The organism is Rhodanobacteraceae bacterium (assembly GCA_016713135.1).
In the GTDB taxonomy this organism is placed as follows: domain Bacteria; phylum Pseudomonadota; class Gammaproteobacteria; order Xanthomonadales; family SZUA-5; genus JADKFD01.
Genome location: JADJPR010000007.1, coordinates 285,774 through 342,592, shown reverse-complemented (window position 1 = coordinate 342,592; position 56,819 = coordinate 285,774). Strand labels below are relative to the sequence as shown.

Below are 56,819 nucleotides of genomic sequence, written 5' to 3'. Positions count from 1 at the left end.
CGAGCTTGACCCGGATCCACGGCCGGTGGCGGGTCAGGCGCGATACGAAGCCGAGGTTCAGTTCGCGCGCATCGTCCTCGCAGACGCCCAGGTCGACCTGGATCCCCGCCGCGCGCAGCCGTGCGATGCCGGCGCCATCGACCTGCGGAAACGGATCGCGCAGCGCCACGACCACGCGCGCCACGCCGGCCGCGATGAGCGCGTCGGCGCAGGGCGGCGTGCGCCCGTGGTGCGCGCAGGGTTCCAGGGTGACGTAGGCGGTCGCCCCGCGCGCGCGCTCGCCCGCCATGCTCATCGCATGCACCTCCGCATGCGGCTCGCCGGCGCGGCGGTGCCAGCCTTCGCCCACCACCTCGCCACCCAGCACCAGCACGCAGCCGACACGCGGATTCGGATGGGTGGTGCAAAGGCCCAGCGCCGCCAGTTCCAGCGCGCGGCGCATATGGCGCACATCGGTCTCGCTCACAGCGCGCGCTCCATCAGCGTGACCGAGCGGCCGCCGAGCGGCAGCGTGGCGGTCGCGACAAAGCCGCAGCGCTGGTACATCGCGGGAGTACCGGGCGTGAACAGGTAGACGCGCGGGAAGCGGAGTCCGGCGGCATGCGCGATCAGGGTGCGCACCAGCGCCTCGCCAAGGCCGCGCCCACGGCAATCGGGGCGCACATACAGGCTGGCCAGCCAGGGCGAATACTCGGCAAACTCCGGCACATCTGTCTCGATCAGGCTGACCGATCCGGCCAGGCCGCCGTGTGCCTCCAACCCGATCCAGGTGATCGGATAGGGTTCACTGGCGACGTGCGAGGCAAGTTCCACGCGCGCGTCTTCCAGCGACCAGTTGGCCACCAACCCGCGCCACTCGGCGTGATGCCACTGTGCCAGCGCATCCACATGCTGCGGCTGCGCCGACAGCGTCTCGATGCGCCAGCCGGGCACCGCCTCAGCCCTTCTTCGGCGGCGGCGCCAGCGGCAAATCGAGCAGCGGCAACTGCTGCGCCGACAGTCCCGGCAGCTCCTTCTCCAGCTTCTCGACCTCCTCGCGGAAGGCCTGCACATCCTCGAAGCGGCGGTAGACCGAGGCGAAGCGCACATAGGCCACCTGGTCGATGCGCTTGAGTTCCTCCATCACCCACTCGCCCATCTTGCCGGCGGGGATTTCGCGCTCGCCGCTGGTCCGCAGCTTGCGCACCACCACGTCGATGACCCGATCGATGTCCTCCACCGAGACCGCGCGCTTCTCGAAGGCCCGCGCCAGCCCGCCGCGCAGCTTCTGCTCGCTGAAGGCCTCGCGCCGGCCATCGCGCTTGACGATCTGCGGCAGCTTGATTTCCGCCGTCTCGTAGGTCGAAAAGCGCGCATTGCAGCCCGGGCACTCGCGGCGCCGACGGACCTGCAACCCGTCCTCGGTGACGCGCGAGTCGACCACGCGGGTGTCTTCGTGACTACAGAAGGGGCAGCGCATGGTCAGCAGCAGTCAAAAGTGAAAAGTGAAACGTCAATCGCGCACGCAGCAAGACCGCAGCCCGCGCACGCATTGACGTTTTCCGTTTGACGTTTCACCGCCTCACCCGTACACCGGAAACTGCCGGCACTGCGCCGTCACCGCCTCGCGCACGCGAGCAATCACGGCTTCGTCGGTGGGGGCGTCGAGCACGTCGGCGATCCAGCCGGCGAGTGCGGTGGCTTCGGCCAGGCCGTAGCCGCGGGTGGTGATGGCGGCGGTGCCGATGCGCAGGCCGCTGGTGACGAAGGGCGAGCGCGGGTCGCCGGGGACGGCGTTCTTGTTGACCGTGATGTGCGCGGCGCCGAGCGCGGCTTCGGCGTCCTTGCCGGTGAGGTCGTGGCCGACCAGGCTGAGCAGGAACAGGTGGTTCTCGGTGCCGCTGGAGACGATCTTGTAGCCGCGCTCGATCAGCACCTTGGCCATCGCCTTGCAGTTGGCGATCACCTGGGTCTGGTAGGCCTTGAACTCCGGCTGCAGCGCTTCCTTGAAGGCCACCGCCTTGGCCGCGATCACATGCATCAGCGGGCCGCCCTGGGTGCCGGGGAAGACCATCGACTGCAGTTTCTTCTCGATCTCCGGGTTGGCCTTGGCCAGGATGATGCCGCCGCGCGGGCCGCGCAGGGTCTTGTGGGTGGTGCTGGTGACCACGTCGGCGTGCGGGATCGGGCTCGGGTAGACGCCCGCGGCCACCAGGCCGGCGATATGCGCCATGTCGACCACGAAGTACGCGCCCACGGACTTGGCGATCGCCGCCATGCGCGCCCAGTCGATCACCTGCGAGTAGGCCGAGAAGCCACCGATCAGCATCTTCGGCTGGTGCTCCCGCGCCAGGCGCTCGATCTCGGCGTAGTCGATCAGCTCGGTGCTCATGTCCAGGCCGTATTGCACCGCGTTGAACACCTTGCCGGAGAAATTGACCTTGGCGCCGTGGGTCAGGTGGCCGCCGTGCGCCAGGCTCATGCCGAGGATGGTGTCGCCCGGATTGAGCAGCGCGAAGTAGACCGCGGCATTCGCCTGCGAGCCCGAATGCGGCTGCACATTGGCGTACTCGCAGCCGAACAGCTGCTTGGCGCGCTCGATCGCCAGCGCCTCGGCCACGTCCACGAACTCGCAGCCACCATAGTAGCGCTTGCCCGGATAGCCCTCGGCGTACTTGTTGGTCAGCACCGTGCCCTGCGCTTCCAGCACCCGCGGTGAAGCGTAGTTCTCCGAAGCGATCAGTTCGACATGGTCTTCCTGCCGCTGGCGCTCGGAAGCGATCGCCTGGGCCAGGTCGGGGTCGAACTCGGCAATAGTCATCGTGCGCGGAAACATGGCGGGAAGGGTCCGAAGGTGGGGGCATGGAGCATAGCAACGGGGGGTGGAGCTGGTGTTGGTATTGGTTGTTGGTGTTGGTTGAAGCGCGGCGAGCCCGCTGTTGTCTTTGCTTGAACCAACACCAAGAACCAATACCAACACCCGCTTCACCACCACCGCCTGCGGACGCCTTGCCGCCTCCTGTATTGTCAGCGGCTGTCGCAAGCCGTCGGGGAGACGCCATGGCCATCGTCGAAGCCAAAGTGCCGGACATCGGCAACTACAAGGATGTTCCGGTCATCGAGTTGCTGGTCAAGCCGGGCGATGTGGTCAAGGCCGACCAGGGCCTGGTGACGCTGGAATCGGACAAGGCGACGATGGAAGTGCCCTCCCCGGTGGCCGGCACCATCGTCGAACTCAAGGTCAAGGTGGGCGATTCGCTGGGCGAGGGCAAGCTGGTGGCGTTGATCGACAGCGCTACGGCGCAAAAGCCCGCAGCAGCCGCCGCGCCCGCGCCCGCGGCTGCGCCCGTTGCACCGGTCCCGGCGCCTGCGCCTGCGCCCGCCGCTGCGCCGGCACCGGCGCCTACCCCTGCCCCAGCGCCCGCTGCTGCGCCTGCCGCGCCCAGCATCAGCGCCTCCGCGAGCGAACTGCCGCCGGCATCGCGCCCGCACGCCAGCCCCGCCGTGCGCCTGTATGCGCGCGAACTGGGCGTGGACCTGACCCGCGTGTCGGGCTCCGGGCGCAAGAGCCGGATCACGCGCGAGGACGTGCAGGGCTACGTCAAGCAGGCCCTCGCCGCGCCGACGCAAGCGGCGAAACCCGCCGCGGCCGGCGGCGGGCTGAACCTGCTGCCCTGGCCGGTGGTGGATTTCGCCAAGTTCGGCGCGATCGAAACCCAGCCACTGTCGCGTATCAAGAAGATTTCCGGCGCCAACCTGGCGCGCAACTGGGCGATGATCCCGCACGTCACCCAGTTCGACGAAGCCGACATCAGCGAGATGGAGGCTTTCCGCAAGAAGCTCGGCGAGGAAAACAAGGACCTCAAGGTCACCCCGCTGGTGTTCCTGATCAAGGGCGTGGTGGCTGCGCTCAAGCGTTTCCCGCAGTTCAACGCCTCGCTCGACGCGAGCGGCGAGAACCTGGTGCTGAAGCGCTACTTCCACATCGGCATCGCGGTCGACACTCCGGACGGCCTGGTCGTCCCGGTGATCCGCGATTGCGACCAGAAGGGCCTGCTCGACCTGGCCAAGGATTTGTCGCTGGTCTCGGCCAAGGCGCGCGACCGCAAGCTCGGCCCTGGCGACATGTCCGGCGGCTGCTTCTCGATCTCTTCGCTCGGCGGCATCGGCGGCCACGCCTTCACCCCGATCATCAACGCGCCCGAGGTGGCCATCCTCGGCGTCAGCAAGAGCGCGACCAAGCCGGTCTGGAACGGCAAGGAATTCACCCCGCGCCTGATGCTGCCGCTCTCGCTGAGCTACGACCACCGCGTGATCGACGGCGCCGACGCGGCGCGCTTCACCGCCTACCTGGCGCAGCAGCTGTCGGATATCCGGAGGTTGCTGCTGTGAGGGTGCCGCGGTGATCGGGCGTTACGTCAGGAGGGCACGAGGGCACGAGGGCGCGAGGGCACGAAAAAGCCCGAGCTTGCTGCAGAGTCGCTCTTGCGTGCCCTCGTGCCCTCGTGCCCTCGTGCCCTCGACGCCAAACGCGCACGCATGAGCGCCGCACTGATGGACTCCCGCCAACAAGACATCGTCGACGAATTCGCCCTGTTCGGCGACTGGTCGGAGCGCTATCAGTACCTGATCGACTTGGGCAAGCAGCTGCCAGCGTACCCGCAGGACGACAAGGTGGAGGCATGGCGCGTGCTCGGGTGCCAGTCGATGGTGTGGCTCAAGCCTTCCGGCAACCGCGATGCGATGGTGTTCGAAGCGACCAGCGATTCGGCCATCGTCAGCGGCCTGATCGCGCTGGTGCTGCGCGTATATTCGGGCCGTCCCGCGGCGGAGATCCTCGCCATCGAACCCGAGTTCATCGAGCGCATCGGCCTGTCGGGCCACCTCTCGCCCACGCGCAAGAACGGCCTCGCCGCGATGCTGGCGAAGATCCGGGATTACGCGCGGGCGGCGCTGGGCTGATCGATGTTGCTGGCCGAACAACTGCTCCTGCTGACCATCGATCCCACCGGCGGACTGGTCGGCGCCGGCGCGAATGCCAGCAGCCGCGACGCGATGGCACGCGCGCTGCTGGTGGAACTGATCGTGCAGGGCGCGGTGATCCTGGAGTCCGGGAAGTTGCGCGTGGTCGATCCGCTACCGCAGCCGCACCGGCTCCTGACGCAGGCCCTTCGGGTGATCGGCGATGAGGCCCAGACGCCGGCAGCGACGATCTCGCGCCTGCGCCGGCGCCTGTGGGAGGTACGCGGCGAGTTTCTCGACGGATTCGTGCGACTGGGAATTCTGCACCAGTTGCCGGGCGGCCTGTTTGGCCGCTTCGGGCGCACCCGTTACGCGCTGCAGTCCACGCAGACTCGCGCGGAGCTGGTAAGTCGGCTCAATCGCGGTGCACAGACGCCCAGCCTGGATGACCTTCCGGCGCTCGCGCTCGCGTTACTGGCGGAGTTCTCCGGACTCGCACAGCACTTCCTGGAAAACGAGACACGCCTGCGTCTGCGTCGCTGGGCCTACGCGATGCGACCCTCGCCGACCGCGATTGCCGGCGGCGCCGGCGCTCCGCGCTCGCGCCTCGCGGCGATGCTGGCAGTACTGGAGGTATAGCGATACGACGGAAGGGGCGGGATTGACCGCACGTAGCCCGGTGTGCGCGCGCAGCGCGCTCACCGGATGGCTTGCGGCAAGTACCCGGAGAACGCTGTGCGTACTCCGGGCTACCCTCCTGCGACTCTCAGTCGCCCATCTGGCGCTGGCGGTGTTCCCAACGCTCCTGCGCATCGAGGCACAAGGTAGCGATCGGACGCGCTTCCAGGCGCTCGATGCCGATTTCCTCGTCGGTCTCTTCGCAATAGCCGTAACGGCCGTCTTCGATGCGCTTGAGCGCCTTGTCGATCTTGCCGATCAGCTTGCGGTAGCGGTCGCGAGTGCGCAGTTCGAGCGAATTCTCGGTCTCGCGCGTGGCGCGTTCGGCCTCGTCGCCCACGTCGCGCACTTCATCGCGCAGGTTTTCGATGGTCTGCTGCGACTCCTCGATCAGCTCCTGCCGCCAGATCACCAGCTTGCGGCGGAAATACTCGAGGTGCTCGCTGGACATGTACTCCTCGCCCGCACGCGGGCGATAGCCCGGCGGCAGCTCGACCTTCGCCACGTAGCCCTCCGGCAGCGGCAGGTCCGCGGGGCTGGTGCCGAGATCGGCACGGGCGCTGTTATCGAGCTTGGCGCGTGCTGCGCCGTTCTTGTCGCTGGGGCGCGCTGCCTTGGACGGTACAGCGCTTCCGCCCTGGGGCGCCTTGGCCTTGGCCTTGGTGGTCGCCATTTCGATTGATTCCTCCGTCACTTCGAGCCGCCCGGGCACGATTGCAGGCGCCGGGGCGCCGGAAAGCAAGCCCCGATGTATAACCCAAGGCCATGACAGCGGCAAGCTCGACCCGCCATACGGTCGTTTACATCCCGAAGCCGGGATTCGATCAGCACCCCGGCCTTGTATCTTGACGCGCGTGCAAACGCAGTCCGGCATTGGGCGATGATTGCGGGGCAACCGAGCCGGGGAAGGAACCAGGATGAGCGTGCGACTGCGATCAGGTGTCGTGACACAGGTGCTGAACGGCGAGATGGTCCTGCTCGATGCCACTGCCGGGCGTTACTACGATCTCAACGCCAGTGGCACGCTGATGCTGCAGCAGCTGCTCGGCGGGGCGGATCCCGAGTCGACGGTCATGGAAGTCATCCGGCGCTTCGATGCCCCCGCGGAGCAGGTGCGCGCGGATCTTGCGGGGCTGCTGCAGTCGCTGCAGGCGGTGCAGCTGATCGAGACCGATTAGCCGGCGTAAAAGCGCCGGAGCAGCCCGGCCACTTGCGGGTAGGCCGCCTCCAGCAACTCGGGCGCAAGGAAGTGGTACTCGCTGGTCACCGCGAAGAACTCCTCCGGCGCGGTGGCTGCATAAGGGTCGATCGGCGCCTGTGATTCATCCTCATCGGCGATCCGCGCGAGCTCGTCGAAGGCCTGCTGGAAGACCTGCTGCCACTCGCGCGCGGCAATCGAGCGTGGCAGCGGCGGCATGCCGTCGGCCTCGCCCTCACGCGCATCCAGCTTGTGCGCGATTTCGTGGACCACCACGTTCTGCACATCGTCCGGCTGTTCCAGGTCCAGGCGCAGGTCTTCCCAGGACAGCACCAGGGGACCGCGGTCCCAGGATTCGCCGGCCAGGTCCTCATCCCACTCGTGGACCACGCCGGTGGCGTCGTCGTCGTGCGTGCGTCGCGCGCGGAAGCCGCCGGGATAGACGATCACGTCACGCCAACCGCCCAGCCACGGATAGCCGAGCGCCAGTACCGGCCAGCAGGCAAGCTGCGCAATCGTGGTACGGACTTCAGCGGTGATTTCGAATTCGTGCGCGCCGTGGAAGCGCTTGTCGGCGAGGAAACGGCCGGTGTAATCGCGCAGGGTGCTAACGTCCGCCGGGCTCAGGCAGCCGAGCGGCGGGAGTCGTTCAAGGTTGCGCTCGAAGGTCGCCGCATCGGGTTCGACGCGGCGACCGGAGCGTCGCCACCAGCGCAGCACGGGCTATTTGAAGGCACCGGGCAGGAAGGAGTGCCATTCGACGCTGATGTCGCTGCCGCCATCGGAAGAGGAGTGCGCGCGGTCGCCCGAGTCGCTGCTGTTGCCGGCGATGGCGCCGCTGGTGATGCACACCTCCCGGCCCTGGGCGCCGGGCGCCTGGCTGTAGACGCCGATCACGCCCAGCACGGCGTAGACCGCCAGCACCAGGAAACCGAATCGAATGCGTGTGGAGTTCATGGCTCACCTCTACGAGCTTGATGCTCGGACGGTCATTCGCACGAATCGTGCCAGCGGCGACACTACGTCGAGAATGCTGAATCGGAAGCATCGAAGCCGTGAAATGGCGGCCTCGCGCGCCGAAGCGTTGGGCACTGTCCGGCATCTGCGCCGACCGCCGTCCGCATCTGTACGCCGGAGTGTCCGGTGGCGGACACGCTGCGCTGCAGCACGACCGCGAACAGCGCGCCCACTATGCTCCGGGCCATGCAAGTCGCGACGTCCTGGCCGGTGACAGCCCCATTCCTGCAGCTCAGCGGTGCGCGCCTGAAAGGTGCGCTGATCGCCGGCGCCGGCCGCGTGCTGGCCAAGCGCGACGACCTGAACCGCATCAACGTGTTCCCGGTGCCCGATGGCGACACCGGCACCAACCTCGCCTTCACGATGCTCGCGGTGCTGAAGACCACCCGCCGCCTGCGCGGCGCGGACGTCGGCACGGTGCTCGGCAAGGTGGCGCGCGAGGCCATCGACGGCGCGCGCGGCAATTCCGGCGCGATCCTGGCGCAGTTCTTCCAGGGCCTGGCCGAAGTGCTCGGCCGCCAGCGCGAGGCCTGCGCCCGCGAACTCGCCGAGGCCACCGCCAGTGCCGCGCGCGCCGCGCGCGCCTGCCTTGCCGAACCGCGCGAAGGCACCATGCTCAGCGTCATCAGCGATTTCGCCAGCGAGATGCGCGGCCAGGTGGAAGCAGGCGTGGCGGACATCGGCGAGTTGTTCCGCCGCGCGCTTGCGCGGGCTCGCCAATCCTTGGCGAATACGCCCAACCAGTTGCCGGTGCTGCGGGCGGCCGGCGTCGTGGACGCCGGCGCCGCCGGCTTCGTCGACTTTCTCGAAGGCGTGCAGGACTTCATCGAACGCGGCCGCGGCGCGCTGCGCGTGGTGCCCGAAGCGCGCGACGCTGCCCGCTGCGAGCACGACGACGTCCACCTGGAGGCGGTCGAAAACGCCAGCGCCTACCGCTACTGCACCGAGTGCGTGTTGTCCGGCGAGGGACTCGACCTGGCCAGCGTACGCGGCGCGCTGTCCGCGCTGGCGCTGGATTCGCTGGTGGTCGCCGGCGGTCGCGACCGGGTGCGCGTGCACGCCCACATCGATCGTCCGAATCAGCTGTTCGAAGCGCTGTCTGGCCTGGCCAGCGTGACTCAGCGCAAGGCGGACGACATGCAGGCGCAGTCCAAGCTGCGCGCCACGCCGTTTCAGAAGGTCCGGGTGGTGACCGACTCCGCAGGCGACGTGCCGCCCGCGGAAGCCGAGCGGCTGGGCATCACCATCGTCCCGGTGCGGATCAATTTCGGCGACGACGATTACCTCGACCGCATCACGATGGCCCCGCGCGAGCTGTACGCCCGGCTGCGCGCCGAGGCCACCGCCGCGCGCCCCTCGCAGCCGCCGCCCGGGGATTTCCGGCGCGCCTTCGACCTGGTCCTGGCGCACTGCGAGCAACTGGTCTCGGTGGAGCTGTCCAGCCGGCTGTCCGGCACCTTCCAGGCGGCGCAGACCGCGGCGAAGGAGTCCGGGCGCGACCGCATCGCGGTGCTCGACACCGGCAACGCCGCATCCGGCCAGGGCCTGATCGCGATGGCCGCGGCCGAAGCTGCGCAAAGCGGCGCGGATGCCGCGGCGGTGCTTTCGGCAGCCCGCGACGCCATGACCCGCACGCGCACCTTCGCGCTGATCCGCGACCTGCGCTACGGCGTGCGCGGCGGGCGCATGCCGGCCATCGCCGAGAAGTTCGCGCGCTGGTTCGGGCTGACCGTGCTGATCCACGACAAGCAGGGACTGGTGCGGCCGTTCTCCGCGCTGATGGGCAAGAACCGCCTGGTCGAGCGCTTCGCCGCCACCGTGGCGCGGCGCATCCCGCCTCACGGCACCTGCCGCGCCGTGGTCGGCCACTGCGACGCCAGCGAGGACGCCGCGACCCTGGCGGCCGCGCTGCGTGAGGTGCTGCCGCAACTCGGCAAGGTCTGGGTGGTCGAGACCGGCCCGGCCATCGGCGTGCACGCTGGACCGGGCTCGCTGGTGGTCGGTCTCCAATGGCAATGATCCTCTTGCTCGCCAAGCTCATCGCGAGCTACCTGCTCGGCAGCATTGTCGGCAGTCTGCTGCTCGGGCGCTTGCGCGGCGTGGACATCCGCCAGCACGGCAGCGGCAATGCCGGCGCGACCAATGCGCTGCGCACCCAGGGCAAGCTGTTCGCGCTCGGCACCGCGCTGATCGATTTCGGCAAGGGCGTGGTCGCTGCCGCGCTGATCGCCCCGCTGGGCTGGGAGGCGCAATCGCTTCTCGGCCTGATCGAGACCCAACTCGCCTGCGGACTGGCCGCCGCCGCCGGCCATTGCTGGCCGCTGTGGCATGGCTTCCGCGGCGGCAAGGGCGCCGGCACCCTGTTCGGCATGCTTGCCTGGTTGTTCCCGTGGGTCGCGCTGCTGATGCTGGCGCTCTGGCTGCTGGTGCTGACCACCACTGGCTACGTCGGCCTCGGTACCGTGATCGCAGGCGCGGCCTTTCCCGTCGCGCTGTGGTTGTTGCATGGCTGGCCGGGAGTTCCGCTGATGTCGCTGGCCGTGACCGCCGCCCTGCTGCTCGCCTTCACCCACCGCAGCAACCTTGCCCGCCTGCGCGCCGGCAACGAGAACCGTTTCGACAAGGCCCGCGTGCTGGCAAGGCTGTTCGCGCGCCGGGAGCGTTGAAGCGGGTGTTGGTGTGGGTTGTTGGTGTTGGCAAGAGCCGCCAGTCCCCGCGGTTTGCTTCTGCAAGAGCGACCGGCCCACACGACCGGCTTCTTCCAACACCAACAACCAACACCTGCCTTCCGCGCAACTAATGCAAGCACTAGACCCCGCCGCCATCTCCCAACTCAGCGACGCCTTCGAGATCGAGGTGCACGCGCTGCTCGACTCCACCCAGGCGCGCGCCCGCGAGCGGGTGCAGGCCGGAATGCGCATGCCGGCGGCGGTGCTGGCGGATGCGCAGTCGGCGGGGCGTGGGCGCGAGGGCCGGGTGTGGCAGTCGCCGGCGGGCGCGGCGGTCTACCTGACCGTGGTCTGGCCCAGCGCGCGGCCGATTGCGGCGCAAGCGGGGCTGTCGCTGGTGGTGGGACTGGCAGTGCGCGCCTGCCTGGCGCAGTGGCGCGTCGCAGCCCAGCTCAAGTGGCCCAACGATGTCTGGGTGGACCGGCGCAAGCTGGGCGGCATCCTGATCGAGGCCATGCCGCACCCCACCGGCTGTACCCTGCTGATCGGCATCGGGCTCAACCTGGCGCTTCCGACGGAGACGGGCGCGGCCATCGACCAGCCCTGGGTGGACCTGGCGCAGTTGCTCGATCCGCCGCCGCCGCGCAATGCGCTGGTCGGCAGCCTGCTCGGCCAGATGCAGCGCTATCTCAGCCGCTTCGACGCCGCCGGTCTGGACGAATTCCAGCAGGAATGGATCGCCGCCGACGCGCTGGCCGGTCGCAGCGTGCGGCTGGACGATTCGCCTGAGGCAGGTCAAGCCATCGGTATCGACGAGGTCGGTAGACTGCGCGTGATCCGGGACGGCCAGGTGCGCGCGATTGCCGCCGGCGACGTCCGCATCCGTACGGGAGGCACCGACAATGGCGACCCAACTGCTGCTGGACCTTGGCAATAGTCGGCTCAAGTGGGCTGTCGAACGCGAAGGCGAGATCCACATCGGCGAGCCAGTCGCGCACACTGACCGCGGGCTGGGCGACCTCTCGCAGATGCTCAGCGCGGCCGTGGGCGCCGAGTGCGCCTGGATCTCATCGACGGCGCTCAGCCTGACCCAGCCGCTGTGCGACGAGATCGGCAGGACGCTGCACTGCCCCGCGCGCGTCTACACCTCGCCCAAAGAATCGCTCGGCATCCGCAGCGCCTACGATCTGCCGCACACCCTCGGGACCGACCGCTTCCTGGCGATGGCCGGTGCGCGCGGCCACACCCGCGGCGCCTTCCTGCTGGTCGATGCCGGCACCGCGATGACCCTCGACATGGTCGACGAGGACGGCCAGCACCTCGGCGGCCTGATCGTCCCCGGCCCCTTGTTGATGCGTGAGGCGCTGCACCACGGCACCGCCGGCATCCGCACCCGCGACACCCTGCACGTGCGCGAGTTCGCGCGCAGCACCGACGACGCCGTATGGAGCGGCGGCGTCCTCGCCTGCGCCGCGCTGGTCGGCCACAGCTGGCGCCAGGGCTGCGCCGGCGTCGGCGGCCAGATCGACCTGATCCTCAGCGGCGGCGCCCTGCCCTGGCTGGAAACCCACATCGACATCCCCCACCGCACGCTGCCGCACCTGGTGCTCGATGGGCTGGCGCAGTGGGCGCGGGCGTCGACTCCAGCGTAAGAATCATCTGGTCCGCTAAGGACGCAAAGGACGCAAAGAAGAGCGGCTCGGATGGTCGGCCTTGCGCGTCTTGGTTCACTGTCGGCGATGGCAAGGGCAAGGGTGCACCGGTTGACGCCTGGACCTGTTCCTAATTACCTGAATCCCGCGTCTCGCCTAGCCCGCTTGCCCCCCCCCCCACCCCCCCCCCCCCCCCCCCCCCCCCCCCCCTCTCGCCTTGCCTCGCCGCAAAATTCATCGGAAATTTCTTCAACTTAATTACGGAACACCACACTAGGCGACTCGCGCCTGAAACCCGGGCGAATAGGGCTGCTGATCCCTTCGCTCTTCTTTGCGTCCTTTGCGTCCTTTGCGGACCAATGTCTCTTACCCCGCTCGCGCCAGCCGCCGCTCCACCAGCGAATACACGCTCGGCACGACGACCAGGGTCAGCAGGGTGGAACTGATCATGCCGCCGATGACGGCCACCGCGAGCGGGGCGTTGACGTCGGCGCCGGCACCGACGCCGAGCGCGGCGGGGAGCAGCGCGAGGATCACGGTGAGGGAGGTCATCAGCACCGGGCGCAGGCGCTTGGGGCAGGCTTCTCGAATGGCCTCGTCGATGCCCTTGCCCTGCTCGCGCAACTGGTTGGCCAGGTCCACCAGCAGGATCGAATTCTTGGCGACCAGGCCCATCAGCAGCACCAGTCCGATCATCGAATAGATGTTCAACGTGTGCCCCGTGATCCACAGCGCGATCAGGCCGCCGATGATCGCCAGCGGCTGCGCGACCATCACGATCAGCGGCTGGATCAGCGAATTGAACTGGCTGGCGAGCACGATGTAGACCAGCGCGACCGCGAGGATGAAGGAGAACTGGATGTAGCCCAGGGTCTTCTCGAACTCGCGCGCCTGCGCCATGAGTTTCACCTCGACGCCCACCGGCAGCACCTCGGCGGCGATGCCGCGCATGATGCTGACCGCCTCGCTCAGGGTCACGCCGGTCGGCGTGGCGTAGAAGTTCGCGGAGTACTTGAGGTCGTAGCGGCTGATCGCAGCCGGGCCGATGGTCGGGGTCAACGTGGCCACGGTGTCCAGGCGCACCATCGCCCCGCGGCTGCTGCGCAGGTAAATCCGCTTGAGGTCTTCCGGCGCCTCGATCTGCCCGGGCGCGGCCTTGACCCGGATGTCGTAGCGCTCGCCATCGCCCGGATCGTCCGAGTATTTGGCGACGTCCAGACCGCCGGCGAGCACATTCAGCGCGCTGGCGATGTCCACGCTGCCGAGGCCCGCCGCCGCGGCGCGGGTGCGGTCGACGCTGAGCTTCAGGGTCGGCAGGTCGAGATTGAGATCGAGGTCCACGCGGCCGAGTTCGGGGCGTTCGGCGAGTTTCTGGAACAGCGCCTGACTGGCAGCGGCCACTTCATTCAGGTCCGGCCCGCTGACATTGAACTGCAGCGGCTCGCCGCGGTTGTTGCCGCCACCCACGGTCGGCGGCGGCGAGACGAAGGCCTTGATCCCAGGGATCAGCGCCAGGCGCGCGCGCAAGTCCTCGATCACCGCCGACTGCGAGCGCTCGCGATCGCTGCGCGGCAGCATGGTCACCGAGGCGATACCCCGATTGACCTGGCCCAGGTCGCCGAGGCCGATGGCGGTGAACATCCGCGCCACTTCGGGCGTGGCCTTCAGCTCCTTCTCGATCGCCGCCAGCGCCTCGTCGGTCTGGGTGATCGACGAACCCAGCGGCGTGCGGAAACTGACCACGAAGCGCCCGTCGTCCGGCTGCGGCGAGAACTCGCCACCGATGCGGCCGACGATCAACCCGGAGGCGAGCACCACCGCCAGGCCGATGCCGACTACTTTCCAGCGATGTGCCAGCGCCCAATCCACCAGGGCGGAATAGCGCGCATCCATCCGGCCGAAGAAGGCCATCACCGGCCCACTGACCCGCCCGTGGTGCTCGCCCACCGTGAGGAAGCGCGAGCACAGCATCGGTGTCAGCGTCAGCGACACCAGCAGCGAGACGATCACGCCGACCGTCACCACCACCGCAAACGACTCGAAGAAGCGCCCGATGATGCCGCCGAGGAAGATCACCGCCGCGAAGATGCTGACCAGCGTCAGCGAGGCCGCGGTGACGGCGAAGACCACTTCGTTGGAGCCGCGGATGGCGGCGGAGATGCGGGCGGCGGTGGAAGAGCGGGACTGGGGGCTGGGGGCTGGGGCGTGTGCGCGGGAGGAGTTCGCACGATTGGCAGCATCGGCATGCGCTTCCGGCGTCGCGGGTCTGGCGGCGGGTTCCGTCCCCGCGCCCCAACCCCCAGCCCCCAGCCCCGCTTCTGCTGTTCCCGCTTCTCTCCCCAGATCCCGATCAAACTCCAGATGCCGATGCACGTTTTCCAGCACCACGATGGCATCGTCGACCACCACGCCGATCAGCAGCAGCAGCGCGAGCAGGGTCATGGTGTTGAAGGTGTAGCCGGCGAAGTACATCACCGCCACCGCGCCGAGCAGCGACACCGGGATCGCCAGCGAGATGATCAGGGTGGAACGGAAGCTCTGCAGGAACAGCCAGACCACCAGCGCGGCGAGGATCGTGCCCTCGATCAGGTGGTCTTCCAGCGAGGCGACGATTTCGCGGATCGGCTGCGAGGAATCGACCACCACTTTCAGCGTCATGCCGGGCGGCAACTGCGGACGGATGTCCTTGTCCAGCCGCGCGAGCACATCGTCGACGATCGCGACGGTGTTGCCGTTGCTGACCTTGACGATGCCGATGCCGACCGCCGGCTCGCCGTTGACGCGCGCGACCTGGCGGAAGTCGGCGAGGTCGTCATGAATGGTCGCGATGTCCTTGAGCTTGACCGGCAGCGGGTCGGCGTAGCGCACGACGAGGTCGCCGAGCACCTCGGGCTGGTGGTACTCCAGGTCCAGCTCCAGCAACTGCTCGGTGCGCTCGCCGACGACGAAGCCGCCGGGCAGCGACAGGTGCTCGCGCGCGAAGGCCGTGCGCAGATCGCGCGCATCGACCCCGAACGCCGCCATCTTCGCCAGGTCGACCTCGACCCGGATGGTGCGGTCACGGCGCCCGCCGAGCAGCACCTGGCCGACACCGTCGATGGTCTCCAGCCGCTTCTTGATCGTGTTGCGCGCGTACTGGTTGAGCTGCTGCACCGTGCGGTCGCCCTGCAGCGCCAGCCACAGCACCGGATCGGCACCGAACTCCACCTTGGCCACCACCGGCGGATCGGCGTCGTCCGGCAGTTGGCGCAGCACCGTGTTGACCTTGGCCTGCACCTCGTTGAAAGCGACGTCGATGTTCTTCGACAGATCGAACTGCAGCACCACCTGCGACACGCCGGGCTGCGAGGTCGAGGCGACGAAAGTCGATCCCCGGGATCGCATTGACCGCGCTCTCGATCACCCCGGTGACGCTGGTGTCCACGATCTCCGGATTCGCACCCGGCAGCACCGTCACCACCGAGACCAGCGGGAATTCGATCTGCGGGTAGCGGTCGACACCGATACGCTGGTAGCCGATCAGCCCGAACAACACCAGCACGATGCTGAGCATCGCGGCGAAGACGTGGCGGCGGATCGAGAGAGTGGGGAGGGACATCTCGAAGTCAGTGAAAGGTGAAAGGTGAAAAGTGAAAGGAAGGATTCCAGCCGCCCGTCCCTGTGCCAGGGGGAGGGGAAGCACGCGGGAGCGGGCGGCAGGAATTTGGTGGTACGTGACCTGAGGCGAATCCCCGCGGCACGGAAACTCGCCTCAACTCACCCTTTTCACTTTTCACCTTTCACTTTTCACCGCCTTCACCGCACCCCCACCTTCGCCCCGTCGCTGAGAAAGCCCGCGCCCTTGACCGCCACCTTGCGGCAGGCAATCGGCGGTGCGTGACCTGAGGCGAATCCCCGCAATGCGGAAACTCGCCTCAACCCACTTTCACTTTTCACATTTCACTTTTTTGCTGCCTTCAACGCACCTCCACCTTCGCCCCGTCGCTGAGAAAACCCGCGCCCTTGACCGCCACCGTCTGGCCGGCGCTGAGGCCGTCGAGGATTTCGACGTAATCCGCGGTGCGCACGCCGGTCGTGACCTTGCTCGCCGTCACCACGCCGCTGTCGACCACATAGACCACCTGCCCGGCCGGGCGGATGACTACCGCTTCCACCGGCACGGTGACTGCGTCCGGCGGGTTTCGATGACGACTTCGCCGACGATGCTGCCGCCCGGCTTCCAGCCGCCGGGGTTGGCGAAGGCGACGATCGCCTCGATGGCGCGGTTGTCGCGGCCGACGATCGGGCGGAGTTCGTCGATCTTGCCCTCGATCACCTGCTGCGGGCGTTCCGGCAGTTGCAGGCGCACCTTCTGACCGACCTGGATGCGACCGAGGAAAGTCTCTGGGAAAGGCAGCACGGCGCGCAGGGCGGAGGCGGCGGCCAGTTCGATCACCGGATCGCCCACGCGCACCAGATCGCCCACCGCAACGCGGCGCTGCTGCACCACGCCGGCGATCGGCGAAATGATCTCGGTCATACGCTTGCCCCAGCGCGCCTGGTCGAGCGCCGCGCGCGCCTCGTTGACCTGCGCCGCAGCCGCTTCGGCGGCCGCCTGCGCGTCATCCAGCGCGCCCTGCGAGACTGCGCCGGTCTTGCGCAGATCGGTCAGCCGCGCGAGCGATTTCTCGGCATTGTCGCGCTGCACTTCGGCCCGGTTGAGCGCCGCGCGGGCGGACTTGAGCCCGAGTTGCTGGACTTCGTCGTCCAGCCGCGCCAGCACCTGTCCGACCACGACGTCGGCTGCCGGCATCCACCAGCAATTCCACCACCCTTCCGGTCGCCTCGGCCTTGACCAATGGCAGTTCCGGCGAGGTGATCACGCCCACGCTGGTCTCCACATTGGCCACCTCGCGCACATCCGGCGCCTGCGCGGTGATCGGCGTGCCGCGCTGCACCGGCTTGGCTTCTTCCTTGCCGCAGGCGGCCAGCGCGACGAGGGCCGCCAGGGCGACAGCTTTCAGGAGGGCAGCGGGCAGCGGAGGGGGAGGGAGGGTTGGGGCCCCCGGCCGCCGGTCTGCCATCCTCCGTTCGCGACATCCCGCACCAGCGCGCCATTGAGGATCAGGTCCGACACCCGCGCAGCGAGCGTGTCGGCGTCGGCCGCGAAGGCCATCGCGGGGTTCGCGCGCAGCGTGGGTGCCGCGAGGAAACTGAAAATGTCGACCGCGACCAGGGTCAGCGCGATCACCGCGGGATCGACATCGGTGCGCAGATGTCCTTCGCGCTGGCCGCCGGCAACCAGGTCGAGCAGCAGGCGCTGGCCCTCGCCGAACACCTCGCGCGCGATCTGCGGGCCGCGCTGGCCCTCGCCGAACATCTCGCGCAGCAGCAGGCGGGTCTGCGGCTCGCGCTCGCGCAGGCGCTGCGAGTGCCAGCGCACGAAGGTGCGCACGCGCCCGGCGAAGTCCGGCTCGCTCCGGGTCAGTTCCGCCAACTGGGTCTGGAAGTCCGCCAGCGCATGCTTGAGCACCGCGACGTACAATTCATCCTTGTTGGCGAAATGGTGGAAGATGTTGGCCTTGCTGACCTGCGCCGCGCCGGCCATGTCGGTCATCGACACACCGTCATAGCCATGCGCCGAGAACAGCCGCACACCCGCATCCAGGATGCGGTCGATGGCGCTGCGGTCGTCGGTGGTGTTCATGCAGCGCATGCTACTGACCGACTGGTCAGTCGGTCAATCGACGTCATGTGATGGCCTTGCACGCCCGGCGCTGTCGTTATGATCGGTTCAGGCAAGGGCGCCGCGACCATGGAGGGCCCTGGTCGCGATCCGCGCACCCGCGCGCAGCCACAGGACACCGTCATGCCCAAGTTCACCCGCGCCCTGCTGATCCTCCTCGCCTTGCTGCTCGCCGCCTGCGGCTCCACCTCCAAGCTGCGCACCGAATCCGCCGCCGCGCGCAAGCAGATCGGCGACTACACCCGGGTCGAGGTGGCCGACTTCGCCGTCACCGCAACCAAGGACACCAAGGACGACCACGAGGCGCAGGCCAAGTACCAGGCGCAACTGGCGGAAGCGCGCGCCCGCATCGCCGACCTGATCGCCGAGGAAGTCACCGAGCGCGCCGCCTTCGACGAGGTGTCGCGCGCAGAACTGGAAGGCAAGGCGCTGCGCGTCAGCGGCACCATCACCCGCTACGAGGAAGGCAATGTCGTGGCGCGCATGGCCACCGGCTTCGTCGGCCAGGCGCACTTCGAAGCCACCGTCACCGTGTCCGACCGCGAAAGCGGCGAAGTCCTCGGCAATTTCATCATCGACCGCAACAGCTGGCCGCTGCCGATCGGCGCCTCCAGCAACGCGGTGCAGAACGTCGGCATGTTCATGTCCGGCGCCGCCAAGCGCATCGCCGATGAACTGGCAGTGGCGCGGGGGAAGAAGTCGGCGCGGAAGAACTAACCGGTTATGGGTTGTGGGTTCTGGGTTGTGGGCCACGGCTGTTGCCGCCCACAACTCACAACCCACAACCCACAACCCGCGTAGCCCCTATGCCCAACCTCCTCCTCACCGACTGTCTCCAGCACGACTTTGTCGGACCGATCGGACGCTTCCAGAGCCTGCCGAATGCGCTGCACGTGGGCCATGAGGAATCGCGCCGGCTGCTCGGCCCGGATCCGGCGCAGGGGCCGGTATCGGCGCTGACGGCGTGGGCGCACGCGCGTCCCGATTCTGAACTGCGCGTCATCCATATCCGCGACTGGCACGACACCTCGGTGCCAGCGCAGCGCGAGCACCTGGCGCGCTTCGGCAGCCACTGCCTGGCGGGTTCGCCGGGTGCCGGTTTTGCGTTCCGCACGGACGACATCACGGCCGGCAAGCAGGTCGAGATCGTCGACGCCACGGTGCTCAGCAATTTCGTCGACACCCGCCTGCCGGCGCTGCTGGAACGCCATCGCGGCGAGGCGCTGCGGGTGGGCCTGGCCGGGGTGTGGACCGAGGCCAAGATCAGCTTCCTCGCCTACGATCTGCGCTCGCATTTCCCGGATTTCGAGATCGCGGTGTGCTCGGCGCTGACCGCCAGTTCCTCGCGCGCGAACCACTTCCTCGCGCTGACCCAGCTGACGCGCATCCTCGGCGTGCGCGTGATCGATTCGCTCGGCGAGTTCATCGAGTTCCTCGGCGGCGCGCGGGGCGATCTGCCGCTGATCGGGTTCAACGCCACCCAGCCCGCGCTGGAGGCGAAAGACGCGACCCAGCTGGACGCCGCCGATGCGCAACTGCTGCGCTACCTGTTCCGCGGCTCGCGCCTGGTGCGCTACCGCGCGCTGGACGGCGGATTCTCCGGCAACCGCGTGCTCGACACCGAGAGCGTGGACCTGCACGGCCACGAGGAAGTGCCGCATGTGGTCAAGATCGGGCCGCAGGGGCCGATGGGCCAGGAGCGCGCGTCTTTCGAGCGGATCGAGTCGGTGCTCGGCAACAGCGCGCCGCGGATCGCCGACTTCGCCGATTTCGCCGACCGCGGCGGCATCAAGTACCGCTACGCCGCGATGGGCCGCGGCGGCTCGCGCTCGCTGCAGAAGCTGTACCAGCGCGGCACCGACGAGGCGGAGATCCATCGCGTGCTGCAGCAGGTGTTCGCAGAGCAGCTCGGCCGGCTGTACGCGGCCGCCAGCCAGGAGCGCACCGAGCTGCTGGAGTACTACGACTTCCAGCCCAAGTGGGCGCCCGGCGTGCGCAGGCGCGTCGCCACGCTGACCGGCGGCGACGGCGGCGGCGACGAGATCCGTTTCGCCAACGGGCGCGTGCTGCCGCACATCGGCCTGTTCTACGAGCGCGAGCTGACGCGCCTGCCGCGGCTGGCGCGCGCGCACTACTTCGCCTGGGTCCACGGCGACCTCAACGGCGCCAACATCCTGGTCGATGCGCCGGGCAATGTGTGGATGATCGATTTCTTCCACGCCCACCGCGGCCATGTGCTGCGCGATCTGATCAAGCTCGAGAACGATTTGCTCTACATCTGGACGCCGCTGGCTCAGGCCGAGCTGCCGCAGGCGCTGGCCTTCAGCGACCGCCTGCTGGAAGAGGCGGACCTCGGCCGGCCGCCAGATCCGGCCGCCGCCGGCGACTTCGAGCTGCCGCAGTTGCAGCGCGCCTGGCGCACGCTGTGCAAGCTGCGCAGCTTCTACCCGCCGCTGATCCAGGCCGACCGCGATGCGCAGCAACTGCTGATCGGCCAGATCCGCTATGCCGTGCACACGCTCGGTTTCGACGAGTGCACCCCGGTGCAGAAGCAGTGGGCGCTGTACACCGCCGCCGCGGCGATCGAGCGCTACAGCGATCTGGCTGAGCGCAACGGGCCCTTGCGGGTGGATTGGCTCGGCGCCCTCGACGGAATGCCGGCGCGGGTGGGCCTGACGCTGCTGCCAGGCCGGCGCGACCTCGGCCGCGAACTCGCCAGCGACCTCGCCTCGCTCAAGGATCAGGGCGTGGACGCGGTACTGTGCCTGCTCGCCAACGACGAGTTCGCGCATTACGGCGTGGAGGACCTGATCGGCGCCTATGCCGGCGCCGGATTCGCCGCGCTGCACCAGCCGATCGTCGACGGCCGCGTGCCCACCCACGAGGAACTCGCGCGCGCGCTCGACTTCATCGACGCCCAGCGCGCGCAGGGCCGCGACGTGCTGATTCACTGCGTCGGCGGCCTCGGCCGCGCCGGCACCATCGCCGCCGCCTGGCGCGTCCGCCACGGCCGCACCCCCACCGAAGCCATCGCCGACATCCGCGCCACCCGCTCCCCGCGCGCCATCGAAACCGCGCTGCAGGAGGCGTTCCTGGCGCTGGGTCGAAGGTCAGGAGCGGACTGGGGCGGGGCTGGGGTGATGTGCCAGGTCTTCGGCGCCATTCGTGGCTGCACACAGCGTGCGCAATGCAAATGCAGTAATTTCGGTCTGCCGGGAAGCCCGTCCATGCGCCCCAGCCCCCAGCCCCCATTCCCCAGCCCCGCTCCTGACCCCATGTTCGAACTTGCCACTCCCAGCGCCACAGACAAACCCACCTTCTACCGCGACCTGGTCGAACAGGCGCGCCACCTGCTCGACGGCGAGCGCGACCGGATCGCGAATGCGGCGAATTTATCGGCGCTGCTGTACCACTCGCTGGCCGATGTGAACTGGGCGGGCTTCTATTTCTTCGACGGCACCGAGCTGGTGGTCGGGCCGTTCCAGGGCAAGCCGGCCTGCGTGCGCATCGCGCTCAGCCGCGGCGTCTGCGGCGCGGCCGCACGCACGCGTACGACCCAACTGGTCGCCGATGTGCATGCCTTCCCCGGCCACATCGCCTGCGACGCGGCCTCGCGCTCGGAAGTGGTGGTGCCGCTGGTGCGTCAGGGCGAGCTGCTCGGCGTGCTCGACATCGACTCGCCGCTGCCGGGCCGCTTCGATGCGGACGACCAGGCAGGACTCGAAGCGCTCGCGCAGGTATTTTTGAACGCTTGTGACTGATCGTGGTCTGTGTGCCACCATCGACGTACGTCAACAAGGATCCACCATGGCCCCACCCGTCGCGAAGATCCGCAATGTCGGCCCGAAGAGCGCCGCCTGGCTGCGCCAGATCGGCATCCGCACCGAGGAGGATCTGCGCAAGATCGGATCGGTGGAGGCCTATCGCCGGGTCAAGGTGGCCGGGTTCAAGCCGACCCTGAACCTGCTGTATTCGATGGCCGGCGCCGAGGACGACTGCCATTGGACCGCGCTCAGCGAGGAGCGCAAGGCCGCGTTGGTGCTGGCGGCGGACGCCATCGACCAGGAAATGAGCGCGCGCAAGACCGCCAAGCGCCAGGGCCAGACCTATTCCGGGGCATCGATGGTGGACAAGGCCCTGAGCTTTACCGAACCGGTCGACACCGAAGCACCGGCGGCATCCTCCGGCGATGACGAACACTGAGCGGAGGCCGCGGCTCGGCTGCGCGTCGCTGCTGCTGGCCTTGTTGCTGGCTGGCTGCGCGAGCACGCCGCCGCCGCGCATTGCGACGTCCGCTCCAATGGCGTTGCGAGCGGGCGCGAGCGCCAGCGCCGACCTCGCCTTCCGCGCGCTCGGGCTGGTCGGAACACCCTACCGCAGCGCCGGGACAGATCCATCGGTCGGCTTCGACTGCTCCGGCTTCGTGGTCTACGTCTACCGCGATGTGCTCGGCATGCAACTGCCGCGGACCACGCGCGCGCAGTACGATTTTCCGGCGCGGCACGCCAAGCGCAGCGCGCTGACCACCGGCGACCTGGTGTTCTTCGACACCAGCGGCCGCGGCGTCTCGCATGTCGGCATCTATGTCGGCGAGGGCCGTTTCGTGCACGCGCCGAACCACGCCGGCCGCGTGCGCCTGGACCACCTCGACGACCGCTACTGGCAGCAGCGCTACCTTGGCGCCCGTCGCGTCCTGCGCTGACGCTCTGCAGGGGGCCAGTTAAACGCGGAGACGCGGATGGCGCGGAGAAGAGCAAAGCGATTCGGACGAAACCCGCGATTGCCATCCTGATGCTCTGGCTTTTCTCTGCGTCTCTGAGACTTCGCTTTTGGCGGTGCTCACCAGCTTGTCAAACGCGGAGACGCAGAGAGCGCGGAGAGAAGCACAAGCGATTCGGACGAAATGCGCCACTGCCGTCCTGATGCTGTGGCTTCTCTCTGCGACCTCTGCGTCTCCGCGTTTGACGCTGCCCGTTCTCTGCGTCCTCCGCGTCTCCGCGTTTAACCGTTCCTTCCATGCGATGACGCGAGGGCTTGCACGAAGGCCTCGACCAGCGGCCCCAACCGCTCCGCCTGGTGCACTAGTGCGCCGGTCAGGTGCAGCGACTTGAGCGGCCGGGTGCGCAGCCATTCGGCGACTTGCGTGGCATCGTGGCTGCCGGGAAACAGGTGCAGCCAGGGCTTGCGATAGCGCCTGCACCAGTCCAGCGCCAGCCGCGCGCGCCCGTAGAGCGTGGCATCCGGTGTAATCACCACGGTGGCGTCGGCGAAGCGCACGTTCCACTTCAGCGGCTGCGACGGATGGCGGGTCGGCGTCGCTTCAAAGGTCTCTCCCGGGTTCTTGGTGCCGCTCGGCACGAAGCCGGCGTGCGCCAGCCCCAGCGCGCGCGCGGCAGCCAGCGCCAGCGCCTCGACGCCCGGCGTCTGCGCGGTCACCAGGGTGGGCGCCAGGCCATTCGCGGCCAGCTTCAAGGTGGCGCGGCGGCGCTTGCGCTGCTTGCGGGTGGGCTTCTTCGGGCGGTCTGGGCGGCTCATCGGGCGGATGATGCAACACTCGCAGGCCGGCGATTGGAGTGTTTGCCCCTTCCCTGTCACCCGCCCAGCCGCCAGAATCCGCGCCCGGCTGCCCTGCCCGCACCGGAGTCCCGATGAAACCGATTTCCCTGACGCGCTTCCTGATCGAGGAGCAGCGCGAGCACGGCCGCATCAACTCGGACCTGCGCCTGCTGATCGAGGTGGTCGCGCGCGCCTGCAAGGGCATCTCGATTGCGGTCGGCAAGGGCGCGCTGGGCGGTGTGCTCGGCAGCGCCGACAGCGAGAACATCCAGGGCGAGGTGCAGAAGAAGCTCGATGTGCTGTCGAACGAGATCCTGCTCGAAGCCAACGAATGGGGCGGCCACCTGGCGGCGATCGCGTCGGAGGAAATGGACCATCCGCACGCGATCCCGAATCGCTACCCCAAGGGCGAGTACCTGCTGCTGTTCGATCCGCTGGACGGCAGCTCCAACATCGACGTCAACGTCTCGGTGGGCACGATCTTCTCCGTGCTGCGCTGCCCGGACGGCGTGACCGAGCCGACCGAGGCGGACTTCCTGCAGCCTGGCTCGCAGCAGCTGGCGGCCGGTTACGCGGTCTATGGCCCGAGCACGATCCTGGTGCTGACCACGGGCTCCGGGACCCACAGCTTCACGCTCGACCGCGAGGTCGGCTCCTTCGTCCTCACCGGCCGCAATCTTCGAATTCCGGAGGAAACCTCCGAGTTCGCGATCAACATGTCGAACATCCGCCATTGGCAGGCGCCGATGCGCCGATACATCGACGAATTGCTGGCCGGCAAGACCGGCCCACGTGGACGCGATTTCAACATGCGCTGGGTCGCCAGCATGGTCGCCGACGTCCACCGCATCCTCACCCGCGGCGGGATCTTCATGTACCCGCGCGACCTCAAGGACCCGTCCAAGCCGGGCCGCCTGCGCCTGATGTACGAGGCCAACCCGATGGCCTTCATCGTCGAGCAGGCGGGCGGCGCTGCGACCACCGGCCTGATGCGCATGCTGGACGTGCAACCGACCGAACTGCACCAGCGGGTGCCGGTGTTCCTGGGTTCCAGGGCGGAAGTGGAGCGGGTCAGCGCCTATCACCGCGAACTACCCTGAGCGACGCACCGCAGCAGCCGGGACAACGCGCCGGCCGGTCTTGCGACCGGCCCCTGGCGCGGCCCCTGGGGAGTGCAATCCGCGGCGCGGGGCGTTCGCCGCGGAGGGGGATCGGGATGGGCCTTGCATGTCCCTCCGTGAGATCGGCGATCAGCGGAACTTGTACTCCAGGCCGAGGTAGAAGCTGCGACCCCGCGGATCGGTGTAGGTCGGGTCGTATCCTGCGATGAAGAAATAGGCCTGGTTGGAGAACGGCGGGTCCTCGTCGAAGACATTGAGGACGCCCCCGCGGAGGCGCAACTGGTCGTTGACCTGCCAGCTGCCAGTCAGGTCCCACAGCGAATAGGCGTCCACATCGCGCGGCGGCAGGCGTTCGTCGCTGAAGGGATCGTAGGTCGTGTTCTGGTCGCGGTAGCCGGACAGCCAGGTGTTGGCGAGCGTCAGGCCGAAGGACTCGCGATCCCAGTTGAAAGCCACCCGGTGGCGCCAGCGCTGGATGACCTGATCGTTGAGGAAGCGGCCGAGGTTGCTGCGATAGGGCTCGAGCGGCCCGAACTGGCGTTCGTACTCGAGAACCAGTGTCCCCGTGAGATCGACGCTGAAGGTGCCCCAGTCGGTTTCGCCGGACGCCAGCCGGCCGCTGAAATCGAGTCCGCTGGTCTTCAGGCGCCCCTGGTTTTCCTTCTGCAGGATGATGTTGCTGATGAAGCCGTCTTCGTCGCGCTCGATGTAGGTGCCGTTGTAGCGATCCGGATTCTCGATGATGATCTGCTCGCCCAGGGTGCTGATGACATCGCGCTTCTGCAGCCAGAAATACTCCACGCCCAGGTTGAAGCGCTCGCTGGGCTCGTAGATGAAGCCCGCCGAGAACTGGCGCGAACGCTCGGGATCCAGATCCGGATTGCTGCGACGCTCCACCGGCCACTGGTCGGTACACAGGTCGATGCTGCCTTCCGCATCCGCGCACTGCGGGTCGGTGATCAGGCTGGAGGTCACGCCGAAAATGGTCGGGCGGTACAGGTCGCTGATCGACGGCGCGCGGAATCCGGTGCCGGCGGAGGCGCGCAACACCAGGTCTGTGCGCGGCTGCCAACGCACGCCGAACTTGGGGTTGAAGGTGGAGCCGACATCCTCGTATTCATCGAAACGGAGCGCGCCCTGGAGCTCCACGGTCTCGGAAACCGGCGCATTCAGCTCGGCATAGGCCGATGCAATGGTGCGACTCTCGCGGGTGGCGACCAGCGCCGGCGGATCGCCCGGTTGCAGGGTGCTGTCGCGATCGCCGGCGATGTTGTTGCTCTGCAGCAGATCGGAAGGATCGAAGTTCTGGCGTTCGCGCCGGAACTCACCGCCCAATGCGAGCCCGAGCTCACCGCCGTCCAGTTCCATCAGTGAGCGCGAGAAGTTGAAATCGAAGCTCTCGCTGGTGCCGCGCGACTTGCGCGCCTCGTCATCGATCTTGATGCTGTCGATCAGTTGCTGCCCGGCGGCGGACGACGGGCCGAAGGGATTGACGGTACCGTTGCGCACCGCGGCGTCGAACTGGTCGAACAGGACATAGCCGTCCACGTAGCGATCGATCGCATCGTTTTCCGCGCGCGACAGTCCGGCACCGTAGTACCACTCGCCAAAGCTGCCCTCGGCGCCCAGCACGATGCGGCTGCCTTCGCTGGTGACCTCGCTGGTGCGGTTGCCGGCTTCGCTCATGCGGTAGCGGACGCCGCTGAATGTGCTCGGCAGGCTCGGCCCGGTCAAGGCGCTGCGGTACGGTTCGGGCAGGATCGACACCGGCAGGTTGCGGATCCGCTGCGGGTTGGGGCTCAGCCGATACAAGGTCTCGACGCGCGCGAAGGATGCTTCTGCGTACAACTGGTGGCTGTCCGACACCTGGAACACCGCGCGGCCGATGAATCCGATCTTGTCCGACTCTGGATACAGCTCGGTGTCCTGCATGTAGTCGTAACTGCAGGCCACCGGGCCACCCGGTCCCTGCGGCGCGTTGACCGTGGCGGGTGGATTGCACCCCGGGAAACTCGGGTTGATGCGAGTGCGCGTGGTCCCGGCCGGCAGCAGGCCGGCGGCGATCAACGCGTTGCGCTGGGCGCTGCTGATATCGATGTTGGCCGGATAGGTGTTGCTCGACATCAGCGCGGGCAAGGTGGTGGCAAGCGGCCGCTCGCGGATGAAGTCCCGCTGGCTGGAGCGCAGCGCGCCCAGGTGCTGCACATCGAGCGTGCCGAAGACGTTGAAACGGTCCTGCTGCAGGTCGCCGAAGCCGCCGCTGATCGTTGCGGTCTGTTTGTCCGCGCCGCCCTGGTCGGTGTCGGCTGCCAGCAGCGACAGGTCCAGGCCCTGGTAGTCCGTGCGGGTGATGAAGTTGATCACGCCGCCGATCGCATCCGAGCCATACACCGCGGATGCGCCGTCCTTGAGCACTTCGACACGCTCGATGGCGCCCGCCGGGATGTTGTTGAGGTCCACCCCCGCCTCGTCGCCGGGCGAGGCGAAATTGGCCAGCCGACGACCGTTGAGCAGGATCAGGGTGCTGGACACCCCCACGCCGCGCAGGTTGGCGCCGTTGAAGCCGCGCTGCCCGGAGGTGCTGTCGGTGATGCTGGCACCGTCCGCGAGGGGCGCGGTGTTCGCGGTCAGCGACTTGACCATCTCGGCCGCCGTGGTCAGGCCACGCGTGGCGATTTCCTCGCGCGTGATGACTTCCACCGGCAGTGCAGTCTCGGCGTCGATGCGCTTGATGCGCGAACCGGTGACGAAGACCGCGTCCAGTTCCGCCGGTTCGGCGGAATCCTCTGGCGCCTGGGCCCAGACGACCGCCGGAGCCCACAGGGCCTGGGTCAGTGCGAGCGTCAGTAGGGAGCGCCGGCGAGCGGTGCGCCACCGCGGATTCGGGGTCTGCATGGTCTGGTCCTGGTTCGGAACGGGGATCGATTCGCCGCGCTCCGGAAGCGGACGCGGCGATGGGTGCGGACAGTGCACCGGCCATCTGCGCGCGGCCAGTGGCTGCGTCGCGCCACGACAACTCGGCGTCGCAAATCGGTAAACCGTGCCAGGCAGGACCCACGGCAGGCGCCCGCTTGCGTGCATGCGACACCGCCTTGCGGAAATTGCGCGCAAGCTGCATCCAGAACGCGGCTGCGACCGCCACCGGTGCCATGATCGAGTCCCGCGGAACGGTGAGGACCGGACCGCATCGGCATCCCCATCCGGAGACCCCGTGGTCAGTTCGGGACCTTCATCGCGCCCCACCATTGCGACCGGCGGCCGCAGCGCAGGGCGCCCGCGCGCTCGGACGCACCTGGCTTCCGCTTGCAGATTCAGTCCATGCGCGAGCGCCACGCGGTCCTGATCCTGCCGAACGGCCCCTTGCTGCCGGCCGTGGGCGCGCTGGATGCGCTGCGCACGGGCAATGCGCTGCTCGGTGGGCGCGCGCTGGAATGGCTGGTGCTCTCGCCGGATGGGCGCCCCGTGCGCTGCGCCGGGGGCGAGACCATCCATGCGGACGCTTCGCTGGACGGGTGCGGGGATCTCGCCGGCGTCTTCGTGTGTGCGCAGGCCCCGCCCACGGCCGGCGACGCGGCATGGATCGCCCAGGTGCTGGCCGGGCGCGGGCGCGACCTGGACCGGCGCGGAGGCACCCTCGGCGGGATCGGCTGCGGCGCGGCCTGGTGGGCACAGGCAGGGCTGATGCACGGTTATCGCTGTTGTGTGCCGTCGGCGTTCATGGTCGAAACCGCCTCGCGCTGGCCGCACGCGATCGTGACCGCCGCCCACCACGTGCACGATCGCAACCGCTGGACCTGTGCGACCGGCACGGCCGCGATCGAACTGGTCATCCGTTGGTTCGGCACGCGCCACGGTGAGCGGGTGCAGGTGCAGTTGCTGGCGCACTTCGCCATCGAGCGGCTGCGCCAGGAGCATGAACGGCAGCCCGAAGCGACGGCTGCGCGGGCCGGCGGAAGTGCCAAGCTGTCCGAGGCCGTGGCGTTGATGCAGGCCAATCTCGGCGAGCCGCTGTCGACCGAGGACATCGCGCGACTGGTCGGCGTCTCGCGGCGGCAGCTCGAACGGCTGTTCAAGCAACACCTGGATACCCTGCCCTCGCGCTGGTACCTGGAACAGCGGCTGCAGCGCGCCCGCCGGCAGTTGCAGCATTCCTCGCAGTCCATCCTGCAGATCGGCCTGGGCTGTGGCTTCGCCTCCGGCGCTCACTTCTCGAACGCCTACCGCAGCTTCTTCGGGCGCACCCCGCGCGACGAACGCACCGCGCGCGCCAACGCCTGGCGCAGCGAGGCCTCGGCTGCAGCCCCTCCACCCACTCATTCAGACGAGACGCAAGCATGACCACCTGCGATCGCCCCACGCGCTTCCTGTTGCGTCCGTGCACAGCCGAAGACCTGCCGGCACTCGAGCGCTTTGCGGCGGCCAGCCCGGTGGGCATCACCACCTTGCCGCACGATCGCGCATTCCTGACCGATCGCCTGCAACGCTCGCTGCATTCCTTCGCCACCGACGACGCGAGTGGCGAGGAGATCTACCTGTTCGCACTCGAGGACCTGTCCCGAGGGAACGTGGTGGGGATCAGTGGGATTGCTGCGCGCGCAGGCTTCGCCGACCCCTTCTACAGCTTCCGCAACGAGTTCGTCGTGCACGCAAGCCGGGCACTCGGGATATCCACGCGCATCCATACCCTGCAGGTCTGCCATGACCTGACCGACGTCAGCCTGTTCATCAGCTTCCACATCGATCCGGCCTATACCGACACCCTGGCGCCGCAACTGCTGTCGCGCGCGCGCCTGCTGTTCATCTCGCAATTTCCAGAGCGCTTCTCCGACCGCGTTGCCGCCGAGAGCGCCGGCCTGGCCGACGACAGTGGCCGCTGCCCGCTGTGGGACGCGGTAGGACGCCAGTTCTTCGGCATGGACTATCCGACCATCGAGCGCCTGACCGGCGGGCGCAGCAAGACCTTCATCGCGGACCTGATGCCTCCTTCTCCCATCTACGTGCCGCTGCTGCCGGAAGAGGCCCAGTTCGCGATCGGGCAGTTGCATCCGATCGCGGAGCTGCCGTTTTCCATCCTGATCGACGAGGGCTTCGATGCCGACACCTACGTCGACCTGTTCGACGGCGGACCGACCGCCCAGGAACGCCTGGCCATGCTCAAGACGGTCTCCCGCGCGCGTCGCTACCGCGCGCGCGCCGGCAGCGTGGGCGCGGGCGACTGGCATCTGCTGTGTAATCCTGCGCGCGGCGGATTCCGCGCCACGCTGGCGCTCGCGCACGCCGAGGGCGAGGAACTGCTGGTCGATGCCGGCGCCCTGCAGTGCCTGGGTGTCGTTCCCGGCGGTGTTCTGCGGGCGGCGCGGCTGGACACCGCACAAGGGGGCGAGCGATGAGTGCCTGTGAAATCCGGCCGGCCGATGCCGGCGATCTGCCGCGCCTGTCGGCCCTGCTGCCTGCGCACACCCTGGACAGCGCCGGCTTGCCCGATGACGAGGACGACTGCCTGATGGTGGCTTGTGCCGGGCCGCGCCTGCTCGCCTGCGCACGCATCCGCAAGGCCATCGGCCTGGAACAGCCGCGCTTCTGGTTCCATGTCGGGTGTCGGGTGCATGCCGCGGCTGATCTCGGCATGTTCCGCAGGGAGCGCACACTGCTGCTGGGCAACGACCATACAGGCGCCGCCGAGATCACCGATTTCTGCGTCGATCCGGCGGTCGCGGCAGGTGGCGACGCCGGACCCCTCGCGGCACGGATGGTCGCAAGCGCGCTCGAATGGCTGCGCGGGCGCCCGGCTGTCGACGGCGAGATTCCGCGGGTGATCGCCGCCTTGCCGGGTCCGCTGTCGGCGGATGGCTCGCCGGCATTCTGGAACGGGCTGGGAAGGCACTTCTTCCCCGGCGATGTCGACGAGGTGCAGGCTCGCTTCGGCCCGTCCTGGGAGGCGCATGTCGCGGCGTTGTTGCCACGACATCCCCTGGTGGTGTCCGTGCTGCGCGGGGAATCGCAGGCGGCGATTGGCGCCCTGCGCCCGGACGCTGCGGTCTGGCGCGACGCATTGACCGCCGCTGGCCTGCACCCGGGGCAACACGTGGGAATCCACGACGGGGGCCCGGTGTACGAGGCGCACCTCCCCACACTGTGGCGCAACCCATGATCGGGCGCTGGCCACGACTGTTGGCGGTGCTGCTCGCGCTGCCCGCGAGCCTCATCGCGGCCGATGGCCCGCGCATGCTCCTGGCAGGCGGCGCGCTGCCCGTGTGTGCAGGCGCCTCACCCGAGGCATGCGTCGATGGCGCCATCCCGGCGCCGCCGCAGGCCCCCCGGCTGCGCCTGGACGCCGGCGCTCTGGCGCGCGTCGCGAGCGGCTGGTGGCATCCGCACCGACGCCCGCAGCAGGCTGCCGTCCTCGCTGGCCTGCGCCAATGGCTGGCCCGGATTGGCGAGCGCGACCTCAGGACGGAAGAACTCGGGCCGGAACTCGGGGCGGCGTGGGCACCGCTGGCCGATTTCGAGCGCCTGCGGGTGCTGGATGCGCTCGAGGTCGCGGCTGGCGCGGAGTCCGTGTCGCTGGCGGATTCGCGGGCGGACTCGGGTGCAACGATCTACCGCGCCTTCGTCGCGATGGCGCGTGAGGTATCGGGGCGCGCGCAGCCGCGGGTGCTGGTCAGTACCGCGTCAAGTCGCGATCCCTACAACGCCATCGCGTTCTACCAGGAGGTCTTCACCCAGGCGGGCGCGCAGGTGCGCTGGCTGCCGCTGGACCAGGCGCTGCGCGCCGCGCAGCGCGATCCCGCGCGCGACTGTGCCCGCCTGGACGCGCTGCGCGGCGAGCGCTGGGGCGCGCAGGACCGTGCGCATCTGCACCCGGAGCGCGCACAGGCGCTGGAGGCAGCGTGTCGCGATCCACGGCGGCTGCGGGCGGCACTCGACTGGGCGGATGCACTGTTCCTCAATGGAGGCGACCAGAGCTTCACCCGCGCTGCGTGGTTCACGGCCGACGGACAGCCCTCGCCCGAACTGCGCCAGTTGCGCGCACGCCTGGCGGCCGGGAGCCTGGTGCTGGGTGGGACCAGCGCCGGCACGGCCGTGCAGGCCGCCGCCGACGGGCCGATGCTGGTGTCCGGCTCGGCGCTGCCGCGCGGCGCCGCGCGCGCGCGGCACGGGGCTGCCTCCAGACCCGAGCTGCGCCGCCGCCGACGCCTGCTCAGGCGTGGATCCGGATGCCCTGCTGGTGCACCCGGGCGGCGGACTGGGCAGTTTCTGGGGCGTGCTCGACACCCATTTTTCCGAGCGCGGCCGCGAGTACCGGCTGGCGCGTGTGCTGCTCGATACGCCGGCGGTCCTCGGGGTCGGGGTCGACGAGAACACCGCACTGCGACTGGACCGCGTGGGAACCGGCTGGCGTGCCCAGGCGATCGGCCAGGGCGGTGTCACCTGGCTCCGCGAAATCGCACCCGGGCGCCTGGCCTGGCATCACCATCGGGCCGGAGACGCGCCGGCATGGCCGCCGCCGAAGGTCAGCCCCCGTTGCGCAACGGCTCCGGCGCCGCGGCGCACGCTGGCCGCCGGCGGGCCCGCGCTGCGCGATGCGTTGCTTTCGCTGGCGCCCGGTCGCAGCCTGGAACTGACCCTGCTCGACGGCGACCGCGAGGTCCCGGCCGGGCGCGCCTGCGCGGATGGCCATGGCCAGGCCGTGTGGCAACTCCCGCTTTCGACGCAAGCCGAAAGCTCCATCCAGCCAGTCCGCTCCGAGCCCTGAGCCCATGCACCCGAGTCCATCTGCCCGCACCGGCTTCAAGGCCCCGGATACCCTGCTGATCCTCGCGCTCGCGGCGGTCCTGGTGGCGCTCGCCGTCTCCTTCATTGCCCCCGGCCGTTTTGCCACGGTGGAGCGAATGGAGGGCTCACGCCAGGTCTCGATCCAGTTGGCGAGCTACGAGCGTGCGGGCGATCCGAAGGCGGTCCCGCTGTTCGCCGAGGGCGGCGGCCTGGGCCTGCTGAACCTGCCATTCGAAGGCCTGGTTGCCGGCGACAAGTTCGGTTCGGCGGTGGGCATCGTGGCCTTCCTGCTGGTGCTTGGCGGCAGCTTCGGCGTGTTGATGCGCACGGGTGCGATCGACCGCACCCTGGCCGGTTTCATCGACCGTTTCCAGGACCGGCTGGCGATCCTCATTCCCGGTCTGTTCCTGCTCTTCTCGCTCGGCGGCGCGATCTTCGGCATGGGCGAGGAGACCATTCCCTTCGTGTTGCTGCTGGTGCCGGTGTTCGCGCGCCTGGGACTGGATGCGACCTGTGTCGTGCTGGTGAGTTTCGTCGCCACCCAGGTGGGTTTCGCCACCAGTTGGATGAACCCCTTCAGCGTGATCGTCGCGCAAGGGGTGGCCGGCCTGCCGCCAGTATCCGGCGCCGGGTTGCGGGTGCTGATGTGGACGGTATTCACGGCCATCGGAGCGGCGATGACCCTGCGCTACGCCCTGCGCCACCGGCACCCGCGGGCCGCCGCCGCGAATCGCCCCGCAGAGGCACTGGAGCGCGCCAGCGGAAACGACGCGCTGGTGATGCTGCTGCTGGTGGCCACCATGGCCTGGGTGATTTACGGGGTGACCGCGCGTGGCTACTACCTGCCGGAACTCGCGGCGCAGTTCTTCGCGATGGGGCTGGCGGTGGGCATCGTCGCTTGGCTCGGACGCCGGCCGGGCATCGACGCCAATGCCCTGGCCGACGCATTCCGCGAGGGCTGCGCGCAGATGTTGCCGGTGGTGCTCGTGGTCGCCATGGCCAAGTCACTGATGTTGTTGCTCGGCGGCACCGATCCCAGCCAGCCGTCCGTGCTGAACACCCTGCTGTACCACCTGGCCCACGCGCTCGAGGGCCTGCCCGCGGCAGTGGCGGCCGGCCTGATGCTGGCCTTCCAGTCGGTGCTGAACGTCCTGGTGCCCTCGGGCTCGGGACAGGCCGCGTTGACCATGCCGATCATGGCCCCGCTCGGCGACCTGCTCGGGGTGAGCCGCCAGGTCAGCGTGCTTGCCTTCCAGCTCGGCGACGGGCTGACCAACATCATCGTGCCGACGTCGGCCACCCTGATGGGCGTGCTCGGTGCCGCGCGCATCGACTGGCTGCAGTGGGCGCGCTTCATCGCGGGATGGCTCGCCTGGCTGCTCGGACTGTCCTTGCTGTTCGTGGTGGGGGCGGTGATCGTCGGCTATGCCTGAGAGCCGCCGGCGCAAGCTGCGAACGGCATACTCTGCGCATCGCCCGCGGAGAATCCATGCATGCGCACTCTCGTGTCTCTGGCCTTGCTGATGGCGTCGGTCGCTGCGCCTGCCCAGGGCTACAAGGAAGTCAAGCGCTGGGTCGCCGGGTGCGACAACACGCGCCATTGCACGGCCGTGGGATTCGCCCCGGCCGATGCGGGCAGCTACGCCTTCCTGCACTTCGAACGCGGTGGCCGTGGCGACGATGCGGTCACCCGCATCACCCTGCGCGTCGACCATCCGCTTTCGCGCGAGATCTACTGGATCCTGCAGGCGGACGACGCCGAACTGCTGCAGTTCAACGATGCGCACCTGGTCGACGCCGACAGCGGCGAGGGCATCGACGTGGTCATCACCGATGCGGATGAGATCGCTGCGATGTTCGGCGCGATGCGCGGCGCGGACACACTGACGCTGGTTGGCGACGGTGGCCCGGTGGGGACCATCTCGCTGTCCGGTGCCAGCGCCATTCTGCTGTGGATCGACGAGCAGCAGCGGCGGCTCGGCACCACGACCGCGTTCGTGCGCAAGGGCGAGCAGCCAACATCGTCGATCCCCGTGCCTCCCGCGCCGCTGCAGCCACGTGCGTCAGCCGGCGGACGTGCGCTGGATGAGGTCGAAACCAGCCGTCTGGGCCAGCTGGTGCGCGAGACCCTCGAAGGGGATGAATGCGAAGAGATCGATTACGACACCTTGCTGCGCGACAGCGCCTTCGAACTCGCCGACGGTCGCACCCTGGTACAACTGGTCTGCTACGTGGCGGCTTACAACTCCGGCAGCAGCTGGTTTCTGCTGTCACAGGGTGCGCAGCCGCAACGGATCGCCTTTCCGCTCCCGCGCGATGATGGCAGCATGACCGTCGACGGCGATCTCGTGAACGCGGATTTCGACCCGGCCACCGGGGTGCTGTCCATGTTCGGCAAGGGCCGCGGGATCGGCGATTGCGGTGCCAGCGGCCAGTGGGTGTGGACCGAGCAGGGATTCGACCTGGTCGAGTACCGGCGGATGGGCGAATGCGCCGGAGTGACCCCTGACTACTGGCCAATGCTGTATCGCTCGGCTCGCTGAAGCGATTCGCCCGGGATCCCCCGTGCAAGCTTGGCTCATGCGCATCGTTGTCGCCTGCGACGCGGTGGGCAGCTACCCGAGTGGCGGATCCGGGCGTCCGCGCCGGGCGCTGGCCGCTGTCGGCGCGTGGGCGTCCACCGTTGCGGCAGCGCTTGTGCTCGTTTGTGCGGCCCATGCCGCGGCTGCGGTGCCCACCGAGGCAGAGCGCCATCCGCTGGAGCTGGAAGCGCTGTCGGATCCCAAAGGCGCGTTGGCGAAGATCCTGCCGGAGATCGAGCGCGCGCGCGCCGACGGCCGCCAGCGCGAGCTCGCGCTGCTCGAGATCGCGCGGGCGAACGCCTGCCGCATCTTCGCCGACTGGGAATGCCAGCTGAAAGCCGGCATCGAGGCACGCAAGGCGGCTGATGCGGCCGGCGAACCGCTGCTGGCCGTGCGCGGCCTGATCGCGGAGAGCCGGGCCTTGCTGTCGCAGCAGCAGTACAGCCCGGGCGGCCGCGTGCTCGCGGAGGCAGAGCGTCGCCTTGAACGCGATCCCTCCCCGGTGCTGTCGGCCGGCGTGCAGCTGGGATATTCGTCGATGAGCAATTTGCTCGGACGCCACGAACTCGCCCGCAGCTACGCCAACCGCGGCCTGCAGGCACTCGGCGACATCCCGGAGCCGTTGATCCGCGCCCGGCTGTTGCGCAACCGCAGCCGCGCCGAAGCCAACCTGGGTCAATGGGACGCCGCGCGGGAGACGGTGCGCGAAGCCATCGCCGTGGCCGCCTCGCTGAACGACCCGAAGCTCACCGCCGAGCTTGACCTGGAACTGGCGAACATCGCCCGGGACCAGGGCGACGTGGCCACCCAGAGGGCCAGCGCCGAGCGCGTGATCGACCTCGCGCGACGCTTCCGGCATTCGCAGTTGCGCGGGCTCGGCAATGAGGTGCTGGGACAGGTCGCACGCGACCGCGGCGACCTGCCGGCGGCGGAGACCGCTTTCGAGGAGGCCACCGAGCAGTTCCGCCTGGCGGGCCTGGATGCCGAGGAGCGCCGCGTGCTGCGTGAACTGATCCGGGTGCGCCTGGCCATCCGGCCGGAGCGCAATGACCTGGGTACGCAGACTCTGCGCCTGCTGCAGCTGGACGAGATCGTGGACGCACGCGACCGGGCGCTGGTCGGCGAGGACTTCGAGGCGCGGCTGCGCTATGCCGAACAGGAGTTCGACCTGCAGCGGCTGGCGAAGGAGGCGGAGCTGGCGACCGAACGCGAGCGTGCACTGACGGCGAGCAACCGCCTGCGCCTGCTGCTGATCGTCGCCGTGGCTGGCGGCCTGTGCCTGATTGCCGTGTTCCTCTACCGCCAGCGCCGCAGCAACCTCTCCCTGCAGCGCAGCGAGGCAGCCCTCGCCGCCAGCCGCGAACGCCTGCGGACGATCACCGACAATGTGCCCGCGGTGGTCGCGCATGTGGACCGCGAGGAGCGCTACACCTTCGCCAACGGCTACATGCAGCGGCTGTTCGGACGCACGGAAGCGGAGATCGTGGGACGCACCCTGGGCGAGATCCACGGCGCAGCGGTGTACCCGCGGATCGCAGCGCCCGCGAAGGGTGCGCTGTCCGGTGTGGCCTCCAGTTTCGAACTCACGCAGTCCTTGCCGGGCGGCGATTTCCACTTCGAGTGCAGCTACATTCCGGAACAGGCGCGCGATGGCAGTGCCGCCGGATTCTTCGTCCTGTCCTTCGACATCACGCGCCTCAAGCTGGCCGAGGCGCAACTCGAGCGCGAAGCCCGCCTCGACCCGCTGACCGGGGTAGCCAACCGGCGCCAGTTCGAGGAGCGGCTGGGACTGGCCATCGCGCGCGGCCGACACCAGCCGGTGGCCTTGGCGCTGCTCTTCCTGGACCTCGATTTCCTCAAGCCAATCAACGATCGTCATGGCCACGCGGCAGGCGATCACCTGATCCGCGCCTTCGCCGAGCGGCAATCCGCAGTGGTCCGCGAGGGCGACCTGGTGGCGCGGATCGGTGGCGACGAATTCGTGATCCTGAGCGAACACGTGGACCTGGGCCAGGCCCGCGAGTTCGCCGAGAGCACCGCGCGACGGATGATCGAAGCGATGGCGGTCCCGGTCATGTTCGGCGAGATCGCGCTGCGCACCGGCACCAGCATCGGCATCGCGACGGCTGGCTCGCCGGAACATGCGCTGGCCCTGATCGCCGCCGCTGACGAGGCGCTCTACGCAGCCAAGGCCGCGGGCCGCAATACCTGGCGCCACGCTGCATGAGCCGGCGCCCCGGCCGCGCAACGCGTGTCAGGTGCGGCCGCCGGAAAGCGTAAGCACCCGGCTGCGGCAGCTCCCGCTGTCGGATCCGGAGAAATCGATGCGCATGTGGATGATGGCCTGGCTGCTGGCGGTGGCCCTGCCGGCGATGGCGAACGGGCAACTCGATGCGGCTTTCGCCGGCGGCCGGGTCACCAGCTACTGGCCGATCGACGCCGGCCTGCAGCGCGGCGCAACGCGCCCGGTCAAGACCCTGGTCCAGGCCGACGACAAGGTGCTGGTGATCAGCAACACACCCACGCCCTTCGGCTCGCAGTTTCCCGGCAACAGCCAGATCGGCATCACCCGCTTCAACCGCGACGGGAGTGTGGACACCAGCTACGGCCCGCTCGGCCAGCAACTGCTGGACGCCGGTCCGGATTTCGAAGTGGAAGCGGCGGACGCCGTCCTGCGCCGCGATGGCGCGGTCCTGGTGCTCGGCACGCTCTACGGCCCCTTCGACCAGAGCGACATGGCGGTGTGGGCGGTGCTGCCCAACGGCGAACTCGACAGCGCCTTCGCCGGCAGCGGCTTGCGTCGCATCCGGCGCGGCGGCAGCCCTTCGGACCGCGCCGGGGCGATCGTCGCCTACGAACTGGAGAGCGACCGCTTCATGATCGCCGGAGACCTGCGCGACGGCACCCAGGGCAACCACGCACTGATGCAAGTCATCCTGTTCGGCAACACCGGCGGCCTGTGCGCCGCGTCCGAATGCGGCAACGTGGTCGGCGGCGACGTCGGCCTGCCGACCCAGTGGCGGATGCTGCGGCTGGATCTCAATTTCGATTCCCAGGTGACCGCACTGGTCGCGTACACCCAGACCAGCCCGGGACTGAGCGTGCGCTGGCGTACCCTGATGCGGCGTTCGGTGGTGGACGGCCAGGGCCAGTTCGATGGCGTCGTCGTCGGCACCTCGTTTCCCTCGCAGACCAATGCGCTCGGGCTGGACCCGGCATTCGGCAGCGGCGGCTTCCGCCAGTTCTTCTTCAGCGCCGCCCCTGGTTACCGCCACAACACCGGGAACCAGCTGGCGGTGCAGACCCTGGGCGGCAATCCGCGGCTGCTGATCGCGGGCTATGTGGCCGACGCCCAGGACCTGGATCCGTCGATGGCGGTTTTCGCAATGGACCTGCTCAGCGGCAACACCGATCCCAGCTTCAATGGCGGCGTGGCGCGAGTATTCGACTACGCTGCGGCCGGCATCCATGGCGATGCCTATGCCGATGACATCCTGGTCGCCCCGGACGGCAAGATCCTGGTCGGCGGAGGCTACGAGTCCGCTGGATTCACCTTCGGCGATGCCGCCCTCGCGCGGCTCAACCCGGATGGCAGCTTCGACAGCAGCTTCGGCAACCTGAGTCCCAGCCTGCCTGGCCGCATGGGCTACGGCCACACGCTCGCCGGCAGCGACCGCGACAACCGCCTGGCCAGCATGGCGCTGTCGGCCGACGGCGAGCGCGTGGTCTTCAGCGGCTATGCCTACGCCAGCAACGACGGCAGCTACTACGCCAGCGCCATGCGCGCCCGGCTGCACGCCGGCGATTTGCTGCGCAACGGATTCGAGTGACCTTCGAATTCCTCCCACCGAACATGCGCCAGGGTGTTGAATTTCCCACTCTTTCTGCCCATGCAGAACGACGACCCTGTGATTGAGTACGCAAAGGACGCAAAGGGACGCAAAGACAGCAAATGCCGGGGACACCCGAGCGCTGTATCGCGATTGATATTCTTTGCGTCCTTTGCGTCCTTTGCGTCCTTTGCGTCCTTTGCGTCCTTTGCGTCCTTTGCGTCCAAGAACACAGTCCGCGATCTTGCGAGAGTCACGGTTCGATGCGCGAACAAGCGCACCGGCAGGGGCGACCGGAACTCTCATCGAACATGTTCTAACCCATTGAATTACCTTCCGGGGATGCTGCGACCCATGACGCTATTGCCCTCTTTGCGTCCTTTGCGGACAAGAAATGCAGGCGCCGGCGCGCGACAGTGCCTTGCGCGCGGGCGCGGCGCTGCGATGATCGCGGGCAGTCTCCTCTCCTGGAACCGAAGATGCGCGAGCAGCGCCATGTCCTGACCCCGCCGGCACCCGGCACCACGCGCGAGCTGTTGAGCCTGCACTTCGGGCCGGCCGGCGGGCGCAAGGCCTACCTGCAGGCGGCGCTGCACGCCGACGAGCCGCCCGGGCTGCTGGTGGCCTGGCATCTGCGCCAGTTGCTGGCGGAGGCAGAAGCCGCCGGACTGCTCAGGGGCGAGATCGTGCTGGTGCCGATGGCCAACCCGATCGGCCATGCGCAGCGGCTGCTCGGGCGCGGCATCGGCCGTTTCGAACTGCCGAGCGGCGAGAACTTCAACCGCCAGTACGCCAACATCGCCGCGACCGCCTACGCGCAGCTGCGCCCGTCGATCGCCGCCGGCACCCTGCCCGATATCGCCAGCGTGCGCGCCGCGCTGCGCGCGGCCTGCGATGGACTGCCCGGCCCGAGCGAACTGGAAAGCCTGCGCAAGACCTTGCTGACGCTGGCCATCGACGCCGACCTGGTGCTCGACCTGCATTGCGACAACGAGGCCGTGATGCACCTCTACACCACGCCGACGCTGTGGCCGGCACTGACGCCGCTGGCGCAACTGCTGGGCGCCGAGCTTGCCCTGCTGGCCGACGATTCCGGGGGCGATCCCTTCGACGAGAGCTGCTCGCTGACCTTCTCCCGCTTGAACGCCTTGCACGCCCAGGCCGGCGGCGCTGACCAAGCCTGGCCGGAGGCCTGCGTGGCGGCCACCATCGAGCTGCGCGGCGAGACCGATGTCTGCCACGAACATGCCACTGCCGACGCGCGGGCATTGTTCGGCTTCCTGCAGATCCAGGGATTCATTGCCGGCGCAACACCCACCCTGCCACCGCTCAGGCGCGCGCCGCGTCCGCTGGCCGGGTCGATGCCGCTGTACGCGCCACAGGGCGGTGTGCTGGTGCACCGTGCCGCGCTCGGCGCCGAGTTGCAGCGCGGCGATCCGGTGGTCGACATCATCGATCCGCTGTCGGGCGTGTGTTCCACCCTGGCCAGCCCGGTCGACGGGGTGCTCTACGCGCGCGAGAGCGGACGCGTGGTGCACTCGGGCACGCGCGTGGCCAAGGTCAGCGGCACCGAGGAGCTGCGCAGCGGGCAGCTGCTGTCGGCCTGAGCGCGATGGCGGACGGCGGGGCGTCGACGCGCAGGCATGGCTGCCTTCGCTGCCGGGGTCAGGCGATTCCACCAAGCCGCAGCAACACCAGGGTCTGGTCGTCGCTGCCGATCTCGCCGCCCTGGTGAGCGTGCACCTCGGCGAGGATCTCGGCGAGGATCGCCTCGGGCGAGTCCAGCCGGTTGCGCTCGAGGATCGCCTCGATGCGCTCGACCCCGAACTGGCGGCCATCGCGGTCGCGCGCCTCGGTGATGCCGTCGGTGTAGCAGACCAGCAGGTCGCCCGGCCTGGCGTCGTAACGATGGCTGGCGTACTGGTGCTCGCGCAGGACGCCGATCGGGATGTCGCGGCCCTCGTCCAGGCGCTCGATGCGCCCCGCGCGGCGGCGCAACGGCGGCAGGTGGCCGGCGTTGCAGAGCTGCGCCTCGCCCAGGTGCGGTGTGTGCAGGAAGCCGAGCGCGGTAAGGAAATGCGGACGCGCCTTGCGCGAGAAGAAATGCCGGTTGGCATAGGTCAGCGCACCGGCCGGACCCGCGCCCTCGCCGCCGGGATAGGTGCGCAGGATGGCATCGAACTGGACCGCTTCCATCGCCGCACCGGCGCCGTGGCCGGACACATCCGCCAGCCTCAGGCCGACCAGCAGGCGCTGCACGTCGGCGAGATCATGGATTTCCACCCGCGCCTTGCGCGTCGCCTCCTCCAGCTCGCGGCGGTCGAGGGCACCGACCAGATAGGCCGACAGGCAGTCGACCAGCAGCTGCAGCAGCGCCGGCGGGGCCTGGGCGAGCGCGTGATCCGCCGCGCATCCCAGCAGCAACAAGTGATCGCTGCGCCCGCCGGCGTGCACCGGAACCGCGAGGGCCAGCTCGCTGCCGAGCAACTGCGCGAGCACGCTGTGGGCCGCGTCCGCGCGCAGCGCAAGCCGCGCGGGCGCCAGCGCAGCGAGCAGGCCCGCGCTCTCGCGGTCCGTCAGTGCCAGCGCCGCGCCCGCGCTGTCGTAGGGATCGCGGGCATCCATGCGCACCGCGCCGTCGGCCCCGGTCAGCGCCACCAGGCGCGGCGCGCCCTTCGACGGACGCAGCACCAGCCCACTCGCCAATGCGCCGTAGATCTCGGCGAACAGCGCTGACTGCAGGCGCCAGGCTGCGGCCGAGTCGCCATCGAAGGCGCTCAGCTGCTGCAATTGGGCGGAGTCCGGCAAGCGAATCATCCGGCGATTATGCGCAGCGCAATCGAAAGCGGACACCTGCGTCCATTTTCGCCGACGGCTTGCGGGGTGCGGGCCGGAAGTGACCGAAAAGAGAGCAGCGGGGAAGGGGTCGGGGGTCAGGGGACCTGTTGTGCGGCACTTTCGGACCGTGCGGTGACGAGTGCCCAGGTGGAATTTGTCTCGCGTCAGATCGGACCATGCGGCAAGCCAGTCCCCCTGCCCCCTGACCCTTTCCCCGCTTGTGGCCGTCAGGGGATCCGCACCCGGCGAAGCGGGCGGGCGTAGCTTCGCAAGACTGGCACGCTGTGTGCTAATCGTTGTCGTCTCCACTCCCTGCGGGCCTGCCCATGACCACCGTCCGACGACTGCTCCGCGCGCCCGCTCTACAGCTTCGGCGTAATACTCAGCGTCGCCTTGCTGGTGCTGGTCAATGGCAGCGCGCTTGGCGGCCTGTGGGCGCTTGGATGGCAGCCGCTGCCCTATGCCCAGCCCGAGCGGCTGGTGCAGTTGCGCATCGATCTCAAGGACATCGACTTCCAGGTGGGGCTCTCACCCTCGCTGCTGGATGCGGTGCGCGCGCGCAGCGAGACCTTCGCCGGGGCGATCGGTGCGGCGCCGGTCAAGGCGGCGCTCGATCCGGGCGGGCGGGTCTGGCACACCCAGCGGATCAGCGCGGACTTCCACCAGGTGCTCGGCGTGGCCCCAGCGCTCGGGCGTGCGCTCGATGGCGCGGAGGATGGCGGGCCAGCGCTGCTGCTGTCGCACGCGACCTGGCGCGCGCAGTTCGACGCCTCGGCTGAGGTGATCGGGCAGACCTGGCGGATCGGTGAGGTCGACTACCGCATCGTCGGCGTGATGCCCGCCGGTTTTGCCTGGCCGGACACCCGCGTGCAGGCCTGGACCGCGTTCGCGGCGACCGCCGAGGAGCGCGCAACCGACGCCGCGGGTGGATTCGGCCAGTTCGAGGTGGCTGCACGACTGGCCCCCGGGGTCACGCTCGCGCAAGCGCAGGGCGCGTTGGCCGCCGTGCTGGCCAACTCCGGCAGCGAATTCCTGCGCAATCCCGAAGGCCCTGCGCGGGCCGACGTGCGCCCCTGGCGCGCGCAGTTCAGCGCCGGTCACTTCCAACCGCTGCTGCTGGTCCAGGCATCTGCGCTGCTGCTGTTGCTGATCGCGGCAACCAATCTTGCGGGACTGGCACTCGACCGCATGCTCGCGCGCCGGCGCGACCACGCCGTGCTGCGCGCGCTGGGGGCCGTGCCGCGGCAACTGCGCGCTCAGGCGGCGATTGAACTGGCGCTCCCCGCAGCCATCGGCGCGATCGTCGGCGCCCTGCTCGTGCCGGCCGGCATCGCGCTGCTGCGCGCACGCGGGCTGCTGCCGGAGGCCCTGCCGGTGGCATCGGCTACGGGTGTCGTCGCGGCCGCGATGGGCGCGGCAGCGGGCGCTCTGGCGCTGCTGCTGGCGCTGGCCTTGCTGCGCCTGGGACAGGGCAGGCTGGCCGCGGGTGCGCTCGGCTCGCGCGCGGTGTCCGGATTGTCGCCGGCGCAAGGCTGGCTGCTGGTGGCGCAACTGGCGCTCACCGTGGCACTGGCGGGCGGGTCGGCGCTGCTGCTGCGGAGTGCGTGGAACCTCGCGGCGGAGAACCGAGGCTTCGATGCGGCGAACGTGGTGCTGACCCAGGTCGATCTCGGCGACCAGGTCAGCGAAGCCCAGGTCCAGGCCCTCCGCGACGCGGTGGCGGCGTTGCCCGGCATGGACGGCGTCGCCCGCGCCGACATGCCGCCTTTCGGTGGCGCCGAGTTCATGACCGAACTGAGGAGCGCGGTGGATCCCGAGCCCGCCGAGGCGCGAATCGCGTCGGTGTCGCCCGGGTACTTCGACGTGCTGCGGATTCCGCTGGTCGCCGGGCGCGCGTTCACGCCGGCCGACGGCGCCGCGGCCGTGGTGGTGGACGAGGTCTATGCGCGCCGCTTCGGCCAGCCCGCCGATGCGCTGGGACAAATCCTGCGACAGGCGGACGACGCGGACGCGACGCCGCTGCGGATCGTCGGCGTCGCCGAAGCGGTCAAGCAGAAATCGCTGGATGAAGAGCTCCGGTACGGTACCCTGTACCAGCCGATCGGGGACAGCGACCCGGTGCAGTTCCTGGTGAGTCGCGGGGTGGACACGGCGCCGGTCGAAGCCGTTCGCCGGCTGCTGGCGCAGGTGGCACCGGATGCCGAACTGCTGGTCAATGTGGCGCTGGACCAGGCGGTGGCGCGCACCCAGCAGGTCCGCGTGGCGCTGATGGAGGCGGTGTCGCTGTTCGCGCTCGCCACCCTGCTGCTGTCTGCGCTCGGGGTGTACGCCGCGCTGAGCACCGCGGTGCGCCGGCGCGTGGCGGAATTCGGCGTGCGCATGGCCATCGGCGCCGCGCCCGGCGCAATCCTGCGTGAGGTCTATGCGCGCTCGGCGTGGATCCTGCTGCCCGGATTGCTGCTGGGCCTGGGCCTTGGGCTGGCACTGGCGCGCGTGGCGGGGGACCGGTTGCATCGCGTGACGCCCGCAGATGCTTCCAGCTGGGCCGCGGCATTGGCGGCAGTCGCCATCATCGGCGCGCTCGCGGTGCTGCCTTCGGCGTATCGCGCGATGCGCGTCGCGCCGGCGGCAGCGCTGCTGTCGCGCGGCGACCGCGACGCCTGAAGACCAACCTCAGGCGCCCTGGTAGCGCGTTGGATCGGCCACGCCGGCCGTCGCGAATCCCTCGGCGCGCAAGCGGCAGGAGTCGCAACGCCCGCAGGCGCGGCCATCGGCATCGGCCTGGTAGCAGCTGACGGTCATGCCGTAATCCACGCCGAGCGTAGTGCCGGCGCGAATGATCTGCGCCTTGCTCATGTCGATGATCGGTGCGTGCACGGTGATCTGCGCGCCCTCGACGCCGGTCTTGGTGGCCAGCCGAGCCATCGTCTGGAAGGCGGCGATGAACTCGGGGCGGCAGTCCGGGTAGCCGGAATAGTCGACTGCGTTGACGCCGATGTAGAGGTCGTTGGCGCCGATCACTTCGCCATAGGCCAGCGCCAGCGACAGCATCAGCGTGTTGCGCGCCGGCACATAGGTGACCGGGATGCCGCTGGTGGGCGACTCGGGCACCGCGATCGCGTCATCCGTCAGCGCCGATCCGCCGATCGCGCGCAGGTCGAGCGGAATCACGCGGTGCTCGACCGCGCCCAGCGCCGCCGCAACCCGCTGCGCCGCATCCAGCTCCGAGCGATGGCGCTGGCGATAGTCCACGCTCAACGCATGGCAACGGTGCCCGGCAGCGCGCGCCATGGCCAGGACAGTGGCGGAATCGAGGCCGCCGGAGAGCAGGATGATTGCAGTGGACATGCGGGCGGATGGTGAGTTGTGGGTTGCGGGCCGGTTGTTGGTTCTTGGTTGTTGGTTGTTGGTTGTTGGCAGCAAAGCGCGCACGCCGACAGCCCGTGGGAGCCGACTCCGTCGGCGATCTTTCCCGCGGCCGCCGGGATAGATCGCGGCTGAAGCCGCTCCCACTGGCCTGCGGCCGGGATCCTGCCGCCAACAACCAAGAACCAACAACCAACAACCGGCGATCAGTCCGACGATGCCTGAGTCGGCCCGGCGCCTTCCCGGCCCGATGCCGCCCTCAACGTCCCGGCGCGTTCCCCCACAGCACCTTGTGCAACTGCAACTGCAGGCGAACGGGCAAACGGTCGGCGAGGATCCAGTCGGCAAGTTGTCCGGGCGGGAGCTGGTCGGCGACCGGGGAATACAGCACCTGGCAGCGGGCCGCCAGGGCATGGGTCAGGGTCTGCTCACGCGCCCAGTCATAATCGGCACGGTCGGCGATCACGAACTTGACCTGGTCGTGCAGCAGCAAATGGGCGAGGTTCTCCCAGCGGTTGCGTCCCATCTCCCCGGAACCCGGGCACTTGAGGTCCATGACCTTGCGTACTCGCGGATCAACCTCGGCGACGTCCATCGCGCCCGAAGTCTCCAGCGAGACCTCATGGCCGGCATCGCAGAGCGCACGCAGCAGCGGCAGGCAGGACTTCTGCGCCAGCGGCTCGCCGCCGGTCACGCAGACATGGCGTGCCTGGAAGCTTGCAACTGTCGCCAGTACGTCGTCGAGCGAACGCTTGTCGCCGCCGGTGAAGGAATAGGTGGTGTCGCACCAGCTGCAGCGCAGCGGGCAGCCGGTCAGGCGCACGAACACCGTGGGCCAGCCGACCGCGTCGGCCTCGCCCTGGATCGAATGGAAGATCTCGGTGATGCGCAGCGCGACGGCGCTGGTCGCGCCGCCGGCTGCCGTTGCCGTGCTCACCTGCCGTCCAGCCTCAGCGCGCGCAGACGGCCCTGGGCCAGGCGCGCCACCGGGGTGTCCGGGAAGCGGCTGACCACTTCGTTCAGCGTGCTCGCGGCGCGCTGGGTGTCGCCGAGTTCGTACTGGCAGTAACCGACCTTGAGCAGCCCATCCGGGGCCTTGCGGCTGTCCGGGAAGCGCGAAAGCAGGCTCTGGAAGGTCTCCAGCGCGATCTCGTAGTTCTGCGTGACGTAGTAGGACTCGCCCAGCCAGTAAGTGGCATTGGCGGCGAACTCGCCATCCGGGTACTGCTGCAGGAAGGCCGAGAACAGCTGCGAGGACTCGGCGTAACGGCCCTGCTTGAGCGCCTCGAAGGCGGTCTCGTAGGCCATCTTCTCGTCCGGAGTGCCGGTCTGCGCCACCGTAGCGCCCACGGCCTCCGCGCCAGCAGGCATGTCGCGGGTCGGCAGCGTGGCCGGGTCCGGCAGGCCGCTGACCGGCTCATCGGCGGACAGCTGCTCCGGCGCGGGCGCCTCGATCGGCGCATCGGCGGGCGGACGCGAGGGCACGGTCATGCCGCCGCCTTCCAGCCGCTGCAGGCGCGAATCCAGGTCGACGTACTGGTCGCGCTGGCGCTTCTTCAGGTTCTCGATCTCGAAAGCCTGCTCTTCCACCAGTCCGCGCAGGCTCTGCACCTCGGCCTGCAATTCCTGGTTGCGCAGCATCAGCTCGGACAGGTTGTTGGACGCGCCGTTGCCCTGCAGCTGGCGCTCCAGTTGTTCGACACGCTCGGCCAGGCTGAGCCGGCTCTGCGCATAGGCCGATCCCGAAACGCAGACGGCGGCCACGAGGGCCGCCGTCAGGGATCGAAGCGTCAACGTCTTAACGTCGATCATGGTCGCATGCGCGTCCGATTACTGCTTGGCGGTGTAGACGATCTCGGCGCGGCGGTTCTTGCCCCAGCAGCTCTCGTCGCTGTCGGTGCAGATCGGACGCTCTTCGCCGTAGCTGACCACGGCCACCTGCTCGGAACGGCCGCCATTGGCCAGCAGCATGTCGCGCACGGCATTGCCGCGGCGCTCGCCCAGGCCCAGGTTGTACTCGCGCGTGCCGCGCTCGTCGGCGTGGCCTTCCAGCGAGATGCGGGCGCCCGGGTTGGCGGACAGCCACTTGCCATGGCACTTCAGCATTTCCATCGCCTCGGACTTGATCGTCGACTGGTCGAAATCGAAGTAGGCAATGCGGGAGACCAGGCACGGCTTGCTGTCGAGCAGGGCCGGGTTGGTCCAGCTCTCTTCCGGCTGGGCAGCCGTGGTCGGCTGCTCCTGCGTCGGGGTCGAAGCCGGCGCGGCAGGCGGCTGCTTGGTGGTCTTACAGGCGCCGAGACCAGCAACGGCCAGGGCCAGGACGAGGACGCGAATCGGGGTATTCATTGTTTTTTCCTTGGATCGATCGGTGACAGCGAACAAGACGCGGGATTCTATTTTTCTTGCTTTCAACGTTGCCTGAAGGGGCCCCAGGCGGGTTCACGGACGTCGCCGTCCGGGAGTGCCAGCCGTTGCCGCACCGATCCGTCAACCGATGCGGCATAGAGCACCCCGCGATTCCCTTCGCGGGCAGCGTACAACACCATGCTTGCGTTCGGCGCGAAGCTCGGGGACTCGTCCAACGGACCCGGCGAAATCATACGAACCGCGCCGGCGCCCCCGCGCTCGCGGTCCACAACCGCAATACGATACACGTTCCGATTGCCCTGCACCATGGCCAGCAGTCGCCCATCGTAGGACGGCGTTACCCGGGCGTTGTATTCGCCCACCGAGGTGATGCGCTCAGGGGTGCCGCCACTGGCCGCCAGCGCGTAGATCTGCGGCTTGCCGGAACGGTCGGAGGTGTAGAGCAGGCTGTTGCCGCCGGGCATCCACACGGCTTCGGTGTCGATGGCGAAATGCCGCGTCAACTGGTTCAGGCTGTTGCTCGCCAGGTTCAGGGTGTAGATCTCGGGGTTGCCGCTCTTGCTCAGGGTCAGCGCCAGGGTGGAGCCATCCGGGGAAAAGGCCGGTGCGCCGTTGATGCCCTTGTAGGAGGTGACCAGCCGGCGCGAGCCGGTGGCGAGCTCATGGATGTAGATGGTGTGCCCGCCCAGGCGCTCGAAGCTGACATAGGCCAGCGAGCGGCCATCCGGCGACCACGCGGGCGACAGGAAGGGCTCGTTGTTCCACACGATGCGCTGCGGGTTGAAGCCGTCCGAATCGGCGATCCAGATCGCGTACTCGTACTTGGCCTCGCCCTGGCGCTTGGCCGTGATGTAGGCGATGCGGGTGAAGAAGGCGCCGCGCACGCCGAGGATCTTCTCGTACACCAGGTCCGCGATCTGGTGCGAGACTGCGCGGAACTCGCCCGCACGCGCCGGCAATGCGAGTGCCAGCAGGGACTGGCCCTTGAGCACGTCATGCAGTTCGAACTCGACACGGTAGCCGCCCTCGGCGGACTGCACGCGGCCGACCACGATGTAATCCTGCTTCAGCATTTTCCAGGTCGGAAACTTGATGTCGCTGCCACGCGCGGGCAGCTCCACCACATCTTCCTTGCGCAGCGCGCGGAACTGGCCGGATCGGTTCAGGTCGGCACGCACCACCTGGTCGATCTGGGTCTGGTCCGGCATCGCCGCCGCTTCCCAGGCGAAGGGGACGATGGCAATCGGGATCGCCGCCTCGCGGCCGTTGACGATGTCGATCTCCAGCCCCTGCGCGGCGGCGACGCGCACAAGGCCGGTCATGGCGAGCAGGAACCACAGGGCGGAGCTGACTAGTCTGTGCATCGGGTCACCCGTCGTAGCGGAAGTTGAAGTTCAGCGCGGGCTGGAAGACTGACTCAAAGCCCATGTACGGAAGCGGACTGGCGCGTTCGACCGCGTCGATGATCGATTGCTGGATCAGCGGATCGGCGTTGCACGGCGAGCCAATGGTGACGCCGATCACCTCGCCGCCCGGAATCTGGCGCACGCGCAGCACGCAGCGGATGCCGGTAGGGGTGTTCGCCGGACGCCGCCAGTTCTGGGTCACGACTTCCTGGATCAGGCCGGCATATTGGCTGAGCAGATCGTTGGCGACATCCTGGCCAGGCCGCTGGCTGCCCACCGGCTGCTGCGGCTCGGCCTGCTGGTTGAGGATCTCGCTGGCGCGCTGCGCATCGCGCGCCTGGGCGAGTTGCTTCTCGCGCTCGGCCGTCAGCCGCGCGGCCTCGGCGCGCTGGCGCCGGATGTCCTCCAGCTGCTGCATGCGCTGCTGCTCGATCTCCTGCTGCCGGCGCAGTTCTTCCTGCTGCTTGCGCAACTCCTCACGCTGGCGCTCCAGGTTCAGTGCGTCCTCGTTCGGCGCCGTGGGCAGTTGCGGACGCTGGTCTGTGACCTCGTCCGGCTTGGCCTGCGGCGGCGGTGGCGGCGGCGCGGGCTCGGCTTTGGCCGGCTCGGGCTTCGGCGGCTCGGGTTTCGGCGGCGCAGGCTGCGGCTTGGGCGCCGGCGGCGCCTTCGGCGTGGGCAGCGGCCGCCCGAGGTTCATGTCGACCAGCACCGCCTCGAGCGCCCCACCCGAGATCACCGGCTTCTTGGGCGCGGAGAAGATCAGCCCGGCGAACAGCACCAGCGCAGCCAGCACGTGCACACCGATGGCGTACACGAGGGCGATGGACTGGTCGCGGCGGGATTCCATGGGTCAGGCGGATGGCGGTGGAAGAGCGGGGCTGGGGGCTGGGGGCTGGGGCGCAGGCGCGATCGCCCGGGCAAGTTCGTGACCGCGTGAACCAGAGCAACGGGCCGGCGACTTGGCGCGACCGTGCGCCCCAGCCCCCAGTCCCCAGCCCCGCTTCCCGCTCACTTCCCCGGCTCCGAGGGCAACGGATCCGCCATCAAGCCCACGCGCGGCGCGCCGGCGGCCTGCAGCGCGACCATCGCCTCGTAGACCTTGCCGTAATCGACATTGCGGTCGCCACCGACCAGCACCGGGACTTTAGGGTTGTTGCGCACGAAGGCGCCGACCTTGGCGGTCAGGCCTTCGAGATCGATGGATTCGCGTTCGCCGCCGATGGTCAGGAAGAAGGCGCCGGCGCGATCGACGCTGACGATGACCGGGTCCTCCGGAGTGTCGAGCGGATTGGCGTTCGCCTGCGGCAGGTCGAGTTCCACCCCGAGGTTCATCAGCGGCGCGGTGACCATGAAGATGATCAGCAGCACCAGCATCACGTCGATGTAGGGCACGACGTTGATGTCGGAGACGGGTTTGCGGCGTTTGCGGCGCATGGGTCAGGTGCCGGGAAAAGGAGGGGGGGGGGCTCTGGCTGTCCAGGCTCACAACGTCCTTGCATCCCACAAGGCGTGGATGGCAACATGGGGTGAATAAATCAGGGCTGAAGCACGCACAGGCGCCAAGCCTGCTCTCCTTTTCCATTTTCCCTTTTCCATTTTCCCAGCCGCGCGGCAGCGCGGCAGCCGCTCAATGGTCCTCCGCATGCGCCTGGCGCTGCAGGATCGCGCTGAACTCTTCCTGGAAGGTGTCGTAGCGCAGCTCGATGCGCTCGACCGCATTCGAGAAGCGGTTGTAGAAGATCACTGCCGGGATCGCGGCGAACAGGCCCATCGCGGTGGCGATCAGCGCCTCGGAGATGCCCGGCGCGACCATCGCGATGGTGGCTTCCTTGACCGCAGCGAGGCCATGGAAGGCCACCATGATGCCCCACACGGTGCCGAACAGCCCGACGTAGGGGCTGATCGAGCCCACCGTGGCCAGGTTGTTCAGGTTCTGCTCCAGCTTGTCCACCTCGCGCGAGAGCGCCACGCGCATCGCGCGCTGGCTGGCTTCCAGCAGGGTGCGGCCGTCGGTGACGCGGCGCTGGCGCAGTCGCGCGAACTCGCGGAAACCCGCCTCGAACACGCCTTCCAGCCCCTCGTTCGGCTTGCCGCGGTTGCTGACCTCGCGATAAAGCTGGGCCAGGTCCGCGCCGGACCAGAAACGCTCCTCGAATTCGTCCGCGGTCCGCGTGGCCTGGGCGATCACCGCCTTCTTGCGGAAGATGATCCACCACGACCAGATCGACGCGCCGATCAGCAGCGCCATCACCACCTGCACCGGCAGGCTGGCGCCGACGATCAGCTCCAGAAGATTCAATTGACCACTGTTCAACGCTGGATCTCCCTCAACAAATCGGGTGGCATCGGCATCGGCCGGAAACTCGCATGGTCGAGACAGGCGATCTCGACCTCCGCGGTGCACAACTCATCGCCCGTGCGCGCATCGACGATGCGCTGGCTGACGCTGAAACTGGCGCGCCGGCACGCACTCAGGGTGACACTCACTTCGAGAGCGTCGTCCAGCCGCGCGGGTTTCAGGAACTTTACCTGCATTGCGTAGACGGCGAACACCACTTGCTGCGCGAGCAGCGGCCGCTGTTCGAAACCCTTCGCCCGCAGCCACTCGGTCCGCGCGCGCTCGAAGAACTTGATGTAGTTGGCGTGGTAGACCACCCCGCCGCCATCGGTGTCCTCCCAGTAGACCCGCGCCGGCCACTTGAAGCTGGTGTTGGTGTGGGTTGTTGGTCTTGGACGGGCGGGCATGGCGTGATCGATTAGCGTGTGCTCTGAGTGAATGACTGGTCCGCCGCGAATTCACCGTCCGCGCCAGGCCGCTTTGACCAACACCAACAACCCGCACCAACACCCGCTTCAAACGTCCTCAAACAAATCCGCCGCCGCCTCCGGCCGCCGCGGGGGCTTGAGGCCGAGATGCATATAGGCCTTGCGCGTGACCATGCGGCCGCGCGCGGTGCGCATCAGGAAACCCTGCTGGATCAGGTAGGGCTCGACCACGTCCTCGATGGTGCCGCGCTCCTCGCTCAGCGCCGCGGCCATGCTGTCGACGCCGACCGGGCCGCCGTCGAAGTGCTCGATCATCAACCCGAGCAGGCGCCGGTCGAGCGCGTCGAAGCCTTCCGGATCGACTTTCAGCATGTCCATCGCACCGGCGGCGGCGGCCAGCGTGATCACGCCGCTGCCCTTGATCTCGGCGTAGTCGCGCGCGCGCCGCAGCAGGCGGTTGGCGATGCGCGGGGTGCCGCGCGAACGCCGTGCGATCTCCAGCGCACCCGCCGGGTCGCACTGGATGCCGAGGATGCTGGCCGAGCGCGTGACGATCTTCGTCAGCTCCTCGACGGTGTAGAACTCCAGCCGCTGCACGATGCCGAAACGGTCGCGCAGCGGCGCGGTCAGCAACCCCGCGCGGGTGGTCGCGCCGATCAGCGTGAACGGCGGCAGATCGAGCTTGATCGAGCGCGCGGCGGGGCCCTCGCCGATCATGATGTCGATCTGGAAGTCCTCCATCGCCGGGTACAGCACTTCCTCGACCACCGGCGACAGGCGATGGATCTCGTCGACGAACAGCACGTCGCGCGGCTGCAAGTTGGTCAGCAGCGCGGCCAGATCACCTGCGCGCTCCAGCACCGGCCCCGAGGTCTGCCGCAGGTTGACGCCCAACTCATTGGCGATCACATGCGACAACGTGGTTTTGCCCAGCCCCGGCGGCCCAAAGATCAGCACGTGGTCGAGCGCCTCGCCGCGCCGGCGCGTCGCCTCGATGTAGATCTCCATCTGCTCGCGCACCGCCTGCTGCCCGAGGTACTCGGCCAGCTTGCGCGGGCGGATGCTGGCCTCGATCACCTCCTCCTCGCGGGTTTGCGCGGGGGAGACGATGCGGGTGTCGGGGGAGGTCATGGGGTGGGCTGTGGTGTTGGTTGTTGGTTGTTGGTTGTTGGTTGTTGGTGAAGCTCGCACGCGGCGAGCCTGTTGTGCCGACTCTGTCGGCGATCTCTTCCATCGGCCGCCCGGAAAGATCGCGGCTGAAACCGCTCCCACAGTCCCGCGGCACGCCGGCCCTTGCTGCCAACAACCGACAACCAACAACCGGCGTCGCTGCTGCTGATACCAAATGACGCCGCGGATTCTGAACGACCGCGCCCGCAGGGGCCAGCCGCGCTTGCCGCAGATTCCGCCGCCGTTTAGGCTGCGCCCACTTTGCATATCAGGTGAATACTCATGACGCCGCGTTCGATCACGCTGATTGGCGCCCCCACCGATGTCGGCGCGGCCGACCGCGGCGCCTCGATGGGCCCGGAGGCCCTGCGCGTGGCCGGCCTGCGCGAGGCGCTGATCGCGCGCGGCCTGAAGGTGCACGACCGCGGCAACCTGCAGGGCCCGATCAATCCGATGCAGCCCCCCGACAGCGGCTACCGCCACCTGGAAGAGGTCACCCAGTGGAATCGCCATGTGTTCGAGGCCGTCAGCGACGAACTGGACGATGGCCGCCTGCCGATCCTGCTCGGCGGCGATCACTGCCTGGCGATCGGTTCTATCGGCGCGGTCGCAGCGCACTGCCGGCGCATCGGCAAGCGCTTGCGTGTGCTCTGGCTGGATGCGCACGCCGATTTCAACACCAGCGAGATCACGCCGAGCGGCAATGTGCACGGCATGCCGGTGGCCTGCCTGTTCGGCATCGGACCGAAACCCCTGGTGGAGCTGGCTGGCGTGGTGCCGGCGCTGCGGCACGATGAGCTGCACCAGATCGGCATCCGCTCGGTGGATCCTGGCGAGCGCCAGCTGGTGCACGAGCAGGAACTGTCGATCTTCGACATGCGCTATGTCGACGAGCACGGCATGCGCGCGGTGATGCGCGAGGCACTCGCCGGGCTCGATCAGTCCACCCATCTGCATGTCAGCTTCGACGTCGACTTCCTCGACCCCGAGATCGCGCCCGGCGTCGGCACCACGGTGCCCGGCGGCCCGAACTACCGCGAGGCGCAGCTGTGCATGGAGATGATCGCCGACACCGGCCTGCTCGCCTCGCTCGACGTGGTCGAACTGAACCCCGCCTTCGACGACCACAACCGCACCGCGCGCCTTGCGGTGGACCTGATCGAGAGCCTGTTCGGCAAGTCGACCCTGATGCGGCCGCGCGGCTGAGCGCGAAGGGTTGCTGGTTATTGGTTGTTGGTTATTGGTTGTCGGCCGTGGCCTCGCCCGCCGGTGTTCCTGGGCTGCCGGCTTCGTCGGCGATCTTTCCGCGGCCCTGCGGGCATAGCTCTGTCGGCTGACTTTCCCGCGCCCGCCGGGCTAAGTCGCGGCTCAGCCGGGTTCCCGGCCGCCAGACGACCGACAACCAGCAACCAACAACAAGACTCAGGCCGCCTGCGCACGCCAGCCGCGCCAACTCCCCAGCCCGGCCCCCGATTGCATTCGCCCGCGGCGCGTGCGAGCGTTTCGTCGCGGGGGCGCGAGTGGCATCGACGGGGACATGACAGAGCACGAACGCACCGAGGTGCCGTTCCGGCGCAGCCTGCAGGCCAAGGTCCTGGTCGGGGTGTTGCTCGGGCTGGCAATGATGCTGGCAGCCGTGCTGCTGGTGTTCTATGCGCACGGCTACGCTTTGCTCATGGAGCGCGAGCGCGAACTCGCGACCAGCGCCACGCAGCGGCTGGCGGGCGAGGTCGGCCAGCAACTGGCGCTGGCCGAAGGCCTGGCCGCGACGCTGGCGAATGCCGGCGAGCGCCTGCCGCGGGATCCGGTGCTGTGGCGGGACCTGCTGCCGCATTTGATCGACATGGAGCAGCGCGCGAGCCTGATTGCGGGCGGCGGTCTCTGGCCCGAACCCGGTGAGTTCAGCCCCGGCGTCACCCGCCGGAGCTTTTTCTGGGGCCGCGACGCCAGCGGCAACCTGCGCTATTACGACGACTACAACGCCCCGGACGGCCCTGGCTACCACCAGGAAGAGTGGTATGTGCCCGCGCGGCACCAGCGCGAGGGCCGCTGCTACTGGTCGCGGTCCTACCAGGATCCATACACCGGCGAGCCGATGGTGACTTGCACCGTGCCGATGCGCAGCGACGGACGATTCATCGGCGTCAGCACCATCGACCTGCGCCTGTCGGGGCTGCAGAGCTTCCTCGCCGAGCGCGGCGTCGCGCTGCATGGTTATGCCTTCGCGATCGACCGTAACGGGGTATTCATCACCCTGCCGCCGGGGGCGCGCAGCGGCACCCAGGCCCACACGCAGCGCTCCGCCAGCGTCGACGACCTGGGCTCCTCGCACCCGCGTTTTGCAGACCTGGCCGCCTTCCTGAAACAGGGCCAGGACCTGCCCGAGGACATCGCGATCGCGCCGATGGCGAGCGCCATCGATGCCGCGAGCCCGACGATCGACGCGGCCGAGGCGCGCCGCATCGCGGTGCAACTGCGTGCCGACCAGGGCGACGTCGGCGAGGTCCGCCAGACCATGCTGGAGGACGACGCTTTCCTTGGCGAACCGGTGCTGGCGACCAGCCTGCGCTTTCCCGCCGCGCGCTGGCAACTGGTGGTGGTGCAGCCGGCGCGGCTGGTGCGCGAGGCCGTGCAGTCGGTGATGCGCCAGGTCGCCGGCACCATGTCGTTGGCGATCATCTGCGTGATGGCGGTGGCCGGCTGGCTGGTCCGGCGCGCGTTGGTGATGCCGATCCGACGCATGGCCGGCCAGTTGACCGGCAGCGTGCCCTCAGGCAGCGAACACCGGATCGACATCCCGACGCGCGACGAACTGGGACTGCTGGCAGCGAGGTTCAATACCTACGCCGAGCAGTTGGAACACAGCGAAGCCGAGTTGCGCGCCTCGGCGGAGCAGTTCCGCGCGGTGACCCGGCTGGCGCACGACGCGTTGATCCAGGTCGACGACCGGGGCCAGGTACATTCGCTGAACCAGGCCGGCGAGCAGATGTTCGGCTGGCGCGAGCGCGAGGTCCTCGGTGCAGGCTTCGACCGCTCTGTTGCCATGGGATCCACGTGTCGACGGCGATAACGAAAACGCGTCTGCCGGCAGCCGCGCGGCGACGCGCGTGCTGGAGTTGTCCGCGCACCGCCGCGATGGCAGCGAGTTTCCCGCCGAGGTATCGGTCAGCTACTGGCGCGGTCCGCACGGCGGGCTCTACAACGTCCAGGTCCGCGACGTGACCGAGCGCCGGCAGGCAGAGGAGCAGGTGCGCCTGCTCGCCACCCACGACACGCTGACCGAACTGCCCAACCGCACGCTGTTCAACGACCGCCTGCAGCAGGCGGTTGAGCACAGCCTGCGCAATGACAGCATGCTCGCGGTGATGTTCCTCGACCTGGACCACTTCAAGCTGGCCAACGACAGCCTGGGCCACGCGGTCGGCGATGCGCTGCTGCGCGCCGTGGCCTTGCGCCTGATGTCCACGGTCAGCGCCGGCGCCACGGTGGCGCGCCTGGGTGGCGACGAGTTCGCGGTGCTGCTGCCCGACATCGACGATCCGGGGATCGCGGCGCAGGCGGCGGGCGCGCTGATCGCGGCGCTCGGCGAACCCTTCGTGATCGCCGGGCACCGCATGCAAGTAGGGGCGAGCGTCGGCGTGACCCTCTGCCCCAACGATGATCGCGACGCCGATCAGTTGCTGCGCAAGGCTGACCTGGCCATGTACCACGCCAAGGGCGAGGGCCGGAACACCTTCCGCTTCTACACCGAGCGCCTGCACGAGGAACTGCTGGAACGCAAGGCGATGCTGGACGAACTGGGCCTGGCGCTCGGCGAGCAGCAGTTCGTGCTGCACTACCAGCCGGTCCTGGACGCGCGCAGCGGCGAACTGACCGGCCTGGAAGCCCTGATTCGCTGGCAGCACCCGAGCCGCGGCCTGTTGTCGCCCGAACATTTCGTGCCGCTGTGCGAGGCCAGCGGCCTGATCCTGCCGATCGGCCAATGGGTGCTGCGCCAGGCGCTGGAGGATGCGGCGGCGTGGCAGCGGGCCGGGCACGCGCCGGTGACCATGGCGGTCAACCTTTCGCTGGCGCAGTTCCGCGACCCGGGCCTGACCGACGGCGTACAGCGCGCACTGGCCGAATTCGGCGTGGACGCCGCCCAGGTCGAACTGGAAC

Annotated in this window: 51 protein-coding genes (2 of these 51 cut by a window edge); 26 read left to right on the top strand and 25 right to left on the bottom strand. The window is 68.8% G+C overall.

Annotated features, from left to right (window positions below; all coding sequences use genetic code 11):
* From ribD to IPK27_09815, 4 genes are all read right to left on the bottom strand, one after another.
* Nucleotides 1-442: the 5' end (the start) of a bifunctional diaminohydroxyphosphoribosylaminopyrimidine deaminase/5-amino-6-(5-phosphoribosylamino)uracil reductase RibD gene (gene ribD / locus IPK27_09830; protein ID MBK8067910.1), read on the bottom strand. It extends 626 nt beyond the left edge of the window; 442 of the gene's 1,068 nt are visible here — the first part of the coding sequence; its start codon is at nt 440-442; its stop codon lies off the left edge, out of view.
* Between the two features lie 20 nt (nt 443-462).
* The gene (locus IPK27_09825; GenBank protein MBK8067909.1) at nt 463-933 is read right to left on the bottom strand and encodes a GNAT family N-acetyltransferase; all 471 of its coding nucleotides are present in this window, start codon (nt 931-933) and stop codon (nt 463-465) included.
* A 4-nt stretch (nt 934-937) separates the two neighbouring features.
* Nucleotides 938-1,459, bottom strand: coding sequence for a transcriptional repressor NrdR (gene nrdR, locus IPK27_09820; GenBank protein MBK8067908.1), 522 nt, complete (start codon nt 1,457-1,459; stop codon nt 938-940).
* A gap of 102 nt (nt 1,460-1,561) precedes the next feature.
* On the bottom strand, nt 1,562-2,815 hold the full coding sequence (locus tag IPK27_09815; GenBank protein MBK8067907.1) for a serine hydroxymethyltransferase: 1,254 nt from the start codon (nt 2,813-2,815) through the stop codon (nt 1,562-1,564).
* Between the two features lie 26 nt (nt 2,816-2,841).
* Here IPK27_09815 and aceF point away from each other — a divergent pair, with 26 nt between their 5' ends.
* The 3 genes from aceF to IPK27_09800 all read left to right on the top strand — a co-directional run bounded on the left by aceF (nt 2,842) and on the right by IPK27_09800 (nt 5,580).
* Complete coding sequence (gene aceF / locus IPK27_09810; GenBank protein ID MBK8067906.1) at nt 2,842-4,371, top strand: dihydrolipoyllysine-residue acetyltransferase; 1,530 nt, start codon at nt 2,842-2,844, stop codon at nt 4,369-4,371.
* A gap of 147 nt (nt 4,372-4,518) precedes the next feature.
* Nucleotides 4,519-4,941, top strand: coding sequence for a SufE family protein (locus IPK27_09805; GenBank protein MBK8067905.1), 423 nt, complete (start codon nt 4,519-4,521; stop codon nt 4,939-4,941).
* Between the two features lie 3 nt (nt 4,942-4,944).
* Nucleotides 4,945-5,580 carry a GPP34 family phosphoprotein gene (locus IPK27_09800; protein MBK8067904.1) on the top strand — a complete coding sequence of 212 codons (636 nt, stop codon included), beginning with the start codon at nt 4,945-4,947 and terminating at the stop codon, nt 5,578-5,580.
* A 127-nt stretch (nt 5,581-5,707) separates the two neighbouring features.
* Here IPK27_09800 and dksA read toward each other — a convergent pair whose 3' ends face one another.
* Nucleotides 5,708-6,070, bottom strand: a complete 363-nt coding sequence (gene dksA / locus IPK27_09795) for an RNA polymerase-binding protein DksA (GenBank protein ID MBK8067903.1) — start codon at nt 6,068-6,070, stop codon at nt 5,708-5,710.
* A gap of 466 nt (nt 6,071-6,536) precedes the next feature.
* Here dksA and IPK27_09790 point away from each other — a divergent pair, with 466 nt between their 5' ends.
* Nucleotides 6,537-6,797, top strand: a complete 261-nt coding sequence (locus tag IPK27_09790) for a PqqD family protein (GenBank protein ID MBK8067902.1) — start codon at nt 6,537-6,539, stop codon at nt 6,795-6,797.
* Here the strand turns inward: IPK27_09790 and IPK27_09785 are convergent.
* On the bottom strand, nt 6,794-7,537 hold the full coding sequence (locus IPK27_09785) for a zinc-dependent peptidase (GenBank protein MBK8067901.1): 744 nt from the start codon (nt 7,535-7,537) through the stop codon (nt 6,794-6,796). The two genes, IPK27_09790 and IPK27_09785, sit on opposite strands and share 4 nt — an antisense overlap.
* Nucleotides 7,538-7,540: 3 nt before the next feature.
* Entirely contained in the window at nt 7,541-7,774 is a 234-nt protein-coding gene (locus IPK27_09780) for a hypothetical protein (protein ID MBK8067900.1), read from the bottom strand.
* A gap of 246 nt (nt 7,775-8,020) precedes the next feature.
* On the opposite strand from IPK27_09780, the gene IPK27_09775 reads away from it, so the two are divergent.
* The 4 genes from IPK27_09775 to IPK27_09760 all read left to right on the top strand — a co-directional run bounded on the left by IPK27_09775 (nt 8,021) and on the right by IPK27_09760 (nt 12,155).
* Nucleotides 8,021-9,853, top strand: a complete 1,833-nt coding sequence (locus IPK27_09775; GenBank protein MBK8067899.1) for a DegV family EDD domain-containing protein — start codon at nt 8,021-8,023, stop codon at nt 9,851-9,853.
* Nucleotides 9,844-10,500: a glycerol-3-phosphate 1-O-acyltransferase PlsY gene (gene plsY / locus IPK27_09770; protein MBK8067898.1), complete on the top strand. Its 657-nt coding sequence runs from the start codon at nt 9,844-9,846 to the stop codon at nt 10,498-10,500. The genes IPK27_09775 and plsY overlap by 10 nt, the downstream gene beginning before the upstream one ends.
* 133 nt (nt 10,501-10,633) lie before the next feature.
* Nucleotides 10,634-11,440 carry a biotin--[acetyl-CoA-carboxylase] ligase gene (locus IPK27_09765; protein ID MBK8067897.1) on the top strand — a complete coding sequence of 269 codons (807 nt, stop codon included), beginning with the start codon at nt 10,634-10,636 and terminating at the stop codon, nt 11,438-11,440.
* A complete protein-coding gene (locus tag IPK27_09760) occupies nt 11,406-12,155 on the top strand; it encodes a type III pantothenate kinase (protein MBK8067896.1) in 750 nt (249 codons plus the stop codon). Before IPK27_09765 ends, IPK27_09760 begins: the two co-directional genes overlap by 35 nt.
* A gap of 366 nt (nt 12,156-12,521) precedes the next feature.
* On the opposite strand, the gene IPK27_09755 is transcribed toward IPK27_09760, so the two are convergent.
* The 4 genes from IPK27_09755 to IPK27_09740 form a co-directional block, all read right to left on the bottom strand.
* Nucleotides 12,522-15,479, bottom strand: coding sequence for an efflux RND transporter permease subunit (locus IPK27_09755; GenBank protein ID MBK8067895.1), 2,958 nt, complete (start codon nt 15,477-15,479; stop codon nt 12,522-12,524).
* Between the two features lie 632 nt (nt 15,480-16,111).
* A complete protein-coding gene (locus IPK27_09750) occupies nt 16,112-16,309 on the bottom strand; it encodes a hypothetical protein (protein ID MBK8067894.1) in 198 nt (65 codons plus the stop codon).
* Complete coding sequence (locus IPK27_09745) at nt 16,297-16,947, bottom strand: efflux RND transporter periplasmic adaptor subunit (protein MBK8067893.1); 651 nt, start codon at nt 16,945-16,947, stop codon at nt 16,297-16,299. Before IPK27_09745 ends, IPK27_09750 begins: the two co-directional genes overlap by 13 nt.
* Nucleotides 16,948-17,154: 207 nt before the next feature.
* On the bottom strand, nt 17,155-17,841 hold the full coding sequence (locus IPK27_09740) for a TetR/AcrR family transcriptional regulator (GenBank protein ID MBK8067892.1): 687 nt from the start codon (nt 17,839-17,841) through the stop codon (nt 17,155-17,157).
* A gap of 162 nt (nt 17,842-18,003) precedes the next feature.
* On the opposite strand from IPK27_09740, the gene IPK27_09735 reads away from it, so the two are divergent.
* The 4 genes from IPK27_09735 (at nt 18,004) to IPK27_09720 (ending at nt 22,582) form a co-directional block, all read left to right on the top strand.
* Nucleotides 18,004-18,597, top strand: coding sequence for a DUF4410 domain-containing protein (locus tag IPK27_09735; GenBank protein MBK8067891.1), 594 nt, complete (start codon nt 18,004-18,006; stop codon nt 18,595-18,597).
* A gap of 89 nt (nt 18,598-18,686) precedes the next feature.
* Nucleotides 18,687-21,641: an isochorismatase family protein gene (locus tag IPK27_09730; GenBank protein MBK8067890.1), complete on the top strand. Its 2,955-nt coding sequence runs from the start codon at nt 18,687-18,689 to the stop codon at nt 21,639-21,641.
* A 46-nt stretch (nt 21,642-21,687) separates the two neighbouring features.
* Nucleotides 21,688-22,083, top strand: coding sequence for a TfoX/Sxy family protein (locus IPK27_09725; GenBank protein MBK8067889.1), 396 nt, complete (start codon nt 21,688-21,690; stop codon nt 22,081-22,083).
* Entirely contained in the window at nt 22,070-22,582 is a 513-nt protein-coding gene (locus IPK27_09720) for a C40 family peptidase (GenBank protein ID MBK8067888.1), read from the top strand. Before IPK27_09725 ends, IPK27_09720 begins: the two co-directional genes overlap by 14 nt.
* A gap of 299 nt (nt 22,583-22,881) precedes the next feature.
* Here IPK27_09720 and IPK27_09715 read toward each other — a convergent pair whose 3' ends face one another.
* Entirely contained in the window at nt 22,882-23,415 is a 534-nt protein-coding gene (locus tag IPK27_09715; GenBank protein MBK8067887.1) for a hypothetical protein, read from the bottom strand.
* A 113-nt stretch (nt 23,416-23,528) separates the two neighbouring features.
* On the opposite strand from IPK27_09715, the gene IPK27_09710 reads away from it, so the two are divergent.
* Nucleotides 23,529-24,536, top strand: coding sequence for a class 1 fructose-bisphosphatase (locus IPK27_09710; protein MBK8067886.1), 1,008 nt, complete (start codon nt 23,529-23,531; stop codon nt 24,534-24,536).
* Nucleotides 24,537-24,686: 150 nt separating this feature from the next.
* Here IPK27_09710 and IPK27_09705 read toward each other — a convergent pair whose 3' ends face one another.
* Complete coding sequence (locus IPK27_09705; GenBank protein MBK8067885.1) at nt 24,687-27,452, bottom strand: TonB-dependent receptor; 2,766 nt, start codon at nt 27,450-27,452, stop codon at nt 24,687-24,689.
* A gap of 423 nt (nt 27,453-27,875) precedes the next feature.
* Here IPK27_09705 and IPK27_09700 point away from each other — a divergent pair, with 423 nt between their 5' ends.
* The 3 genes from IPK27_09700 to IPK27_09690 are packed head-to-tail and all read left to right on the top strand — an operon-like array spanning nt 27,876 to nt 30,708.
* The gene (locus IPK27_09700) at nt 27,876-28,895 is read left to right on the top strand and encodes a helix-turn-helix domain-containing protein (protein MBK8067884.1); all 1,020 of its coding nucleotides are present in this window, start codon (nt 27,876-27,878) and stop codon (nt 28,893-28,895) included.
* Entirely contained in the window at nt 28,892-29,947 is a 1,056-nt protein-coding gene (locus IPK27_09695) for an arginine N-succinyltransferase (GenBank protein MBK8067883.1), read from the top strand. Before IPK27_09700 ends, IPK27_09695 begins: the two co-directional genes overlap by 4 nt.
* Nucleotides 29,944-30,708, top strand: a complete 765-nt coding sequence (locus IPK27_09690; protein MBK8067882.1) for an arginine N-succinyltransferase — start codon at nt 29,944-29,946, stop codon at nt 30,706-30,708. Before IPK27_09695 ends, IPK27_09690 begins: the two co-directional genes overlap by 4 nt.
* 521 nt (nt 30,709-31,229) lie before the next feature.
* Here the strand turns inward: IPK27_09690 and IPK27_09685 are convergent.
* Nucleotides 31,230-31,715, bottom strand: coding sequence for a hypothetical protein (locus tag IPK27_09685; GenBank protein ID MBK8067881.1), 486 nt, complete (start codon nt 31,713-31,715; stop codon nt 31,230-31,232).
* 49 nt (nt 31,716-31,764) lie between these two features.
* Here IPK27_09685 and IPK27_09680 point away from each other — a divergent pair, with 49 nt between their 5' ends.
* From IPK27_09680 to IPK27_09655, 6 genes are all read left to right on the top strand, one after another.
* Nucleotides 31,765-32,313 carry a hypothetical protein gene (locus IPK27_09680; protein MBK8067880.1) on the top strand — a complete coding sequence of 183 codons (549 nt, stop codon included), beginning with the start codon at nt 31,765-31,767 and terminating at the stop codon, nt 32,311-32,313.
* A gap of 4 nt (nt 32,314-32,317) precedes the next feature.
* On the top strand, nt 32,318-33,766 hold the full coding sequence (yfcC, locus tag IPK27_09675) for a putative basic amino acid antiporter YfcC (protein MBK8067879.1): 1,449 nt from the start codon (nt 32,318-32,320) through the stop codon (nt 33,764-33,766).
* A 60-nt stretch (nt 33,767-33,826) separates the two neighbouring features.
* A complete protein-coding gene (locus IPK27_09670; protein ID MBK8067878.1) occupies nt 33,827-34,876 on the top strand; it encodes a DUF1176 domain-containing protein in 1,050 nt (349 codons plus the stop codon).
* A 37-nt stretch (nt 34,877-34,913) separates the two neighbouring features.
* Nucleotides 34,914-37,142 (top strand): diguanylate cyclase, encoded by a 2,229-nt coding sequence (locus IPK27_09665; protein MBK8067877.1) that lies wholly within the window; start codon nt 34,914-34,916, stop codon nt 37,140-37,142.
* A 97-nt stretch (nt 37,143-37,239) separates the two neighbouring features.
* Nucleotides 37,240-38,745, top strand: coding sequence for a delta-60 repeat domain-containing protein (locus IPK27_09660; GenBank protein ID MBK8067876.1), 1,506 nt, complete (start codon nt 37,240-37,242; stop codon nt 38,743-38,745).
* Between the two features lie 479 nt (nt 38,746-39,224).
* The gene (locus IPK27_09655; GenBank protein MBK8067875.1) at nt 39,225-40,352 is read left to right on the top strand and encodes a succinylglutamate desuccinylase/aspartoacylase family protein; all 1,128 of its coding nucleotides are present in this window, start codon (nt 39,225-39,227) and stop codon (nt 40,350-40,352) included.
* A gap of 58 nt (nt 40,353-40,410) precedes the next feature.
* On the opposite strand, the gene IPK27_09650 is transcribed toward IPK27_09655, so the two are convergent.
* A complete protein-coding gene (locus tag IPK27_09650; protein ID MBK8067874.1) occupies nt 40,411-41,562 on the bottom strand; it encodes a serine/threonine-protein phosphatase in 1,152 nt (383 codons plus the stop codon).
* Between the two features lie 414 nt (nt 41,563-41,976).
* On the opposite strand from IPK27_09650, the gene IPK27_09645 reads away from it, so the two are divergent.
* Entirely contained in the window at nt 41,977-44,247 is a 2,271-nt protein-coding gene (locus tag IPK27_09645) for an ABC transporter permease (GenBank protein MBK8067873.1), read from the top strand.
* Nucleotides 44,248-44,256: 9 nt separating this feature from the next.
* On the opposite strand, the gene queC is transcribed toward IPK27_09645, so the two are convergent.
* The 10 genes from queC to ruvB form a co-directional block, all read right to left on the bottom strand.
* Nucleotides 44,257-44,931 (bottom strand): 7-cyano-7-deazaguanine synthase QueC, encoded by a 675-nt coding sequence (queC, locus tag IPK27_09640; GenBank protein MBK8067872.1) that lies wholly within the window; start codon nt 44,929-44,931, stop codon nt 44,257-44,259.
* A 277-nt stretch (nt 44,932-45,208) separates the two neighbouring features.
* Nucleotides 45,209-45,886 (bottom strand): 7-carboxy-7-deazaguanine synthase QueE, encoded by a 678-nt coding sequence (gene queE, locus IPK27_09635; GenBank protein ID MBK8067871.1) that lies wholly within the window; start codon nt 45,884-45,886, stop codon nt 45,209-45,211.
* Entirely contained in the window at nt 45,883-46,761 is an 879-nt protein-coding gene (ybgF, locus tag IPK27_09630; protein ID MBK8067870.1) for a tol-pal system protein YbgF, read from the bottom strand. The genes queE and ybgF overlap by 4 nt, the downstream gene beginning before the upstream one ends.
* Before the next feature lie 18 nt (nt 46,762-46,779).
* The gene (pal, locus tag IPK27_09625) at nt 46,780-47,298 is read right to left on the bottom strand and encodes a peptidoglycan-associated lipoprotein Pal (protein ID MBK8067869.1); all 519 of its coding nucleotides are present in this window, start codon (nt 47,296-47,298) and stop codon (nt 46,780-46,782) included.
* A gap of 62 nt (nt 47,299-47,360) precedes the next feature.
* Complete coding sequence (gene tolB / locus IPK27_09620) at nt 47,361-48,683, bottom strand: Tol-Pal system beta propeller repeat protein TolB (GenBank protein ID MBK8067868.1); 1,323 nt, start codon at nt 48,681-48,683, stop codon at nt 47,361-47,363.
* A 4-nt stretch (nt 48,684-48,687) separates the two neighbouring features.
* Nucleotides 48,688-49,572: a cell envelope integrity protein TolA gene (locus tag IPK27_09615; GenBank protein ID MBK8067867.1), complete on the bottom strand. Its 885-nt coding sequence runs from the start codon at nt 49,570-49,572 to the stop codon at nt 48,688-48,690.
* Nucleotides 49,573-49,733: 161 nt separating this feature from the next.
* Nucleotides 49,734-50,159: a protein TolR gene (tolR, locus tag IPK27_09610; protein ID MBK8067866.1), complete on the bottom strand. Its 426-nt coding sequence runs from the start codon at nt 50,157-50,159 to the stop codon at nt 49,734-49,736.
* Nucleotides 50,160-50,352: 193 nt separating this feature from the next.
* Nucleotides 50,353-51,039 (bottom strand): protein TolQ, encoded by a 687-nt coding sequence (tolQ, locus tag IPK27_09605; GenBank protein ID MBK8067865.1) that lies wholly within the window; start codon nt 51,037-51,039, stop codon nt 50,353-50,355.
* A complete protein-coding gene (gene ybgC, locus IPK27_09600; GenBank protein MBK8067864.1) occupies nt 51,036-51,470 on the bottom strand; it encodes a tol-pal system-associated acyl-CoA thioesterase in 435 nt (144 codons plus the stop codon). Before ybgC ends, tolQ begins: the two co-directional genes overlap by 4 nt.
* A gap of 108 nt (nt 51,471-51,578) precedes the next feature.
* Nucleotides 51,579-52,622: a Holliday junction branch migration DNA helicase RuvB gene (ruvB, locus tag IPK27_09595; protein MBK8067863.1), complete on the bottom strand. Its 1,044-nt coding sequence runs from the start codon at nt 52,620-52,622 to the stop codon at nt 51,579-51,581.
* Nucleotides 52,623-52,943: 321 nt separating this feature from the next.
* Here ruvB and rocF point away from each other — a divergent pair, with 321 nt between their 5' ends.
* The 3 genes from rocF to IPK27_09580 all read left to right on the top strand — a co-directional run.
* Complete coding sequence (gene rocF, locus IPK27_09590) at nt 52,944-53,867, top strand: arginase (GenBank protein ID MBK8067862.1); 924 nt, start codon at nt 52,944-52,946, stop codon at nt 53,865-53,867.
* A 331-nt stretch (nt 53,868-54,198) separates the two neighbouring features.
* On the top strand, nt 54,199-55,731 hold the full coding sequence (locus IPK27_09585; GenBank protein MBK8067861.1) for a PAS domain S-box protein: 1,533 nt from the start codon (nt 54,199-54,201) through the stop codon (nt 55,729-55,731).
* On the top strand, nt 55,679-56,819 hold the 5' portion of the coding sequence (locus IPK27_09580) for an EAL domain-containing protein (protein ID MBK8067860.1). 392 nt of this gene lie beyond the right edge of the window; the window shows 1,141 of its 1,533 coding nt (coding positions 1-1,141); it begins with the start codon at nt 55,679-55,681; its stop codon lies off the right edge, out of view. Before IPK27_09585 ends, IPK27_09580 begins: the two co-directional genes overlap by 53 nt.

Bases quoted from the DNA above. Each gene is read 5' to 3' on its own strand.
- IPK27_09715 (MBK8067887.1), bottom strand. From the start codon at position 23,415: ATGAGCCGCCCAGACCGCCCGAAGAAGCCCACCCGCAAGCAGCGCAAG.
- tolR (MBK8067866.1), bottom strand. From the start codon at position 50,159: ATGCGCCGCAAACGCCGCAAACCCGTCTCCGACATCAACGTCGTGCCC.
- IPK27_09650 (MBK8067874.1), bottom strand. From the start codon at position 41,562: ATGATTCGCTTGCCGGACTCCGCCCAATTGCAGCAGCTGAGCGCCTTC.
- dksA (MBK8067903.1), bottom strand. From the start codon at position 6,070: ATGTCCAGCGAGCACCTCGAGTATTTCCGCCGCAAGCTGGTGATCTGG.
- ruvB (MBK8067863.1), bottom strand. From the start codon at position 52,622: ATGACCTCCCCCGACACCCGCATCGTCTCCCCCGCGCAAACCCGCGAG.
- plsY (MBK8067898.1), top strand. From the start codon at position 9,844: ATGGCAATGATCCTCTTGCTCGCCAAGCTCATCGCGAGCTACCTGCTC.
- IPK27_09790 (MBK8067902.1), top strand. From the start codon at position 6,537: ATGAGCGTGCGACTGCGATCAGGTGTCGTGACACAGGTGCTGAACGGC.
- IPK27_09690 (MBK8067882.1), top strand. From the start codon at position 29,944: ATGAGTGCCTGTGAAATCCGGCCGGCCGATGCCGGCGATCTGCCGCGC.
- IPK27_09585 (MBK8067861.1), top strand. From the start codon at position 54,199: ATGACAGAGCACGAACGCACCGAGGTGCCGTTCCGGCGCAGCCTGCAG.
- IPK27_09660 (MBK8067876.1), top strand. From the start codon at position 37,240: ATGCGCATGTGGATGATGGCCTGGCTGCTGGCGGTGGCCCTGCCGGCG.
- IPK27_09735 (MBK8067891.1), top strand. From the start codon at position 18,004: ATGCCCAAGTTCACCCGCGCCCTGCTGATCCTCCTCGCCTTGCTGCTC.
- IPK27_09815 (MBK8067907.1), bottom strand. From the start codon at position 2,815: ATGTTTCCGCGCACGATGACTATTGCCGAGTTCGACCCCGACCTGGCC.
- aceF (MBK8067906.1), top strand. From the start codon at position 2,842: ATGGAGCATAGCAACGGGGGGTGGAGCTGGTGTTGGTATTGGTTGTTG.
- ybgF (MBK8067870.1), bottom strand. From the start codon at position 46,761: ATGATCGACGTTAAGACGTTGACGCTTCGATCCCTGACGGCGGCCCTC.
- tolB (MBK8067868.1), bottom strand. From the start codon at position 48,683: ATGCACAGACTAGTCAGCTCCGCCCTGTGGTTCCTGCTCGCCATGACC.
- IPK27_09670 (MBK8067878.1), top strand. From the start codon at position 33,827: ATGCGCACTCTCGTGTCTCTGGCCTTGCTGATGGCGTCGGTCGCTGCG.
- IPK27_09745 (MBK8067893.1), bottom strand. From the start codon at position 16,947: ATGCCGGCAGCCGACGTCGTGGTCGGACAGGTGCTGGCGCGGCTGGAC.
- IPK27_09725 (MBK8067889.1), top strand. From the start codon at position 21,688: ATGGCCCCACCCGTCGCGAAGATCCGCAATGTCGGCCCGAAGAGCGCC.
- IPK27_09740 (MBK8067892.1), bottom strand. From the start codon at position 17,841: ATGAACACCACCGACGACCGCAGCGCCATCGACCGCATCCTGGATGCG.
- pal (MBK8067869.1), bottom strand. From the start codon at position 47,298: ATGAATACCCCGATTCGCGTCCTCGTCCTGGCCCTGGCCGTTGCTGGT.
- IPK27_09695 (MBK8067883.1), top strand. From the start codon at position 28,892: ATGACCACCTGCGATCGCCCCACGCGCTTCCTGTTGCGTCCGTGCACA.
- nrdR (MBK8067908.1), bottom strand. From the start codon at position 1,459: ATGCGCTGCCCCTTCTGTAGTCACGAAGACACCCGCGTGGTCGACTCG.
- IPK27_09700 (MBK8067884.1), top strand. From the start codon at position 27,876: ATGCGCGAGCGCCACGCGGTCCTGATCCTGCCGAACGGCCCCTTGCTG.
- IPK27_09665 (MBK8067877.1), top strand. From the start codon at position 34,914: ATGCGCATCGTTGTCGCCTGCGACGCGGTGGGCAGCTACCCGAGTGGC.
- IPK27_09775 (MBK8067899.1), top strand. From the start codon at position 8,021: ATGCAAGTCGCGACGTCCTGGCCGGTGACAGCCCCATTCCTGCAGCTC.
- IPK27_09705 (MBK8067885.1), bottom strand. From the start codon at position 27,452: ATGCAGACCCCGAATCCGCGGTGGCGCACCGCTCGCCGGCGCTCCCTA.
- queC (MBK8067872.1), bottom strand. From the start codon at position 44,931: ATGTCCACTGCAATCATCCTGCTCTCCGGCGGCCTCGATTCCGCCACT.
- IPK27_09720 (MBK8067888.1), top strand. From the start codon at position 22,070: ATGACGAACACTGAGCGGAGGCCGCGGCTCGGCTGCGCGTCGCTGCTG.
- ybgC (MBK8067864.1), bottom strand. From the start codon at position 51,470: ATGCCCGCCCGTCCAAGACCAACAACCCACACCAACACCAGCTTCAAG.
- rocF (MBK8067862.1), top strand. From the start codon at position 52,944: ATGACGCCGCGTTCGATCACGCTGATTGGCGCCCCCACCGATGTCGGC.
- IPK27_09615 (MBK8067867.1), bottom strand. From the start codon at position 49,572: ATGGAATCCCGCCGCGACCAGTCCATCGCCCTCGTGTACGCCATCGGT.
- IPK27_09710 (MBK8067886.1), top strand. From the start codon at position 23,529: ATGAAACCGATTTCCCTGACGCGCTTCCTGATCGAGGAGCAGCGCGAG.
- IPK27_09765 (MBK8067897.1), top strand. From the start codon at position 10,634: ATGCAAGCACTAGACCCCGCCGCCATCTCCCAACTCAGCGACGCCTTC.
- IPK27_09730 (MBK8067890.1), top strand. From the start codon at position 18,687: ATGCCCAACCTCCTCCTCACCGACTGTCTCCAGCACGACTTTGTCGGA.
- IPK27_09805 (MBK8067905.1), top strand. From the start codon at position 4,519: ATGAGCGCCGCACTGATGGACTCCCGCCAACAAGACATCGTCGACGAA.
- IPK27_09800 (MBK8067904.1), top strand. From the start codon at position 4,945: ATGTTGCTGGCCGAACAACTGCTCCTGCTGACCATCGATCCCACCGGC.
- yfcC (MBK8067879.1), top strand. From the start codon at position 32,318: ATGCACCCGAGTCCATCTGCCCGCACCGGCTTCAAGGCCCCGGATACC.
- IPK27_09780 (MBK8067900.1), bottom strand. From the start codon at position 7,774: ATGAACTCCACACGCATTCGATTCGGTTTCCTGGTGCTGGCGGTCTAC.
- IPK27_09655 (MBK8067875.1), top strand. From the start codon at position 39,225: ATGCGCGAGCAGCGCCATGTCCTGACCCCGCCGGCACCCGGCACCACG.
- IPK27_09760 (MBK8067896.1), top strand. From the start codon at position 11,406: ATGGCGACCCAACTGCTGCTGGACCTTGGCAATAGTCGGCTCAAGTGG.